General features: G+C 61.1%; 46 protein-coding genes, 1 tRNA gene and 1 pseudogene. 28 read left to right on the forward strand and 20 right to left on the reverse strand.

The annotated features are described in order from the left end of the window. Positions 1-302: 302 nt before the first annotated feature. Complete coding sequence (locus LB569_RS29880) at positions 303-518, reverse strand: helix-turn-helix transcriptional regulator (protein ID WP_224695136.1); 216 nt, start codon at positions 516-518, stop codon at positions 303-305. Positions 519-646: 128 nt separating this feature from the next. After that, a complete protein-coding gene (gene traA, locus LB569_RS29885; RefSeq protein ID WP_224695137.1) occupies positions 647-3,694 on the reverse strand; it encodes a Ti-type conjugative transfer relaxase TraA in 3,048 nt (1,015 codons plus the stop codon). Between the two features lie 160 nt (positions 3,695-3,854). On the opposite strand from traA, the gene LB569_RS29890 reads away from it, so the two are divergent. Continuing rightward, positions 3,855-4,193, forward strand: a complete 339-nt coding sequence (locus tag LB569_RS29890) for a conjugal transfer protein TraD (RefSeq protein WP_224695138.1) — start codon at positions 3,855-3,857, stop codon at positions 4,191-4,193. Position 4,194: 1 nt separating this feature from the next. Next, a complete protein-coding gene (locus LB569_RS29895) occupies positions 4,195-4,443 on the forward strand; it encodes a conjugal transfer protein TraD (protein WP_224695139.1) in 249 nt (82 codons plus the stop codon). Between the two features lie 360 nt (positions 4,444-4,803). On the opposite strand, the gene LB569_RS31975 is transcribed toward LB569_RS29895, so the two are convergent. Further along, positions 4,804-6,120: a DUF4209 domain-containing protein gene (locus LB569_RS31975; RefSeq protein WP_318013153.1), complete on the reverse strand. Its 1,317-nt coding sequence runs from the start codon at positions 6,118-6,120 to the stop codon at positions 4,804-4,806. Further along, complete coding sequence (locus LB569_RS29905; RefSeq protein ID WP_224695140.1) at positions 6,002-6,601, reverse strand: hypothetical protein; 600 nt, start codon at positions 6,599-6,601, stop codon at positions 6,002-6,004. The genes LB569_RS31975 and LB569_RS29905 overlap by 119 nt, the downstream gene beginning before the upstream one ends. A gap of 164 nt (positions 6,602-6,765) precedes the next feature. Between LB569_RS29905 and LB569_RS29910 the strand changes: the two genes are divergently transcribed. The 3 genes from LB569_RS29910 to LB569_RS29920 all read left to right on the forward strand — a co-directional run bounded on the left by LB569_RS29910 (position 6,766) and on the right by LB569_RS29920 (position 9,354). After that, a complete protein-coding gene (locus LB569_RS29910; protein ID WP_224695141.1) occupies positions 6,766-7,413 on the forward strand; it encodes a hypothetical protein in 648 nt (215 codons plus the stop codon). A 176-nt stretch (positions 7,414-7,589) separates the two neighbouring features. Further along, on the forward strand, positions 7,590-8,849 hold the full coding sequence (locus tag LB569_RS29915) for a DUF5677 domain-containing protein (RefSeq protein ID WP_224695142.1): 1,260 nt from the start codon (positions 7,590-7,592) through the stop codon (positions 8,847-8,849). A gap of 160 nt (positions 8,850-9,009) precedes the next feature. Beyond that, positions 9,010-9,354 (forward strand): hypothetical protein, encoded by a 345-nt coding sequence (locus tag LB569_RS29920; protein WP_224695143.1) that lies wholly within the window; start codon positions 9,010-9,012, stop codon positions 9,352-9,354. A gap of 564 nt (positions 9,355-9,918) precedes the next feature. Here LB569_RS29920 and LB569_RS29925 read toward each other — a convergent pair. Both LB569_RS29925 and LB569_RS29930 read right to left on the reverse strand, forming a co-directional pair. Beyond that, positions 9,919-11,388, reverse strand: a complete 1,470-nt coding sequence (locus tag LB569_RS29925; protein ID WP_224695144.1) for a hypothetical protein — start codon at positions 11,386-11,388, stop codon at positions 9,919-9,921. Next, entirely contained in the window at positions 11,292-11,768 is a 477-nt protein-coding gene (locus tag LB569_RS29930) for a hypothetical protein (RefSeq protein WP_224695145.1), read from the reverse strand. Before LB569_RS29930 ends, LB569_RS29925 begins: the two co-directional genes overlap by 97 nt. 171 nt (positions 11,769-11,939) lie before the next feature. Here LB569_RS29930 and LB569_RS29935 point away from each other — a divergent pair, with 171 nt between their 5' ends. The 3 genes from LB569_RS29935 to LB569_RS29945 all read left to right on the forward strand — a co-directional run bounded on the left by LB569_RS29935 (position 11,940) and on the right by LB569_RS29945 (position 14,151). Continuing rightward, positions 11,940-12,713, forward strand: a complete 774-nt coding sequence (locus LB569_RS29935) for an HNH endonuclease (protein ID WP_224695146.1) — start codon at positions 11,940-11,942, stop codon at positions 12,711-12,713. A 10-nt stretch (positions 12,714-12,723) separates the two neighbouring features. Beyond that, a complete protein-coding gene (locus LB569_RS29940; protein WP_224695147.1) occupies positions 12,724-13,311 on the forward strand; it encodes a hypothetical protein in 588 nt (195 codons plus the stop codon). 384 nt (positions 13,312-13,695) lie between these two features. After that, a complete protein-coding gene (locus tag LB569_RS29945) occupies positions 13,696-14,151 on the forward strand; it encodes a MucR family transcriptional regulator (RefSeq protein WP_224695148.1) in 456 nt (151 codons plus the stop codon). Positions 14,152-14,634: 483 nt separating this feature from the next. On the opposite strand, the gene LB569_RS29950 is transcribed toward LB569_RS29945, so the two are convergent. Continuing rightward, complete coding sequence (locus LB569_RS29950) at positions 14,635-15,771, reverse strand: NAD(P)/FAD-dependent oxidoreductase (RefSeq protein WP_224695149.1); 1,137 nt, start codon at positions 15,769-15,771, stop codon at positions 14,635-14,637. Between the two features lie 147 nt (positions 15,772-15,918). On the opposite strand from LB569_RS29950, the gene LB569_RS29955 reads away from it, so the two are divergent. From LB569_RS29955 to LB569_RS29980, 6 genes are all read left to right on the forward strand, one after another. After that, entirely contained in the window at positions 15,919-16,587 is a 669-nt protein-coding gene (locus LB569_RS29955) for a helix-turn-helix domain-containing protein (protein WP_224695150.1), read from the forward strand. Positions 16,588-16,714: 127 nt separating this feature from the next. Continuing rightward, positions 16,715-18,262: an ABC transporter substrate-binding protein gene (locus LB569_RS29960; RefSeq protein ID WP_224695151.1), complete on the forward strand. Its 1,548-nt coding sequence runs from the start codon at positions 16,715-16,717 to the stop codon at positions 18,260-18,262. Positions 18,263-18,280: 18 nt separating this feature from the next. Next, complete coding sequence (locus LB569_RS29965; protein WP_140707532.1) at positions 18,281-19,297, forward strand: ABC transporter permease; 1,017 nt, start codon at positions 18,281-18,283, stop codon at positions 19,295-19,297. After that, a complete protein-coding gene (gene ddpC, locus LB569_RS29970; protein ID WP_224695152.1) occupies positions 19,297-20,181 on the forward strand; it encodes a D,D-dipeptide ABC transporter permease in 885 nt (294 codons plus the stop codon). Before LB569_RS29965 ends, ddpC begins: the two co-directional genes overlap by 1 nt. Next, positions 20,178-21,173, forward strand: a complete 996-nt coding sequence (locus LB569_RS29975) for an ABC transporter ATP-binding protein (protein WP_224695153.1) — start codon at positions 20,178-20,180, stop codon at positions 21,171-21,173. The genes ddpC and LB569_RS29975 overlap by 4 nt, the downstream gene beginning before the upstream one ends. Then, on the forward strand, positions 21,170-22,174 hold the full coding sequence (locus tag LB569_RS29980) for an ABC transporter ATP-binding protein (RefSeq protein ID WP_224695154.1): 1,005 nt from the start codon (positions 21,170-21,172) through the stop codon (positions 22,172-22,174). The genes LB569_RS29975 and LB569_RS29980 overlap by 4 nt, the downstream gene beginning before the upstream one ends. On the opposite strand, the gene LB569_RS29985 is transcribed toward LB569_RS29980, so the two are convergent. After that, positions 22,171-23,640, reverse strand: a complete 1,470-nt coding sequence (locus LB569_RS29985) for a M81 family metallopeptidase (RefSeq protein WP_224695155.1) — start codon at positions 23,638-23,640, stop codon at positions 22,171-22,173. The two genes, LB569_RS29980 and LB569_RS29985, sit on opposite strands and share 4 nt — an antisense overlap. Before the next feature lie 161 nt (positions 23,641-23,801). Between LB569_RS29985 and LB569_RS29990 the strand changes: the two genes are divergently transcribed. After that, on the forward strand, positions 23,802-25,061 hold the full coding sequence (locus LB569_RS29990; RefSeq protein ID WP_224695156.1) for an amino acid deaminase: 1,260 nt from the start codon (positions 23,802-23,804) through the stop codon (positions 25,059-25,061). A gap of 30 nt (positions 25,062-25,091) precedes the next feature. Here LB569_RS29990 and LB569_RS29995 read toward each other — a convergent pair whose 3' ends face one another. The 5 genes from LB569_RS29995 to LB569_RS30015 all read right to left on the reverse strand — a co-directional run bounded on the left by LB569_RS29995 (position 25,092) and on the right by LB569_RS30015 (position 31,634). Then, entirely contained in the window at positions 25,092-25,889 is a 798-nt protein-coding gene (locus LB569_RS29995; RefSeq protein ID WP_224695176.1) for a M55 family metallopeptidase, read from the reverse strand. Positions 25,890-26,033: 144 nt separating this feature from the next. Beyond that, entirely contained in the window at positions 26,034-27,704 is a 1,671-nt protein-coding gene (locus LB569_RS30000; protein WP_224695157.1) for a serine hydrolase domain-containing protein, read from the reverse strand. Positions 27,705-27,724: 20 nt separating this feature from the next. Then, positions 27,725-28,597, reverse strand: a complete 873-nt coding sequence (locus LB569_RS30005) for an ABC transporter permease (RefSeq protein ID WP_224695158.1) — start codon at positions 28,595-28,597, stop codon at positions 27,725-27,727. Further along, on the reverse strand, positions 28,594-29,631 hold the full coding sequence (locus LB569_RS30010) for an ABC transporter permease (RefSeq protein WP_224695159.1): 1,038 nt from the start codon (positions 29,629-29,631) through the stop codon (positions 28,594-28,596). Before LB569_RS30010 ends, LB569_RS30005 begins: the two co-directional genes overlap by 4 nt. A 68-nt stretch (positions 29,632-29,699) precedes the next feature. Beyond that, complete coding sequence (locus LB569_RS30015) at positions 29,700-31,634, reverse strand: ABC transporter substrate-binding protein (protein WP_224695160.1); 1,935 nt, start codon at positions 31,632-31,634, stop codon at positions 29,700-29,702. A gap of 140 nt (positions 31,635-31,774) precedes the next feature. Between LB569_RS30015 and LB569_RS30020 the strand changes: the two genes are divergently transcribed. From LB569_RS30020 to LB569_RS30040, 5 genes and pseudogenes are all read left to right on the forward strand, one after another. Then, a complete protein-coding gene (locus tag LB569_RS30020) occupies positions 31,775-32,728 on the forward strand; it encodes a LysR family transcriptional regulator (RefSeq protein ID WP_224695161.1) in 954 nt (317 codons plus the stop codon). A gap of 238 nt (positions 32,729-32,966) precedes the next feature. After that, positions 32,967-33,893: an ABC transporter ATP-binding protein gene (locus tag LB569_RS30025; protein WP_224695162.1), complete on the forward strand. Its 927-nt coding sequence runs from the start codon at positions 32,967-32,969 to the stop codon at positions 33,891-33,893. Further along, positions 33,890-34,837 carry an ABC transporter ATP-binding protein gene (locus LB569_RS30030; RefSeq protein ID WP_224695163.1) on the forward strand — a complete coding sequence of 316 codons (948 nt, stop codon included), beginning with the start codon at positions 33,890-33,892 and terminating at the stop codon, positions 34,835-34,837. The genes LB569_RS30025 and LB569_RS30030 overlap by 4 nt, the downstream gene beginning before the upstream one ends. 639 nt (positions 34,838-35,476) lie before the next feature. Further along, positions 35,477-35,725 carry a hypothetical protein gene (locus LB569_RS30035; protein WP_224695164.1) on the forward strand — a complete coding sequence of 83 codons (249 nt, stop codon included), beginning with the start codon at positions 35,477-35,479 and terminating at the stop codon, positions 35,723-35,725. A gap of 564 nt (positions 35,726-36,289) precedes the next feature. After that, positions 36,290-36,730, forward strand: a pseudogene (locus LB569_RS30040) (tyrosine-type recombinase/integrase); the annotation flags it as partial. A gap of 191 nt (positions 36,731-36,921) precedes the next feature. On the opposite strand, the gene LB569_RS30045 reads toward LB569_RS30040, so the two are convergent. Then, a tRNA-Ile gene (locus LB569_RS30045) sits at positions 36,922-36,997 on the reverse strand. Between the two features lie 134 nt (positions 36,998-37,131). Here LB569_RS30045 and LB569_RS30050 point away from each other — a divergent pair. Then, complete coding sequence (locus LB569_RS30050) at positions 37,132-37,842, forward strand: SIMPL domain-containing protein (RefSeq protein ID WP_224695165.1); 711 nt, start codon at positions 37,132-37,134, stop codon at positions 37,840-37,842. Between the two features lie 293 nt (positions 37,843-38,135). Here the strand turns inward: LB569_RS30050 and LB569_RS30055 are convergent, their stop codons facing one another. Beyond that, a complete protein-coding gene (locus LB569_RS30055; protein WP_224695166.1) occupies positions 38,136-38,492 on the reverse strand; it encodes a hypothetical protein in 357 nt (118 codons plus the stop codon). Between the two features lie 283 nt (positions 38,493-38,775). Next, on the reverse strand, positions 38,776-39,222 hold the full coding sequence (locus LB569_RS30060; protein WP_140710049.1) for a YcgN family cysteine cluster protein: 447 nt from the start codon (positions 39,220-39,222) through the stop codon (positions 38,776-38,778). 197 nt (positions 39,223-39,419) lie between these two features. Here LB569_RS30060 and LB569_RS30065 point away from each other — a divergent pair, with 197 nt between their 5' ends. Together LB569_RS30065 and LB569_RS30070 are read left to right on the forward strand one after the other, a co-directional pair. Continuing rightward, complete coding sequence (locus tag LB569_RS30065) at positions 39,420-41,642, forward strand: OmpA family protein (RefSeq protein WP_224695167.1); 2,223 nt, start codon at positions 39,420-39,422, stop codon at positions 41,640-41,642. 384 nt (positions 41,643-42,026) lie between these two features. Further along, complete coding sequence (locus LB569_RS30070; RefSeq protein ID WP_224695168.1) at positions 42,027-42,551, forward strand: TIGR00645 family protein; 525 nt, start codon at positions 42,027-42,029, stop codon at positions 42,549-42,551. Between the two features lie 259 nt (positions 42,552-42,810). Here LB569_RS30070 and LB569_RS30075 read toward each other — a convergent pair whose 3' ends face one another. After that, the gene (locus LB569_RS30075) at positions 42,811-43,677 is read right to left on the reverse strand and encodes an SDR family oxidoreductase (RefSeq protein ID WP_224695169.1); all 867 of its coding nucleotides are present in this window, start codon (positions 43,675-43,677) and stop codon (positions 42,811-42,813) included. A gap of 181 nt (positions 43,678-43,858) precedes the next feature. On the opposite strand from LB569_RS30075, the gene LB569_RS30080 reads away from it, so the two are divergent. Together LB569_RS30080 and LB569_RS30085 are read left to right on the forward strand one after the other, a co-directional pair. Next, entirely contained in the window at positions 43,859-44,125 is a 267-nt protein-coding gene (locus tag LB569_RS30080; protein ID WP_140709998.1) for a type II toxin-antitoxin system VapB family antitoxin, read from the forward strand. Next, positions 44,122-44,511, forward strand: coding sequence for a type II toxin-antitoxin system VapC family toxin (locus LB569_RS30085; protein ID WP_224695170.1), 390 nt, complete (start codon positions 44,122-44,124; stop codon positions 44,509-44,511). Before LB569_RS30080 ends, LB569_RS30085 begins: the two co-directional genes overlap by 4 nt. 6 nt (positions 44,512-44,517) lie before the next feature. Here LB569_RS30085 and LB569_RS30090 read toward each other — a convergent pair whose 3' ends face one another. Together LB569_RS30090 and LB569_RS30095 are read right to left on the reverse strand one after the other, a co-directional pair. Next, complete coding sequence (locus LB569_RS30090; RefSeq protein ID WP_224695177.1) at positions 44,518-45,156, reverse strand: helix-turn-helix transcriptional regulator; 639 nt, start codon at positions 45,154-45,156, stop codon at positions 44,518-44,520. An 8-nt stretch (positions 45,157-45,164) separates the two neighbouring features. Continuing rightward, a complete protein-coding gene (locus LB569_RS30095; protein ID WP_224695171.1) occupies positions 45,165-46,037 on the reverse strand; it encodes a S1C family serine protease in 873 nt (290 codons plus the stop codon). A 227-nt stretch (positions 46,038-46,264) separates the two neighbouring features. On the opposite strand from LB569_RS30095, the gene LB569_RS30100 reads away from it, so the two are divergent. Next, positions 46,265-47,215 carry a S1C family serine protease gene (locus tag LB569_RS30100; protein ID WP_224695172.1) on the forward strand — a complete coding sequence of 317 codons (951 nt, stop codon included), beginning with the start codon at positions 46,265-46,267 and terminating at the stop codon, positions 47,213-47,215. Between the two features lie 9 nt (positions 47,216-47,224). On the opposite strand, the gene LB569_RS30105 is transcribed toward LB569_RS30100, so the two are convergent. After that, positions 47,225-47,650, reverse strand: coding sequence for a VOC family protein (locus LB569_RS30105; protein ID WP_224695173.1), 426 nt, complete (start codon positions 47,648-47,650; stop codon positions 47,225-47,227). Positions 47,651-47,717: 67 nt separating this feature from the next. Between LB569_RS30105 and LB569_RS30110 the strand changes: the two genes are divergently transcribed. Next, entirely contained in the window at positions 47,718-48,311 is a 594-nt protein-coding gene (locus tag LB569_RS30110; protein WP_224695174.1) for a TetR/AcrR family transcriptional regulator, read from the forward strand. Between the two features lie 149 nt (positions 48,312-48,460). Further along, positions 48,461-48,556, forward strand: a complete 96-nt coding sequence (locus LB569_RS30115; protein ID WP_210242293.1) for a putative RiPP precursor — start codon at positions 48,461-48,463, stop codon at positions 48,554-48,556. Positions 48,557-48,629 lie beyond the last annotated feature (73 nt).

The raw sequence follows: 48,629 nt of genomic DNA on the forward strand, positions 1-48,629 counted from the left end.
CAAGCCGCCGAACCCAGTGGACCTCCCCAAATCAGATGGGCTTCCAATATGTATAATTTTCCCCGGACAGCCCTGCCCATCGCGGCCACGGACGGCTCGGCCCGAAATGTCCACTTTGGGCCAATATCAGACAGAGACTACGCTGGTCGCCAATGACAGCAATGGGGTCGTTGGCCGAATGTGGGCTTTCTCAATTTCTCGGCCAGAACCGGAAAGTCAGCAGACGGCCCCTTATCGGTCATTGGATTTGACAATGGTGAACCTATGCCGATGGCAGCGATGTGCCTGCCGATAGATCGCCCTTAGTCGCTATTGTTCCGTCCCGCTTTGGCGCGCCACGAAACAGGATCGGCGATCCACCGGCTGATATCGGATTCCCTCCATCCCGCACCGTTTACGCTGATCTTGATTTGAGCCGGGAACGTGCCTTCGGCGATTTTGCGGTACATCGTTGAGCGGGATAAGCCGGTCCGCGCGAGGACGGTCCTGAGGCGAATGATACGATCAGGTTCAGGCATGGCTGCCTTCCCTTTCGTTGACAGCATTGGCACGTGCTGGAGCCAGACAGGACAATCCAAGGCTTGTGCGCAATCAGATTTGTCATCTGATCGATCTTGGACGTGGGAACGGCGGCAAATCGGACGGTCTAGATCCCGATGCCGCGTCCCCTGCCTATGCCATGGCTGAATGCGAGTTCCGCGCCGAGGCGGCGGCCGGAATCGATGTTGATGCCAAGCTCGCGCTTGCGGTTGGCGAGAAGAGATTCCAATTGCGGATCGCGTTCGAGGCTCTTGGCCATGTCGGACATCGCCGAGCGGGTTGACTTGTAGCCCGACATGTCGCCGACCTGGTATTGTCGCTGACTGCTTTTGTCGAGGTTTTGCCAGCGTTCCACGAAACGGTCTGCGCGGCGGCTCGGATCGGCGTCCAGTCCGGTGCGGATTTCCGTTACAAGCTGGAGAGCTAGCACGATGCGGTTGACGCGGCCGGCGCCCGCTTCGCGAACCAGCTCTGGGCTCTTGACATAGGCGGCTTCTGCATCGCGCCAGCCATGCGGCCGAACCTTCTCGAAGGCGCTGCGGGCGTCCCGCAATTCGCGCATCTGCTCGGGACTGCCCTGCCCGTCCGCATTTCCAGTACTGAGGATCGCGTCGAGCGCGCGCGCGTGACGCACAAGCGCCTTCGTGCGAGCGCTGCGCAACGCCGCCTCAGAGTTCACCGAAGCGCCCGCCTCGCGCTGCGCTCCCCTGGCGGCAGCTTCTCTTCCTGGCGTGCGGCCGACCTCCGTGATTTGCGCTCCAACATTCTCCCTTCCCGGACTGCGTCCACGGTCCTGGCCAGGCTCGGCGTCTCCGGGCGAGCGCAACCCGTCCAGCAGTCCGCCGATCCTGTCGCGCAGCTTCTCCGGAACGACGCGGCGCATGATCTCGACCACACGCTGTCGGAAAGTGATCCCGCGCCGCTCGGCATAGTGTTGCGCCGGATCGATCTGATCGTAGTCCGACGCCATGTCCTTGGCGCGGTCACGTGACAGCGTTTGGACGAGCTTTTCCCGCGCAGCAAAATCATCGCTGCCGTAATGCAAGTCCATCCCATCGCGATGTCGCGATAGGGCAACGTAGCTGCCGTGCGCATCCATGCCTGGCGTCGCCAGCACATGCGTACGGTCAACGGTCATGCCCTGGGCCTTGTGAATGGTCGCGGCATAGCCGTAGTCGATTTGGGCATAGTCTTTCAGGTCAAAGCGCACAGACCTGCCGTCGTCGGTGCGAGCCTTCATGCTTTGTGCGCTGACTTCCTCTACGACGCCGAGCGTGCCGTTCTTGACGCCGAGACCACGCTCGTTGCGCAAGAACATGATCCGATCGCCGCTGGCGAAGTTCCTTGCCCCGCGCTCCACATCCACCTGAACCTCGTTGCCGAGGTCCCCGGCAGCGCGCATGCGCTCGCGCGCGGCTTGGTTCAGCGCGTGCACCTCGTCGTTTGTATGAGTGAGGATGATGCGGCTTGCCTCTGGGTCCGCCTGCCTGTCGCGATCCCAGCGCTCGACGAGTTCGCTGCGCGCCTCATGGCGCGAGGCAGCCTGGTGCACCATTCCTCGCGCGTCATAAGCGCTGATCGCGGCGCCGATCCTGCCGGTTGCAAGATCGCGCGTGGCCTCACGCTGCCAATCCTCTTGTTGCCGGCGCACCTGGCCAATCTCGACGCCGCCGTGACGTTCGTGGATGGAACGGAATGCAGCACCCGCTTCGATCGCCTGCAACTGCTGCGGATCGCCAACAAGAACGACCTTTGCGCCGACGTCCGCCGCATGGGAGAGCACGCGCTCCAACTGGCGCGTGCCGACCATGCCGGCTTCGTCGATGACCAAAACATCACGCGCGGTGAGCAGGTCGCGTCCCTGCCCCCAGTTATGTTCTATGCTGGCTATGGTGCGCGACAAAATCCCCGATCCGCTTTCAAGATTCTCGGCCGCAATGCCGGAGAGTGCGGCGCCTCGGACTTCATAGCCCGCTGCCGCCCATGCCTGGCGCGCAATACCCAGCATCGCGCTCTTGCCCGTTCCGGCAAAACCGACAACGACGCCAAGACCGCGGCCATCGGTGATGTGATCCAGCGCATCGGCCTGCTCACCTGACAGAACAATGCCATGACGATTGGCATCCGCCAAAGCAGTCACACGATCCCGATCACTCACCGCATGACGTTCCTCTCCGGCCATGCGTTCCGCCGCGCGATGCAGCCGCTGTTCGGTCTCGATCATCTGCCGAGTGGTGAAGCGGTCTTCGCCGCGCCCGTCCTTGCCAAGTTCGACCAGATCGGGTGCGTTGCTGATGGCTCGCGTAACCTCGTTGAACTGCTCGATGCCATCGCTGTGCCGATGCGAGAACTTCGCAATGTCCTTTCGGGTGAAGGTCGATTGCTGATGCGTGATGGCGTCCAGCGCCACGGATGGATCGGCAACGATGCGCGCACCATTGTTGCGCGCGATCTCGCGATGGAGTTCGGCGCGATCTGCTTCAATGTCGCCAGCATCGAGGCCGCCGCCCTCCATTCGTTGCGCCGGTGCACCAATCTGGGTTTGCGGCTCCAGGGCAATGCCCTGCGCTTCCAGACTGCGATGATCGATGCGGGCATCGATATCGAGTTCGGCCAGGCGCTCATTGGCGAGCTCCGCCCAACGCTCGCGCCAGCGCTCGACCAGCTGGGTAGCATTCCAGTCGCGAACCTTTGACCCAAAACCATTCTCGTCGACGGACCGCATGGTGAGCATGACATGGGCATGCGGTTTTGGACTGCCATCCTCTGCTCTATCCCAATGCACGTTGAGGTCGGCGACCATGCCTTTGCTGACAAACTCTGCCTGAACAAAGTCGCGCGCCAATTCGATGCCCTGCGCCTGGCTCAGTTCACGCGGGAGGGCGAACTCCACTTCGCGGGCGAGCTGGGCATCCTTGCGCACCTCGAAGGCCTCGACGTCGTTCCACAGCCGTTCGCGGTCGCTCCAGGTCTCCGGGGCGCCATCCGGCAGCATGACCTCGGAATGGACGACGCTGCGTTTGGCGGAGAAGTCATGCGTGCGTTCGATCCGCTCATCGCGCAGCCGCGAGGCAGAGCGATAGGCCGCTGACGCCACCGCACTCGAGCCAGCCTTGCGGCCAATGACCTTGACGTGAAGATGGTAGATCGCCATCGCGACCAGATCATTTGCACGTCAAAGCGCACGTCGGCACGACGTATAAGCGCGCCCTCCCTCGAAAAAATCTCGGGATGGACCAGCCCGTCCCCACCTGTCTCGGCAACCCTGAAGCCTTACGGCAGCCGCTCCCCTATCATCGCTGCATTGACGTCAGATGGAGATAGCCATGCGTAAACCACGCGATTTCGACACGGAACTGAAGGCGCTGGAAGACAAGGCGCGCGAACTCAAAACTCGAAAGGTGCAGCAGCTTGGCGAACTCGTGATCGCTACCGGCGCCGATCAACTCAGCACCGACGAACTGGCCGGCGCGCTGGCCGCAATCGCCGAAACGAAAGACACCGCAAAGCGTGAAGCATGGGCCAAGCGTGGGGTGACGTTTTTCGAGAGCCGGCCCCGGCGACCTGCTCCGGCACTTGGAGGCAAGCTGCATGGCGCTTCGGCGCAACCGGGCAGCTCACATTCGCCGGCAAGCGGCACTCACTCGCAATGACATGCGCGCGTGGCAGGTCGAACGACGCAAGCGCACCCGACACCTGATTGAACTCGGCGGGCTCGTCGTCAAGGCAGGCATCGTCGAGCTTACCAATGACGATCGCGCCATCGTCTACGGCGCGCTGCTTTGGATCGCCGCCAAGCTGCAAAGCGATGAAGGAGAGAATGCGCGAAACCTATGGACTGCCAAGGGTAGGCAGGCGTTCGACGGTGAACGGCGTGAAGAGCAGATGGGCCAGCGAACATAGCCCGCATAGATCAATCTGGTCGGTGATCTGCTGATAGAGGTCGGTCCTCGTGGCTGTTTCCTATGGGCTTGGGGTTCGGCGCGAATTGAGCGTCTGAACCCCTGCCTGTCGGCGAGACCGGCTTTAGGGGGAGCAACAAGAAAATCGTCAGGGGGGACCACCCGGTTCGCAGCGCGGGAGGCGGAGCCGAACAAGTAAGAATTGGGGGATGACGATTTTGTTGTTGCTGGGGGTGTGAGGAGGAGCCCTATCATCCCCGCTCCAAGCGAAAACCTGGCGCGCAGCGCCGCTATGAAGAGATTCCGCTCGCCGCAAGCGTAGAAATACGCGCTCGCCCGCGAGTGTAAAAAATCGGAATCGTCAATCTTCGCGCTTCTTGCCAATCTGGCCGAGTTCCTTCCACAAGCCCAGCATCATGAGCGAGTGGATAATCAAGTTGCCGAGATGCCAGTGGAACTGATTACCATCCATCAGGCCATGCGCAATTTCGTTGCGGAGATTCATACCACGTGGATCGGCATAGAGCGCTTGAAAATGAAGGGTCGCATCGGGCCCAAGCGCTTCAGCGACCGTTTGGTTGTACAACATTTCGCCCATGCCGATGGCAACGCTCGTCCCCGGAACCGTCGGATGAGCCTTCGTGACCGGCACGCCGAGACCATCGGCGATTTTCCGCAAAGCGCGCTCGACCTGCGGCACCAGAACATGCGCGGCTTTCACATGATCCTCTCGCGCCCAGGCGCTGATTCCTTCGACCAAGAGGCTCATGTCGTCGAAAAGCTCGTGACGGTTGGCCCAGCCGGCGAAGTGTTGCGGAACAACCGCGTGCTTTTCGAACAAGCGCTGAAAAGCCTGCATCAACCATAGCTGCTCGAACTGGAATGCAAATCTGGCTTGATGAAAGAGCCTGCCAAATGAATCTTCCTCCACGCCGCCAATCTTGGCGGCAACACGATCATCGGCATAGATCATTTGCGTGATGTGCGCCATCAGCGGAGCTTCCTTGAGCGTCTTTTGGACTTGCTCTTGAAGATCGCCACGCTTCAACATGAACTCGCGCGTGATACGCACAAGGCTTGAGCCAAGATCGTCAACGACCACTTGGTTCAAGAACTTCTCCATGTCGTCCTTGGTAATTTCGATCTTGTGCTCGACCGATTGAAGGTTTTCACCTGCCGCGCCGATTTTCTTCTGCATGAGAATGCGGGTGCGGTCGCGCGCTTCCTTCAGCCCTGCATTTCGGTATTCATCCGTTGCCGTTTGCAGGAGCGCGGCTGCAAGCATGGGATCAGCATTGCTGGCGAAGTGCTCGAATGATTCACCGACCGCCTGATGGAGACGGCGGGCGTCACCGTGTTTGCCGACGCGGCGGTAGTAAGGGATCAGCCGCTCGGCGGCGCCCTGCGCCTCGTGCGGGTCGAACTGCGTGGGATCGCCGCTATTGGAACGCGTAGCAATGATGCTTTCCAAATCGGCTACCAGCTCGGCCCGCTCAGCGTCGGTAACCATTGCCTTCTTGTCTTCGAGCAGCCGATCGACCGCGTACCACCACATACGGCTATGCGTTTTCATAAGCGCGCGGTGAACATCCATCAACGTTGTGCGGGCCTGTTCCGTGCGTTCCGTATCGCCAAATCGAAACGGCGAGATCGAGCGCGCGTATCGCAAAGGAAACATGCGCATGGTCATCGGCCATATCGGGTATCGCATCGAGGTAGCAATCGATTGCGATACGGGCGTCTTCGATTTCGCGCTTGCGATTGGCGATGGGGCCACTCATTTCCCATACAAGATCCGCGTAGCGCGCCCTTAGAAATCGATGCTTGAGGGCTCTTGCTCGGGCGGCCCAATGCGTCACGACCTCGGGCGGGCTACCCGCGATGTCGGGAAAATAAGCCTTGTTGCCCTCGGCATCCGTCCCGGAGCCCATCGGCCCGAAATAGCTGTTCCACGGGTTTTCGTGATGGCGAGTAGCCAGGGCGAATGCGAGCACTTCCGCCCAAGCTCCAAGATTTTCGGCATCGGACGGTTCGGTCAGCGCGCCACGCGCCTTCTTAAGCTCCCCACCGATGGCGTGCTCGTCAAACAGCTCTTCCTTGGCATCGAAGCGCTGAATAATCGCCTCGAGCGATGCCGGTACAGTAAGTGCAGTGGTCATGGATATTCCGGACGTGATTCGCGGGTGACTAGTGAAATTAGCGCATTTGGTCGTGCCACTGCCCCAAAAATGAACTTCGGGAGAGAAGATGGTAAGGATACAAGGAAGCCGTCCTACGCTTTTGAGCAACTGATTTCGAGCACTTCGAACACCAAGTCCAAACCATGCCCGACCTCAAGAAATTCAAGCAAGATATCTTCAGGGCCGCACAAAGCCCGGAAAGCTGGCTGCTGACCGCACAACGTCTGCGCGACGGTGCAGAAGCCATTCTCACGCATGAACATGCGTTTGAAGCTGCTTATTTCCAAGCCCACGAGGCCGCCACGCAAAAGGCAACGGCAATGGCCTATAGCGAAGGAAACGACACCGGAATTGCCGACATAGAAGCCCGCGTGCCGAATTACCCAGCCGCCCAGCTTCTTTACGGCTACGCGCTGGAAACCCTGCTGAAGGGAATCTGGATTGCGAAAGAACCTTCGCTGATCTCCGGCGGCAAACTGAACCGCAAATTGGCCACACACGATTTGGTCGGATTGGCTCAGCAAGCGGCCTTTGCCCTGCATGGGCAGGAGGAGCCGGTTGCCAACGCGCTTTCGAAGCTTGCCGTGTGGGCAGGGCGTTATCCGGTCGCACTGCTTGAAGCAGAGTTCGCTTCCACACCGAACGCCGATGAACTCCTGGCCTACGGGTCGCGCCACCCGATTGTTAAGGCAATCTATGCACGCGGCCATGAGGAGCTTACGGCCTTGCTACCAAAGCCGCTTTCAAATCTGCACGGCGCGGTCGTGGTCTTCCGCCAGCCCGGAACATGATCCCTCAGAATATGGTTGCGACAGCAACCGTACTCGGCAAGCGCCAGTGGATAGGCTGTCAAGGCCCGCTCTTGCGGCGCTCGCCTTGGTCTTGACAGTCGGGGGCCGCAGGCCCCTACACCCTATACATATTTAAATGCAAAGGGAGGGCTTCGATGGGACCGGTTCAGGAGGCTATGAACAAATGGCTTCACGGTCTGCCGCGCCAGCTTGCCGTCGAGATGATTGAGAGAAAACTTGGCGAGCAGAAAATCAAGCTTTCGAAAAGGCGGCTGAACGAACTCGTTGACCGGCTCTTGAAAGGCGAGGACGATATTCAACTAGATACCGGTCATGAAGACGCCAGCATCGAAATCACCGATGAAGACCTTGCGTGGCTGAATGAGCGTGCGCATGAACTGATTAGCAAACTTCCCGCGATCATCGACGATGCTTCGGAGGGGGTTTCCCAAACGATCCTTGCGAGCCTGAAAAAGAAGTGGGGCGCTGAACGCCGGCAGCAACAGCGTGACATGAATGGGTTCCGCAAACGCTTGGAAGAGCGTTGGGGTGCGGGCTTTGAACGGCTACGGATGCTCGTTACCATTGCACGCGAATTTGGTGACAATTTCAATAAGGATGGTCACGCGGCAGGCGGTGGCTCAAATCCTCAAGCTGTTGATGTGTTGCGTCGGCTGCACGCGCGTTCATGCCAAGTCACTGAAGAGGTTATCTGCCTCATGTCGAGTGGTTTTGCTGACGGTGCCATGGCGCGTTGGCGCACCTTACAGGAGACAGCCGCGGTCGCCTGTCTCATAGGCCAGCACGGTGATGCGCTCGCCGAACGGTATATCGCGCATGAAATCGTTGAAGCACGGGGAGCGGCTATACAATACCGCAAGTATCAAAAGCAGCTCGGGCAAAAGCCAATTTCTGACGCGAAATATGATCGTATTGAAAAAGCCTATCAAGCCGGCTTGCAGACCCATGGCGAGGCTTTTGGTGGGCAGTTTGGGTGGGCAGCAGGATATGCCGGAAAAAAGAATAAGCCGAACGCCCCCAAGAAAAAGGACAGAGGCCCGACCATGGCCGATATCCAAGAGGCGGCGGGCATCGACCACTTAAGCCCCTACTACAAGATGGCGAGCCATAATGTTCACGCAAATCCAAAGGGCGTGTTTTTCAAGCTTGGGCTTATCGGTGAATCCAAAACCCTGCTCGCCGGGCCGAGTAACGCGGGTCTTACCGATCCCGGACATGCCACCGCGCTTTCCTTGAACCAGATATCAAGCGTGCTCATGAGGCAAAATCCAAATGTCGATAGCATTGTCGCCGTCAAGATCATGCAGCGGCTTGCAGATGAGATCGGTGATGCGCTCCTTGCTGCACAGCACAAGCTTGCCGAAGATGAACGATTGTTCTCAGAAAAGAAGGCACCTGCTAAGGGGCAGGGGTAGCGACGTCCCCAAGGCGGAGCTCAGATCACAAAAGACAGCGCCGCCGAATTGAAGCGGCAGACCGTGCTGGCGATCCGCAAACCATGCGGGGCATCAATGGTCGATGATCTAGTCTGGACTCCAGGGCCCAGCAGTCGCACTCTCCCTTTGGGAGTGGGCAATGGGCCAGCAAGGGCACAAGGGGCAGCAGTGGCGACGTAAGCGTTCGTTGTTGCAACAGCGAGCGCTAATCCCCGTCGTGCTATGCGGCGTTGCCGGAGCCGCCTACTTTGCACCGCAGAGCGATCAGCATCGCCTGCCGACCGTTCACCACCAAGGCGATTCAAACGCTCCGAACGGCTGCAACATCAAAGGCAACATCAGCGTGGAAACCGGCGAGCGAATCTATCACATGCCAGGCCAGCGATATTACAACGAAACAGTCGTCAACCCGAACAAAGGCGAGCGCTGGTTTTGCTCGCAATGGGACGCGTGGTGGGCCGGCTGGCGGAAATCGAAGGTGTAACGATCTGCACAGTCCTATGTCGGCTCATCGATCGGCAGTATGTACTCGCTCACCAACTCCACCGACGAGGGATCGACCGTGATCCGGCCTAGCGCCTGGACGGTCTCTCTATCCGTTTCCTCGTCACACAGACGACATCATCCTCAAAGCGCATGGTCTGGCCTGCCTTGGCCTTCTCGCCGCGGATCGGATAGGGATGCAGGCTAGTTGGGGACGCGCGGCGTGACGCGATCGCCGATGCGCCTGCCCAACCGTGGCTGTTGCGCCACAACGTCACCGACATCGATTTCCCTGCCCATTCCGAGATTCCGGCGAGGCAGGCGGCTTAGTCAAACGGGTGCTAATGGAATGATTGACTCTAGCGCCGCCGGCATGTTCCTTTTTCACGAGGGGGAACATGCCGACACTGAGAGATCCAACGTACCGCGCATTTGCACGGCGTGAGCTTCATCGACGCATTTCAATGTCCCGAACCATTCGGGGCGCGGCGCCTATCGGGTTCACTACTGGACGGGCAAGCGGGCGGGCTATCGTCGCACCAAAGTGCGTAGCGGCAAAGTGTAATCAGCGATGCAATCGACCCACGCTGGCGGCTTTTCCTCGCGGCTTTCTCTTAGCCGCAGGCTTCGCCTGTTCAGCTCGCGCCGGTTTAGATGACCTTGCCGCAGGGTTCGGCGCTTCGACCGTCAAAGCAGCGGCCTCTTCTCCCGTTTCGACCTTTGGCCCTTCAAGCCGCTGGATAAGCCTCCACCCCAACGCCCTCCGCGCATTAAAGGTGCTTTCGCTGGCGATAATGCGTAGCGCCTCTCCGGCGCGGTCCATGACACGGATAGCTGCGTCGTTGGGATTGGATATGGTCAGATCAGCGGTGAGCCCCTTCCTGATCTTAGCTAAGTCCTCGCCGACATAGGTGGTTAGAACCCGCACATATTCTTCCACCGGAACCTCCGTCAGTCGGTCGGCAACCTTTGAATGGAAACCGTCGGCCTCCAGTTTGAAAAATAGCTCATCGACGGTGAAGTTGGGTGCTTCCCCCTCGTTCAGCTCGGCAACCGTCGCCCTCATGTCTTCCGGTATCTCATGGCCGAAACGGTACATGCTACTGGAATCGAACGATCCGGGAATTCCCTTATGGGTTTCAACAAACCGGTCGAACATCTTGTCGGCCCTTTCGCGAGCCTCCAACTCGCGGAATAGGCCGATGAGTGCCATTACAGTGCCGAGGTTATAGAACTCCGCGTTTTTCATGAAGCAGTTGTAGAATGCGCCTAGTATCTCATCCTGGGATTCCTGGAAGGAATAATGGAATCTGTCCCAGACTGCATCCAGCTCGTGGCGCGCTTCTGCAGCTTGCTCCCGCACATTCAGTTCGGTTGCGTGGGCATCAATCGTGCCCTGTTCGAAATAGCCGTCCACGACGCCCTGCATCAACACTAGGTCGAATTCGTCGGTATGCCCGTACCCATAGCTGTGGAGTTCCTGGGACCACTTCTCGGCGACCGGATCTTCTTTCTTCTTTTGACGTTCCGCTGAGGTTTCGTAGATACCCCTTTGCCTGACAAATTCCATCGATGGCGCGAGCTCGGGTTGAAAATGACACCATCCGAATAGGACCAGCGAGTTCACCACGCTTCTTAGGACACCGGGCTTGTGGGCTTTCAACAGCGGCTGAATGAGCACCACCAGCCGAAAGATTTTGCGGATGACGCGAACGTTGTCGATGCCCAGCTTCACCGTGCGCTCGCTGACAATTGCCTTCAAGGCGTCCGTGCCTTGGACTCCGTCCATGGCAATCTTGGCGCCCTCAGTCGGTGTCGGCGCAAACCGCAGATTGATGTCGACAACTTTCTCCAAATAAGACGTGAACTGAACCTTATCCGCTCCGTCCAGCGCCTCATCATTCAGCAGTAGGACGACTTTGCAGCTGCGCTCCTCCTTCAGGTAGGAAATGAAGCCCAGAACGTCGCCAGCAGTAATTCCGTCGGCCTTCCTCTCCAAATCATCAAAACAGATGATCTCCTTCGTTGACAGCATCGCCAACCCAGAGACGGCTGCATCGAAAAGGCTCTCGCCACCCATCGCAAAAGTTTCAGAAACCCAGACTTGAGAGCCTTCTCCCCTTTAGAAAGGGCGGCGCTAATACTCTCCGATGTGATGAAGTCACCTATCTTGTCGCGGGTTACCGTGTTCTGAAGGATGGCGGCTTTGATCTGGTTGATGGAGCCAACGCCAAATAGGGACACGTAGGCATACTGGCTCAGGGCGACCGTTTCAGCTTTGCCCTTCAGCTGCTTTATTGTCGTCTGCCAGTTGTAGGTTTTGCCGGTTCCCCAGCGCCCGCGAATGCACAGCACCTCCGGTGTTTCGGTTTTGAGGAACGCGGCGATTTGGTCCCGGACGAGCTGAGTTGACATTGCGCCGCTCCTGACGGTCTATCGGTGAACTTTGAGGGATGTGCCTGGCCGGTTCTAGGCCTGTGCCTGTAGTAATGATCGCGAAGTTGAAAATCGCAATCGCTAAGTTCATAGTCCGCCAATAGCTTTGGGGGACTTGTGGCAAAGCGGGGATTTTGACCAGCCGAGCGATTGGCCGTTTACACCGCACATGGCGAGAAGTGCTATATTTGCACGCGCCCTGTCGACTTTCAATCGATGCAGGTCGACCACATCATCCCCGAAACGCTCCTGGAAAACCCAGATGAGTTCGCCAAAGCCCTGAAAATGTTCGGGCTTCCGGAAACCTTCGAAATCAATAGTTACGAAAACTGGATGCCCTCCTGCGGACCGTGCAACAACAAGAAGAAGGCCAAGGTTTTCGAGCCGACCCCCCTCATTCAGTTGCAGTTGGAACGAGCTAAGGCGAGGGCTGGGTTTGCAGCAATGCAGGAAAAACAGGGTATTTCGAAGAAAAAACTTGGATTGGCGCTGGGCGTAGTGTTGAAGGCAGGACAGGAAATTAAGCTTCCCCCCGAGCTGATGGATGCTCTCGTAGAGGGATTCGAGGAAGCTCGCGATAGGCTTGATCGGCTTGAAATGATCGAACGCGGCCAGAGGATCATCAAGCGCGCCCCCGACATCCTGGCGAATGGAGGTCCGCGCGCACCAAGCACTAAGGCGTATCCAAAGCCTGCTGCTGCGAAGGCCGCCAAGCCATCGAGGCCTGGTTGGACCGAGGCCCCGGCTAAGAAGCCAGCTGCTGCAAAGGCGCCGACCAAAGCCGCAGCGCCCAAAGCCCGCCCGCCGACGATTACCCGCTATCACGAAATCAGGCTCACTCCGACGTTGACAGTGCGATACGGCAGGTACGGATGGGATAAAAACATTCCGATGCGTCGACTGGCGCCCAGGACGATGCGGTAGGAGCAACTCGTTGGCTAAGAAAATGTTTGCCGATCGCCCACGTCTGAACTGGCCTTTTGACGCCGCGACAACCATCGCAACTGTTGCTCTGCTGATGAGCGGGCTCCAGCTGGTCGTATCAAGTCCGGTGCTATGGGGGCTCTATTTCAAACCGCGGCTGGTAGGTCATCTGGAGGGGATAGAACGGAAGCCGTTCAAGACCATTTATCGATTTGAGAACAGGGGCAACGCTACCGCCCATCACGTCGAATTGTCTGTACTAACTCAGAAGAACGATAGGGTTATCATAACACCCGACATCGCTGAATCGAACATCCCGACGGATAACGAAGCTTTCGTCTCACACAGGATTGTCATCTCTCATCAGTCGCCGTCCGAAACATTCGAAGTGACGGTAATCGGGGATGATCGGTTGGATCGCATTATTGATGGCGCTTTTTCGCCAGATGATCCGCCCAACACTCTGTCTGCCCTCCTGACGTCAATAGCTTTCTTCCCCACCATCTCCGCGCTTCGATCAGAAGAAGGACCTGGTGAGTTAGATACGTTGCCGCCCGTGGAAAACGCCTGGACTCCAGCAACCCTCCCAGCAAAATAAAGACCTCAAACAGGGTCTTTCACGCTTTCATCGGAACCCTAGTCTAGAGCAGCGCGACGTGGCATCTGGCGTCAGAGTGCCGGCTGCCGATCCGGACGCGGACATTGGAGGCTCCACCGTAAGCTGTTGGCTCCCCAATCATCCTAAAAACCGAAGCTATTATCCTGCTTTGTCCGCGAGCACCCGCAATTCGGTATGACGCGCGACCCAAAAAGTTCTAAAGCTTCCAAGAACCCCCAGGCGAATTGGATGCGCTCTGTGGCTTGGTCTCGGTGACGGCCATCTAACAGTATCCGCTGGTGGAATTTCTCTCGGCGTCGCTCAAAATTGCGGTATACGATAGATGCGTGGGGCGAGCTTTATCCCTATCGTAGGAGCTGATACTTGAGCGATCAAAACGAAGCCCAAACGGCCGATCTCGTCGGGCTGACTGCAGACATTGTCTCTGCCTATGTAAGCCAAAATCCACTACCCGTTGCTGGGTTGCCAGATCTCATCGCGTCGATTCATTCGTCACTGACAGGCCTTGGCCAGCCGAATGTGGCCGAGCTGCCGAAACAGGAGCCAGCCATCAATCCGAAACGGTCGGTAGCTCCGGACTACATCATCTGCCTCGAAGACGGGAAGAAATTCAAATCGCTGAAACGGCATCTCTCGGTACACTACGGACTCTCTCCGGACGAATATCGCGAGAAATGGGGATTGAAGCAGGATTACCCGATGGTTGCGCCGAATTACGCGGCTCAAAGATCAACGCTTGCGAAGGCGGCGGGGCTAGGACGCAAACCGCAACCTGTCTCTGCTAAAAAAGTTCCTGCCAAGCGCAAGTCCAGAGCCTAGTGGCGACAAGTTCTGGAGCGTCCACCTAGGACGCTCTGGTTTTTCGACCAAAACGACCCACCGGCCACGTGCCAGGGCACACTATCTTATCCCAGGCGCTCTTCAGCGTTTACATTCTCGACTGAAAGTCGCCGATAGTAGAAGAGTGCTTCCTCGATAGTGGGTATCGCTATGTAGCGGTCTCCCGCTACCATCGCTCCCCCTGCTTTGATGCAGTGGGGGATGCACCCTCGCCTAAGAGTTCGTTAGTCGCCCAGCGATTTCAGCTGTTATACCTCCGACCCTGGATGGGTTCTCGAAACACGGTGACTGTTTCGACCAAGCCCCGCATCGCTTTGGCAGGTCGAAGAGTTTCCCGATGGAATGTCAATGTAATGCTGATTGTTGATGGTAGACCGCGGTCAATCGGCTTCGGCTCCAGAGAAGCAGGCTTGACAAAACCCGATCGCGGTATTGTGTCCGGCAACATGGCGGCGTCTATTGTCATTCGGAAATTGATCCTCGAAGGCGCACGGGTGACAAAATGTCGGGGTCGGCGCCTTCGACAGCAAATGTGTCAGGCACGGCGCTCGCGGCCACCAGCCCTGCGGTCAGCTGACCGAGCGCGGGAGCGGTCTGGATGCCGTAGCCGCCTTGTCCGGCCAGCCAGAAGAACCCTTCAACTTGGCTATCCCATCCGACGGCCGGCGTCTTGTCGGCAAAGAATGACCGCAATCCGGCCCAACTGCGTGAGATGCGCGTTACCGGCAGGTCAGCGGCCTGTTGAATGCGATCGACCGCGATAGCGATGTCGATCTCTTCGGGCTGCGCATCGCCAGCTTCGCTTGGCGTCTCGTCGGCTGGCGAAAGCAACAGCATTCCCGAAGATGGTTTGAAATAGAACATCTCGTCGACATCGATCACGCCTGGCCAATCCCTGGCGTTGACGCCGGGCGGCGCATCGACAAGCATCGCGGTTCGTCGTTTCGGCACCAGCCCAAGCGGCGTGGCGCCGGCCATGGCAGCCACCTGGTCCGCCCAGGCGCCGGCGGCGTCGACAAGGACACGTGCGTCAAAGACGCCGACCGGGGTCGTCACAATCCAGGCGCCGCCGACACGCTCGATCGCCTCGACCCGTGCATTGGTGACGATCCGCGCGCCCTGACGGCGTGCGCCCCGCAAAAAGCCCTGGTGAAGAGCGTCGACATCGATGTCCATCGCCGAGTGATCGAGATACGCAGACCCGATGTAATCAGGTCGCAGGATTGGAACGACCGATCGGGAAGCGTCGGTGTCAAGCCAGTCCAAGGGCGCCGCCGATTCCGTGGCCGTCTCGGCAAACAGCGCCTGCAGTTTTGGCCTTTGCGCGTCCGTGCCGATGACCATCACGCCGCGAGGTGTCAGCAAAGGGACATCACAGAAGCCGGAGGGCGGTTCAAGGAAGAACTGGCGGCTGGCGCGGGTGAAGGCGCGGATGGCGGCGTTCCCGTAGCCCTCGATGAAGAGGGCGGCGGAACGTCCTGTCGTGTGCATGCCGCAATGGGCTTCGGCTTCAAGCACGGTCACCCGACGACCAGACGCCAGGAAGAAGGCCGCCGAAGCGCCAGCCATGCCGCCGCCGATGATAAGAACGTCCTGCATTGCCACTCTCAAACCAAGCGCCGGCAACCAAGCAGAGTATTTCCGATCGGTCAAATATCTTGCCTATGATAAATGCGTCATCGCCTGCGAGTCGACTTTGCCCGGTCTCAACCCTAAAGTGCGGCCAACGTCAAAAAGGGGTGCGCCATGAGCGATTCGAAGCCAAGTTTGGGGGAATGCCTCAAGGAGCTGCGGCGGGAACGAGGCTTGACGCTGACGCAGGTCAGCCAGATGTCGGGCCTGGCCATCTCGACCTTGTCGAAAGTCGAGAACAATCAGATGTCGCTGACTTATGACAAGCTGCTTCAGCTTGCCCAAGGGCTGAAGGTCGACATAACTGAACTCTTCGGCGTCAGGAAGGCCAGCGCATCTCCCATAGCTCACGGCGCGCGGGCGGTAAGCCGGCTCGAGGACGGCCGGATCGTCGAAACCCCCAATTATGTCTACCGTTTTCTATGCACCGACCTGTCGCGCAAGGAGATGATCCCGATGCTGGGAGCAATCGCCCAGCAGAGCATCGACACCTTCGGCGAACTGATCCGTCACCCCGGTCAGGAGTTCACATACGTTCTTGAAGGCGAAGTCGAACTGCATACCGATGTCTATGAAACACTGAGGTTGAAGACCGGAGAGTCGGTTTATTTCGAAAGCACCATGGGGCACGCCTATGTCAGCGTCGGCGACAAGCCTGCCCGGATCCTATGCGTGTGCACATCGGCCTCCGGCCAATCGGAGCAGACATTGATCAAGGGCGTCCAAGGCATGCGGCTCGATGACGGCCAGCAGCCCCGCGAAGCTGAAATGACACTTGGCTAATTAGAAAAATATCTTTCCTATCCGAAAAATCGGCTTGCCATCCCGAATGCGGATGTTAGCGTGTGCGAAATGCATCCTTCGGGCCATCCCGTCGAGGTGCAAAACACAAGCTCGAGGGGAGCGCATCATGTTGTTACGTCGCCTGCCGACCCTTGCGGCATTTGCCGCGCTGGCCGTCTTCGCCCACACCGCACCGGGCTGGGCCACCGACAAGGATGTTCTGGTTATCGACAAGGCCGAGGATCCGCCCACCGCCGACCCAGGTGTGGAGGTCTCCAACAACGGCTATACGCTGATCTTTCCGGCCTACGAACGTCTGGTGAAGTACGACGGCACCAAGACCGACGTCATTCCCGAGCTTGCCGAGAGCTGGACCACTGCGCCCGACAATCTCAGCTGGACGTTCAAACTGGCGTCGGGACACATGTTCGACGATGGCTCGCCGGTCGATGCCGCGGCCGTCAAATATTCATTCGACCGCGTCAGGAAGCTGGCAGCTGGCCCTGGCGACATGTTCCCGACCGTCAAGGATGTTGTCGTCGTCGACCCGCAAACCGTAAAATTCGAACTGTCGGCGCCATTTGCGCCGTTCCTGTCGGCGCTCGCCACGTCGGCCGGCTCGATCGTCAATCCGAAGGCGCAAGCGCACGCGGTCAACGGCGACGACGCCAAAGCCTGGCTTGCCGAGCACACCGCCGGCAGCGGCGCCTTCAAGATCTCGTCTTGGGAGCGCAACCAGCAGATCACACTAGATCCCAATCCGCATTATTCTGGCAAGGCGCCGGTATTCAAGCAGGTCATCTTCAAGATCGTGCGCGAGATGTCATCGCGCCGCTTGCAGCTGGAGAACGGCGACGCCGATCTCATCGACCAGGTTCCGGTCGATCAGGCCGAGGCGATGAAGGCGAGCGCGGGGGTGGCCATCGAGAGCAATCCCAGCCTCTATGTCATTTACCTCTATCTGAACAACAAGAAGGCGCCCTTCGACAATCCGAAGGTCCGTCAGGCCATTTCCTATGCCGCCGACTACAAGGGGCTGGTCGATGGCATAATGCTGGGCCAGGCTGAACAGATGCGCGGGGCGGTCCCGGACGGCATGTGGGGCCATGACCCGCAGGGCATGCAGTACACCTACGATCTGGAGAAGGCCAAACAGCTGCTTTCCGAGGCTGGCGTTTCCAATCTGCACATCAGCTACACCTATTCGCAGGCGGACTCCGCCTGGGAGCCGGTGGGTCTTGCGCTGCAGGCTTCGCTCGCCGAAATCGGCGTCACGCTGGACATGAAGAACGTCGCCGACACGACCAAGCGCGAGCTGGTTGCCAAGGGCGACTACGACATCGCAACTGGCGCCTGGACGCCTGATTTCGCCGATCCGTTTATGTTCATGAACATCTGGTTCGATCCGACCAAGATGGGGGCGCCAGGCAACCGAGCTTTTTATGAAAACCCGAAAGTGACCGATCTGATCACCCAGGCGCTCGGGACAGTCGATCAGAAGAAGCGTGAGCAGCTCTATATCGACGCGCAGAAAATCACCAATGAGGATGCACCATACGTTCTGCTGTTCCAGAAGAACGACATCTTCGCCATGCGATCCTCGGTGAGGGGATATGTCTACAATCCCATGCTGATCCAAGTCTACAACATCGCCGATATGTCGAAGTCCGAATAAGAAATCGGCGCCGAAGGTATGCCGCTTATCTCAACGATCCTTCGGCGCCTGGTCCTGCTGGTCTTCGTCGTGGCCGGTGTGGCTGTCGTCACGTTCACGATTTCCCATCTGATCCCCGGCGACCCGGCACAGCTGATTGCCGGGGACAAGGCGTCAGCCGAAACGCTGGCGCATGTGCGCCAGGACCTTGGCCTGGACAAACCCGTCACCCAGCAGTTTGTCATTTACGTCAGGCAGCTCCTGTCGGGCGATCTCGGCCAGTCCTTGCGCACGCGCCGTCCGGTTGCCGGCGACATCGCACTGTTTTTGCCCGCCACACTTGAGCTCGGCATCACCGCGCTGGTGATGGCGATCATGATCGGCGTGCCGCTCGGCGTGCTTTCGGCGATCTACAAGGACGGTCCGATCGACCAGGCAGCGCGCGTCGTTTCCGTTGCCGGCATATCGATGCCGGTATTCTGGTTTGGACTGGCTCTCATTCTGCTGTTTTATGTGAAGATACCCATCCTGCCCGGCAGCGGCCGTATCACGCTTGGCATCGCGGCCCCAGTGCGCATCACCGGCTTCTTCCTGGTCGACTCTCTTGTAGCCGGCAATATGAAGGCCTTCTGGTCTTCGCTCTATCATCTCGTCCTGCCGGCCTTCGTTCTTGCCTTCGCCAACCTGGGCATCATCACGCGTCAGATACGGGCTTCGATGCTGGACGTCCTGCAGGAGGACTACGTCAGGACCGCACGTGCCAACGGCCTGTCGCGTTCGGCGGTCATCCTGCGGCACGCACTGCCCAACGCCCTGATCCCGTCGGTGACGCTGCTTGGTCTGGCCTTCGGCGACCTGCTCTATGGAGCGGTGTTGACCGAGACGATCTTTGCCTGGCCGGGCATGGGCAGCTACGTCGTATCCTCCATCCAGACGTTGGATTTTCCAGCCATCATGGGCTTCACCATCGTTGCCTCGCTGGGCTACGTGCTGATCAATCTGGCGGTCGACCTGACTTATATGATGCTCGATCCACAGATCAGGGAACTCGGCTGATGGCGGTGGATGGGATCGGCGCACCGCGGCAGGCTGTATCGCGGCTTCGCGTGGGCCGCTTGTGGTACCGCGTGAAGGGAAGTCCCCTCACCCTGGTCGGCGCTGCGATAGCGCTGGTGGTGTTGTCCGTCATCATCGCAGCGCCTCTCCTGGCGCCCTATCCGCCCGACAAGATCTCGCTGTCGGCGCGGCTTGCCGCGCCAAGCCTGCAGCATGTCTTCGGCACCGATGAGGTCGGGCGCGACCTGTTTTCGCGGGTGCTCTTCGGAGCTCGTGCATCCTGCGGCATCGCCTTTGCCATCGTCATCCTTTCGACCGTCATCGGCTCGATCATCGGCTGCCTCTCCGGCGTCGTCGGCGGCATAGTCGACACCGCCATCATGCGGTTGATGGATGTCTTCCTAGCGCTGCCCGCACTGATCCTCGCCATGGCACTGTCGGCGGCATTGGGGCCAAGCCTCTTCAACGCCATGCTGGCCGTTGCCGTGGTGCGGGTGCCCGCCTATGTCAGGCTGGCGCGCGGGCAGACGCTGTCCTTGCGCAACCGCACCTATGTGAAGGCATCGCGCAGCTTTGGCGCCTCGCCTGCCTATCTCTTGCGCTGGCACATTCTGCCCAATGCGCTATCGCCAATCATCGTCCAGGCAACGCTTGACCTTGGCGGCACCATCTTGACGGCGGCAGCCCTCAGCTTCATCGGGCTCGGTGCCCAACCGCCAACGTCAGAATGGGGGTCCATGGTGTCGAGCGGGCGCAATTATTTCCTCGACCAGTGGTGGTATATCACCTTTCCGGGTCTCGCCATCCTGGTCAGCGCCATGGGCTTCAACCTGCTTGGCGACGGTTTGCGCGACATGCTCGACCCGAGACTGGGTGGACGATGAGCGAACCGTCTGGCGATGTCCTGCTCGAAATCTCCGATCTGTCGCTTGAGTTCCGCACCTCTCGCGGGCCGATCAAAGCGCTGAACGGCGTCAGCCTCAATGTCCGCGCCGGCGAGATTGTCGGCATTGTCGGCGAATCCGGCTGCGGCAAGTCAGTGACTATGATGGCGGCGACACGGCTGCTGCCCAAGGGCAGCGCGCACATCACCGCTGGCGGCATCCGGCTGTTTGGCAACGATTCCATGAAGCTCAGCGAGCGCGAGCTCCAGCATGTGCGTGGAAAGCTTGTATCGACGATCTTCCAGGAACCGATGAATGCGCTGAACCCGACCCGGCGGATTGGCGAGCAGATCGTCGAGGTCATCCGCCGTCACCAGCGCCTCGACGCCAAGGCGGCAACCATCAAAGCCATAGGCCTGCTGCGCGACATGCTGATCAGCGAGCCTGAACGCATCATGCAGGCCTATCCGTTCGAGCTTTCCGGGGGCATGCGGCAGCGTGTCCTGATTGCCATGGCCTTCTCGTGCGAACCAAAGCTTATCATCGCCGATGAACCGACGACGGCACTCGATGTCACAGTGCAGGCGCTGATCTTGAGCCTCATCAAGCACAAGGCGACAAGCACCGGCACGGCGGTTGTTTTCATATCGCACGACATGGCCGTGGTGTCGCAGCTTTGCGACCGCCTTTATGTGCTCTACGCCGGACGGGTCGCGGAAGCAGGCACGACCGCGTCGGTGCTGGCAGCGCCAGCGCATCCCTATACGCGCGCCCTGATCCGCTGCCTGCCGGGGCTTGCCGCACCCAAACAGCCGCTGGAACAGATCCCGGGCACCTTGCCCGACCTGCTTGACCCGCCCGCTGGCTGCCTTTTCAAAGCACGCTGCCGCGAAGCCGATGAACGCTGCGAGGCGGTGCCGCCGCTTGCCGCGATAGATCCTGCCCGGCGCGCCGCCTGCTGGCGCCGTATCGAGGAGACGCAATCCGCGTGACCGAGCCGCCTCTCCTCTCCGTTGAAGACCTGGAAGTCTGCTACCGCGTCACGTCGGGCTGGTTCGGCGGCGCCGACGTTCATGCCGTCAACGGCGTGTCGTTCAGTGTGGCTGAAGGCGAGACGATCGGCATTGTCGGCGAATCGGGTTGTGGAAAAACCACGCTTGGCCAAGCGATCCTGGGTCTGACCGATATCTCCGCGGGCGCGATCAGGCTCAGGGGGACGGAACGCGATCGGGCACGGCGCACCCAAATCCAGATCATCTTCCAGGATCCGCAATCCTCGCTTGATCCGCGCCTCCCCGTCTGGCGCCTGATCACCGAGCCGCTCCACATTCGCGGTGGTTATACAAGCAAACAACTGATCGACCGCGCGAGCGAACTCGCCGTCTCGGTCGGCTTGCGGCCGGAACACGTCGATCGCTATCCCCATGAGTTCTCGGGCGGCCAGCGCCAGCGCATCGCGATTGCCAGGGCGCTCGCCGTCGAACCGGCGCTGCTGGTCCTCGATGAGCCGACCTCCGCGCTCGACGTGTCGGTGCAGGCGCAGATCGTCAATCTGCTGCTGTCGTTGCAGGCGCAGCGCAAGCTCTCTTATGTGCTCATCTCGCATGACGTGTCGCTGGTGCGTCACGTGGCCGATCGTGTCGCCGTCATGTATCTCGGCCAGATCGTTGAAGAAGGTCCGACGCTCGACGTGCTTGATGCGCCAAGCCACCCGTATACCAGGACGCTGCTCGATGCCGTTCCGCGTTTCGACCGTCCATTGGCCTCAATTGCACCGCGCGCCGGCGAGTTGCCGAGCAACCGCACGCTGCCGACCGGTTGCTTCTTTCGGGAGCGATGCCCGTCTGCGACGGCCGGCTGCGAGCAGCCGCAGCTTCTGGTCGCGGCCGACGGCTTGCGAAAGGTGCGTTGTCACCTCGTCACAAACGTCCACGGGATGGGCCGTCCGCGCTCAGCGCCGCGTCCGGCCTTCCCCAGCGATGCGACGGCTTAAGCCGCCTCTGTGGCGAACGGGTCTTCCACCTTGGGCCAGTATGGCGTCTTGAGCTTCGTATAGGGTATGGATGCGAAGTTCGGTTGGGTCGCACCCGGCGGCGCGCAAAACAGGATGCGCCTGGCGATCGGGGCGAAGCCTGCCTGGAAGTGGTAGTTCGACTTCACGATGATGATGCGTTTGCGTGTGGGATCAAGGCCAAGTGCGGTCATGCATTCGGGATGGAAGACCTGCGTGCGCACGGTGTTGATGACCAGGTCGATGCCACTGTCTGTCGTGACCCAGACAGCGTCGCCGAGCGGCCACGGCATGGTGCCGAAGCGCTGCGTCAGGTCACGTCCAAGGCCTTTCACGGTAACGCGCAAATCCATCGGCGTACCGGAAAAGACGCCGCATTTGCCACCGACGCGAAGGTCGATGGTTCCGCCAACGCCTGCCTCGACGCAGAAGCGGTAGGCGATCGGGTCCCAATACATGGCGCTGGCGACGTTCGTGATGCCGCGCTCGACCAGTCGCCGCAGGATGTAGGTTGAATCGCCAGGCGCGCCGCCTCCGGCATTGTCGGACACATCGGCAATCACCACCGGTCCTTCCAGATCGGCGAGCGCGAGATCGAGCGCCTCGTCGATGCCGAGGAAGTTAGGGCTGAGTTCGTGGCGAAGGGCAAAGAGTTGTCTGCCGAATTTCTCCGCTGTCCTCTCGGCCAGCGCCGTGTCGCCGTCAGTCACAACCAGCATCCTGGCGCCGACATCCTCCACATCGCCGTGAGGGAAGCCGTGCCCGAGAGAGACAGACAGGATGCCGTCCTCCTTCTCGGCTGCCGTCATGGCATCGACAAACCCGCGCATCGGCTCCTCCTGCACCCGAAAGGTGCTTATCATGCGGCAGTCGTAGAGCGCCATGACCGGCCGAACCTTGCCTTCCACTGTGTCGACGATGATGCGGTAGAGCTCGCCGGCGCGGTCCATGATGTCGGTGTGAGGATACTCCTTGTAGGTGACGATCGCGGTGGCGCTGTCGACCATCTGCCGAGTTGTGTGGCAATGCAGATCGAGTTCGGCGCCAACGGGGATGTCGGGGCCAACAACGGCGCGCACATGGGCCAGAAAGTCGCCTTCCGTATCGTCATAACCTTCCGCAACAAACGCTCCGTGCAAGGCAAGCAGGACGCAATCGACGGGCATGGCTGCCTTCAGCTCGGCCAGAATCTCGTCGCGGAACTGCTCGTAGACGTTGCGGATGGTGATGCCGCCAGGCTCGGCGCACACGCAAAGGCTTTCGATGATCTCATGCCCGTCTGCCTCGCCGCGCTGGCGCCAGATGAACAGCTGGCAGGAAGGCTCGTTGAGCGCCTTTTTGGTCGCGTCGCCGCGCGCGATGCCCATCTCCTCGAAGCTGTGGTAGCCCGTGGGAATCGGCGCGAAGGTGTTGGTCTCCGTATCCATACCGGCTATGAAAATCCGCATCGTGCCCTCTTTTCCGTTCTTTCGTTTAAGAAAATTCTTTTCTCATCATCAAACCATTATATGATTCATGCAAGCACCTTGAAGGCGGAAAACAAGACGCGAGCCGGCCGATGGCGCCGGAAATTTTACCCGCCAGGAGCGCAGTAGGGAGCGCAACGCCAATGAACCTGGACCCACTGGACGATCTGATCCTCGACGAGACGACCAAAGGCATTCCACCAGGCGGCTCGGCGCGTCTGCTGGACATAGGATCTATGGGTTGGAATCTCGTACGTGGAGATGTCCCGTTGCCCGCGGCCATCCTCCGGGAGTCGGCCCTCGATCACAATTCGCGCTGGATGCAGACCTTTGTCGGCAAGCGCAATGCGGTCATCGCACCGCATGTGAAGACGACCATGGCGCCGCAGATCATGCAGCGCCAGCTGCGCGACGGCGCCTGGGGTGTGACGGTGGCCACGCTCCACCAACTGAAAGTCTGCCGCCGCTTCGGCATTGATCGCATTGTGCTGGCCAACCAACTTGTCGGGAGGCTCGAGCTCGACGTCCTGGTTGCCGAATTGACCGCGTCGCCCGGCTTCGATTTCTTCATGCTGGTCGACAGCCCGGATGGCGTCAGGGCAGCCTCCGAGGCCGTCAGGCGGGGCGGGGCGAAGGCTCCTCCTATCCAGGTTCTGGTCGAGCGCGGATATGCGGGCGGCAGGACGGGATGCCGCGACAATGAGACCGCGCTCGAAATAGCGCGCGCGACCCGTGCAGCGCCGGAACTGAAGCTCTGTGGCATCGAGGCCTTCGAAGGGTTGTTGAGGCCTGGGAATGGCGGCCCCGCCGATGCGGTCAGCACCTTCATCGACGAGATCGTCACTCTTTTCGACAGCTGCGTTCGCGAAGGTCTTTTCGAACGCACCCCGCCAATCGTCACCGCCGGCGGCTCCTCCTTCTATGATGTCGTAGTCAAGGGCCTGGCCGGCAGCAACGCGCAGACCGTCACACGCAGTGGCTGCTATGTCAGCCATGATTCAGGTGTCTATCAAGCCGAGCAGCAGCGCATTCTTGCCGCGACCGGAGAACCTGTCGGACTGGTCAATGCGCTGGAAGTGTGGACCCATGTGCAGTCATGTCCCGAGCCTGGCCTCGCCATACTGACCGCCGGCAAGCGCGATTTCGGTACGGATTCCGGCCTGCCGGCCCCGCTTCTGATTTCGCGCGGCGGCGAGTTGCCCGAACCATTAATCGGATGCGAGATTTTTGCCAGCAACGACCAGCACGCCTATATGCACTACCCTGCCTCGGCGGCTGTGCGGATTGGCGACCGCATCGGCCTCGGCATCTCGCATCCCTGCACGACATTCGACAAATGGGATGTGCTGTTCCTCGTCAATGACGACTACGACATCATCGGTGCGGTTAAGACCTATTTCTGATCAAACTCCTTGTCACGGCGCCCTGTTGGCTCACACGACAAACCGTATCGCGCGCAGGATGTCGAAGAAATTGTCTGCCTCGAAGCGAAGCGTGCGCGCCGCGGGGTGCTCGATGCCGGGATACCAGCTTCCCCTATAAGCTTCGATCGGCGTGGTATACTCGACGATGAGTTCGAACCTGTCGGCCAGTTTCGGCAGGCATTTCGACAGATCGCGCGACAGCGAGGCTTCCACGGTCTCGCGGATGGCCTTGACGGCGCCTTGCGGCGACAGGGAGGACGTGGCCGGTCCAAAGCCTTCGCTGGTCGCAACCGTTGAGATCTCGGGCACCAGTGCTCTTGCCTCACCGCACATGCCGGCGTCGCCCGAGAGGAAGACCGAGGGCACACCGTAACGGGCAGCGCAGTGCGCGTTCAGGGTGTATTCGGATGCCACCTCCCCGTTGATCAGCATTCTGGACACGGTGCCGGTCAACGTATGTGCCAGCGGGTTCGTGTCGGTTCCGGCCTTGTTGTGATAGCCCGTGTACAGAGCGGCATCGAAGCTTTCGTCAATGCCGAACATCATCGCATCGGGGTGTCCACTCCAGCCGCGCACGATCCGCACATAGTCGGGAAGCCTGGACAAGATGAGGTTGCGCGCCGTCGAGTGGGCGTCCTTGACGACGACTTCGGTAGCGCCTGCCGCTTTAGCGCCTTCGCAGGCTGCGACCAGTTCGTCGGTCATCAGCTCGCGGAATTCCGCATAGTCGGGATTGCCCTTGCGCGCCTCGTCCCAGTTGGTGATGCCCGCCGTGCCTTCGATGTCGGCGCTGATGAAGACTTTCATGTTCTTGCCTTTCGATTTCGCAGCTGTCGTCGTGTCGCCGCTCACGCGGCGTCTGTATTTCTTGCCGGCCGTGCGATCCATGACACGCGCTTCGCAAGGTCCGACCTCACATGGCCCGACCTCACATGGCTCAGTGTCTGTTCCTCAGGCCGCCATTTCAGCCTGCCGGCGCACCAGGAACATCGGCCCGACCCGAATGCCCCGGCGGCCATTGTCGTCGACGGCGTCCAGTTCGAGGATCTCTTCCTCGTAGAGAAGGCCGTGCATGCGGAAGCGGCCAGCATCAACCGGCTCGCATGTATGGGTGCAGAAATATTCGATCAGGCATTTCAACTGACCGTGGCTGTAGCTGAGATAAGTTATGTTGAAATCCGGTCCGTATTCGCCCAGATGCGGCGCGATCTCGGGCGGCACCTTTTCGACAGGAAGCGTGTCGACACGCGACCAATTGGCTCCTTTCCATGTCAGCTCGTTCGCCTTGGAGAAGGACAGGTTCATATGCGCGTAGTCGGCGCCGCGCCCATAGATGCGTCCGTCGATGACAAAGTCATTGCCCGAGACCGGGCGGATCTGAAGCGGCACGCCCTCGCCCATCAGATAGAGCTTACCGTCCTTGTTCTTGACCTCAACCACCTCGCCGCTCGCCTCTTGGCGATAGAGGCCAGGCAGCGCCGCGAACTGATCTTGCGTAATGGATGGCGGGTTCTGGTTGCGAGACGGCATGCGTCCCATGCAGCGATCGGCAAGTGCGATCCGCAGGCCGTCGCCGGCCAGCTGCGAGGCGATCTGATTGGCGAAATCAAGCGTCGCGAAGATCAGGATACCTAAACCGGCGCTGGGCAAAAGCATCATCTGCGATGCGTAGCCATAAACGGCGCCGCCATGACCGACCGACGTCCATCCGTCCATATCGCCAACGCCGAAGCAGAGGCCATAACCGTTCAGGTCCTTGTTGTGACCTTCAGGGCGCTTGCCTATCGGGGTCCACATCTTGCGCAGCGATGCGGGACTGACGATGGGATCGCCATTGGGGGCAAAGCCGCCGCGCAGCAGGCACTGCGTATAGCTGGCCATGTCCGACGTGGTGGAGAAAATATTGCCGGCAGGCGAACCGCCGAGGTTGAACACAGGCGCTGGACTATCCCCGTCCAGCGTCCACATGTCGGCGGGCGCCAGCCTTTCGCGGATGCCCGGAGCCATCCCGGACGATGTGTCCTTCATGCCCAGCGGTTTGAGGATGTTTTCGGTGATGTAGTCGGAATAGCTCTTTCGCGTCACACGCTCGATCACCATGCCGACAACTGCAATGCCGGCATTGGAATAATGCATGATGCCGGTGCTGGGGTCCTGCTTCAACGTCGACGTCGCAAGTTCGGCGACTGTGTCGGCGAGCGGCGGCTTGCGCGAATCCAGGTAATGGCCGCTCTTGGGCTCACGCACGATACCGGCAGTGTGGCTCATCAGCTTGGACAGGCTTATCTGGGAGCCGTGCGGTCCGCTTTCGCGACCGGCGAACGGATTGACCGGATGGAATCCTGGCAGGTATTCCGAGACATCGACATCAAGGTCGACCAGGCCCTTCTCGACAAGCTGCATGATGGCAACCGATGTAAAGGTTTTGGTAATCGAGCCAATGCGGAAACACGTATCGCTCTTCATGTCGAAGTGACGATCATGCCGCTGTATGTGGCCCTGCGATATCAGACCTTCCCTGTCGACAAGGGCATAGGAGATGGACGGGATCGCCTTGTCCTCCACCTCATGGCGGATAAGGTCTTCGAGAAGCTCGATGGCGCTGGGGGAAAGCGAAGACACGGAAAGATACTCCCTGATTTTCAATCTGTTTGGCGGGGATCAAGAATGTCGCGCAACGCATCGCCGACTAGGTTCCATGCCAGCACGAACAGGAAGATCGCGGCGCCTGGAAAGGCCAGCGTATACCAGTACTGGAACGGATTGCCGGGTTGTCCAACGATCCAGTTGCGGGCGTAGGCGATGAACTGCCCCCAATCGGCGTAGCCCTCTTCGGTGCCGACGCCGAGGAAGCTGAGCGCTGAGGCAGTGAGCACCATTGAACCGGTGGCCATGGTTGCTAGGACGAGCACGGGAAAGAATGCGTTGGGCAGGATGTGGAACACGATCAGCCTGAAGTCGCCGGCGCCATAGCATCTGGCCGCATTGACGAAATCCATCTCGCGGATGCGCAGGATTTCGCTGCGCACAACACGCGCATAGCCCATCCATCCGAAGGTCGTCAGCGCGACCGTTATCGGGCCAAGGCCCTTGCCCAGCAGAGCAGTGAGCACCATTGCGGCGATGAGGAATGGCACCGCCATGAAGACGTCGACGATGCGCATCAACACCTCGTCGACGACACCGCCGTAGAAGGCTGCGATCGACCCTACGACCGTTCCGATCAGGACGGAGATGGCAACGACGCCGAGGCCGATCTTGAAGGCCGTGCGGGTGCCCCAAATAACGGCGTAATAGATGTCATACTGTCCTTCAGTCGTCCCAAAAATCGCTTCTGGCGATGGCGGCTGCGGGGTTGCCAGGAAGCCCGCGCGGGGGGTGTCGTAGACCGACATCTGGAATTCCTGGGGCGGTGCAAGCACAGGTGCGAAAATCGCTACCAGCACGAAGGCTGTAAGCAGGAGCACGCCGACCAGGGACATCGGATTGCGCTTCAGATAGCCAAGCGCCCTCATCGCGTCTTCACCCTTGGATCAAGCAAGGGATAGATCAGGTCGACTGCAAGGTTCAGCACCACGAGTACGACCGCAAAATAGAGGCCGAAGCCAAGCACTGCGGGAAAATCCAGATTGGCCGCCGTCTTGGCCGCGAACTGGCCAAGGCCCGCATAGTCGAAAATGGTCTCGGTGATGACGACGCCGCCCATCATGGCTGCGAGTTCCATGCCTGCGATGGTCGTGACAGGAAGGAGCGCGTTGCGCCGGGCGTGATGCAGCTCCACCACCCGCCGGGGCATGCCCTTTGCCCGTGCGGTCCGGACATAGTCCTGGCGCAGGGTCTCCAGCATCGAGGTGCGCATCACCCGCGTCATGTTGGCAAGGTTGACATAAGTCAGCGTGATCACGGGGGCAGCAAGATGCCTCAGCGAATCCCCGAAGATTGCCAGATTGCCGTTGAGCAGCGCGTCAATCGTGTTCGCGCCGGTGTAGCGGGTGAAGCCCGGCGAAGTGACGGCAGCCTGCGCCCATTGGCTGAGGCGGCCCGGCGGGAACCAATCGAGCGCCGAATAGAAAATCAGCAGCATCAGGAGCCCGAAGACATACACCGGGAACGACCAGCCCAATATGGTGAAGATGCGGATCAAATGGTCCGGCCAGCGGTTGAGATGGATGCCGGCCCGCGATCCCAGATAAATGGCAAGCAGGAACCCCGGGATGAATGCCAGCAGGACCAGCTCCAGCGTCGCCGGCAGGAGCGACGCCAGGGCATGGGCGACGGGCTGGCGCGCGGTCTCGGACCAGCCCATATTGCCGGTCAGGACATTGCCGATCCAGCGTCCGTATTGGAGGTAGAAGGGGTCGTTGAGCCCGTATTGTTCGATCATCTTGCGAATGCTCTCCTGACCGCCCTTCAGGAAGTCCGGCGACGGCGCGTAGGCAGCCAGCCGCTGCGTTGGCGACAGCGACATCTGCAGCGCAAAAAGCATCAGCGACAGGGCAAACAGAACGACGGGCAACATCAGCAGCCGCCGCAAGGCGTAGTTCAGCACATCAGCATCCGAGCCATGAGGAATGGATCGCCTGCCGGGCGGGCGATGCCGCCCAGCAGACGCGAAACTCAGTCGGCCTTTTTCTTGACGGGATAGAAGTCCCAGGCGCCGTACAGGATCATGTTGTGGACGTAGCCGTCGATGTTGCTGCGGGTGACGATGTAACCGAAGTCCTCCCAGAGGAATTGTGTGGTGGCGTAGTCGTAGGACATTTCTTGCAGCTTGGCGTAGATCGGCTCGCGCACGGCCGGATCGCTTGATGCCCAGGCCTGGTCGAGAAGCGGCTTGAACTTTTCCGCCATCAGGTCGCGGTAGCCCTGGCCCAGCATGCCGCCGACGAGTCCGGTCGGCGACAGGTAGTATGTTGCAGCCCCAAGCGGACCACCAGGATCGGAATAGTCCGGTCCCCAGCCCATATAGGTTAGTGGTGCGGCGGGCTTCTCTCGATTGTTGAGCTTGTCGGAGATCGATGACCAGGGCAGCGACTGGATCTTCATCTTGAACTTAGGGTTGATGCGCTGCAATCCCTGCTGGAGCGCCGAAAGCGCGGCCGTGCCTTGCGGCGTGCCTTCCTGCACGAAGGCCGTGAAGGTGAAGCCGGTATCCCACAGCTTGCCGCCGAAAGCCTTCTTGAAGTGCTCCGCGGCCTTGGCCGGGTCGTAGGTGTAGATCGGCGAGTCTGCACGGTAGCCCATGATGCCGCGCACGGTCGGGCCGCGTGCCTGCACGGTTTTGCCAAGCAGCGCCTGCTTTATCAGCGCATCGTAGTTCTGAGCATAGTTGAAACCCTGCCTGACATCGATGTCGGAGAAGAAGTCAGGGGGAATGCCGTTGCCGTCCAGCTGGCCGCTGCCGATGGCGGCGTTGTCGGCATCGTCGATCGGCCAGGCGAAATAGAGGCCACGACTGAAAACCTTGGGCAGGCCATCGATGACCTTTACCCCGTCGGTCTTACTGAGCTCGTCCAGGAATTCCACCGGTGTAGCGACGAAATCGGCATCGCCCGAAAGCAATTGCAAGCGACGCGTCGTCCATTCCGGAACGGTGCGCATGACCACGCGCTCGAGCGAAGCCGGCCCCATGAAATAATTGTCGAAACGCTTCAGTGTGATGCGGCGGTCCGTCCTGTCCCACTCATCGAGCATGAACGGACCGGAGCCGTTTTCCTCGGCAAACAGCGGATCGTCGCCGAGTTCAGGACGGTAGTATTTCTTCCAGGTGTCGCCATTGCCATCCCAGCCTCCGACGGAGGAGACCCATTCCTTGTCGACGATCGAGGCGCCGAACGGCAAGGCCAGGACGCCAAGCGTTGCAGGGAAGGATTTCGGCAGCTTCAGTGTGACATTGTCGCCCTCGACGGTGATCTGCGAAGCGAGTTCGTCATAGACCTTTCGAAGCGCCTCAGGGCTGGCAGCCTTGATATCCGAGACCTTGCCTTCAGCTTCGACCCATTTGGCGACGTCTGTGTATTTGCTGGCCGTCACCACTTCGGTGATGGCGTTGGACATCCAGGACTGGCCCATGAGAATGGCGCGCAGCAGCGAGTAGCGCACGTCTTCGGGCGTGATCTCTCCGAAGCCGGGTTCGATCTTGGCCTTCTGCTCTGCGCTCAGCCCGTCGAAATACTGCCAGGTGATTTTGCCGTCGTCTCCCTTGATGCCGACCTTGTGGGTGTGGACGCCCTTGCGGATCGGGAATGTATAGCTGACCGAGCCGTCGGCATTCTGTTTGATCAGGCCGTTTTCGAGGCTGGGCACTTGCGACGACAGTGAAGGTACGAACTCGGAAATCTGGGAGCCGTTGTAATTCAGCAGGCGGCTGTAGACGTTCAATACGCCGTACGAACTCGGAGTATTGGCGATATAGGCCGGATCGAAGGACTGAACGTCATCGGTCCAAAGGAAAACGAAGGTTCCGGGGTTTTTGGTTTCTGCCGCGGCAGGCGCCGCAACAGCGCCAATTCCCATGCAGAAGGCTATGGCCAGGGCGCGTTTCATTTTCATGGTGTTGTTCCCACAATTGGCCTAGGGCATTTTCGACCCGAGGTCGTTTTTTATCGTTGCGAGGGAAGCTAGGAGGAGCCTTGCGCTGGTGTCCAATGCGTAGATAGGATCAGTTATGCGAATAATGCATGAGGCTAATCATGGAGCTGGCGTGGTTTGAAGATTTCCTCGAGATCGCCGCAACGCGGAATTTTTCGACCGCGGCGGCGTCCCGCAACATCTCGCAGCCTGCCTTCAGCCGGCGCATCAAGACGCTGGAAGCATGGGTCGGGATTGAACTGGTCGACCGCAGCACATACCCGGTGCGTCTCACCAGCGCGGGCAACGTTTTTTATCCGCGCTGTCAGGAAATGGTTCGCGACATGTACCGGCTGCGCACCGATTGCCGCAACGCTGCAGGCGCTAGTTCAAGGCTCCTAACCTTTGCAGCACTTCATACGCTGGCTATCTATTTTTTCCCCAAGTGGATCAGCCAGCCGGACATGCCCAATGCGCCGGTCCGCAGCAGCATGCACACTGGCGACTTTCTGGAATGCGTCGAACATCTGTCATCGGACAAGTGCGACTTTGCCATCACTTACGATCACCCCGACGGTCCGCCTGTGCTTGAGGGAGGCCCGTTCGAATCCTTGCAGATCGGCAAGGATCGCTTGGTTCTGGTCTCAGGTGTCGACCAAGACGGAGCGCCGCTCTTCGACATCGATGTGCCCGAAGGGACCATCATTCCATATCTCGCCTATTCCTGGAGCGACGGCTATCTGGGAAAGCTGATCTCGCTCATCCAGTCCCGCTGGCGCCGCCCTCTCAATCTCAGCATCGTCTACCAGTCGTCGCTTGCCGAAGGCCTCAAGCAGATGGCGATCGCGGGACAAGGCGTCGTTTGGCTGCCGCAGATCTGCGTCCAGAAATCGATCGCCCAGGGCGAACTGGTGCAGATCGGCGGTCAGCAGATGTCGCTGGAGATCGAGATCAGGATCTTTCGTCGCGTCGGCGCGCGCAATAGAGAAGGCGACGCGCTTTGGAAATATCTCCTGCGGACCGCCGAGCAAACGCGCGGGCGCAACACACTTGATCCAACCCTTACCATGCGCTGAGACGGCTGAACGAACCGATCTCGCACATAATGCGAAATCCGATGGACGCATGCAGAAATTGCATAACGCTGCGCAGCACGGCTGTAAGCCGGACATTGTAAGGCTGGCGCCGTGCTCGAAGACGCCCGGAGGCCTTCCGGTGGGGTTGCTCACAAGGCTCGCCGGCGAGCGGCCCTATTGACAGCCCGCGAGCTCACCGCGTTCGATGTGGATCAGCGTTTGCACGTGGAGCCCCTTTTTGACAGCCAAGTCCGCCGCCACAGCGAACCTTCCCGACAATGTTGTCCTGTCGGTCGAAAACCTCGAAGTCTGCTTTGGGGCGGGCGCGACAAAGGCTGTACGGGCAGTTCAAGGAGTTTCCTTTCAGATCCGGCGCGGTGAGACGCTGGCACTGGTTGGTGAATCGGGCTCGGGCAAATCCGTAACCGCCATGACCGTCATGCGACTCACCGAATATGACGGCGCCAGGATCACGGCAGGGCGGGTCCTAATGCGGTTGAAGGATGGCCAGGTAGCCGATCTGACGCAGCTTTCGGAAAAGCGCATGGAGCGGCTTCGCGGCTTCGAGTTCTCGATTGTCTTTCAGGACCCGATGTCGAGCCTAAATCCTGTGTTTCCCATCGGCGACCAGATCGCTGAGGTGGTCATTCGCCACCAGGGCAAGTCACCGCGCGAAGCGCGCGACATCGCGTTGAATATGCTCAAGCTGGTACGCGTTCCCGACGCTGCCCGACGGCTCGATCAGTATCCGCACCAGCTGTCTGGCGGCATGCGCCAGCGCGTCATGATCGCCATTGCCATGGCGTGCCGGCCCTCGCTGATGATCCTCGACGAACCGACAACCGCGCTAGATGTGACTATCCAGGCTCAGATACTGGATCTCGTGCGCGCCCTGCAGCGTGAGATCGGCATGTCGGTTCTTTTCATCACCCACGACATGGGCGTGGTCGCCGAAATCGCCGACCGTGTCTGCGTGATGTTGAAAGGGGAAATCGTCGAGTCGGATTCCGTGGGCCAAATCTTTGCGGCTCCCCGCCATCGTTACACTCGCGCGTTGATCTCCGCGGTGCCGCGACTGGGTAGCATGGCCGACAAGGATGCGCCCGAAAAATTCCCGCTCGTCTTATACGAGGCGGAAGCCTCCGAGCCTGAGGCTGCAGCATGAGCGCCGGTTCGCAAGCGACGGACCGCAAGCCCCTGGTCGAAGTCCGCGACCTTATAACCCGGTTCGAGCTGAAAGGTGGGGTCTTTGGCCGCGTCACCGGGCGGGTTCATGCCGTGGAGGGCGTTTCCTTCGATATTTTGCCCGGTGAGACGCTGGCGCTGGTGGGAGAATCCGGATGCGGCAAGTCCACGGTGGCGCGCAGCATAATGCAATTGGACAAGCCCCTGTCGGGCTCCATTCGCTATGATGGCAATGAGATGGTCGGTGCGCGGCGAGCGGCGCTCGCGCGGTTTCGGCGCGAAGTGCAAATGGTCTTTCAGGATCCGTTCTCGTCTCTCAACCCACGCATGACGATCGGGCAGGCGCTGACCGATCCCATGCGCGTCCACCGCATTGCACCACGCGGTGCGCTGCAGAAAAGAGCAGCGGAATTGCTTGCCAAAGTGCATCTGCCCCCTGAGTATCTCGACCGCTATCCACATGCCTTTTCCGGCGGGCAGCGGCAGCGCATCTGCATCGCCAGGGCGCTGGCGCTTGATCCTCGCCTGCTCATTGCAGATGAAGCGGTCGCGTCGCTCGACGTGACGATCCAGGCGCAGGTCATCAATCTTCTGATGGACCTGCAGCGCGATATGAGCATCGCGATCCTCTTTATCAGCCATGATATGGCTGTGGTGGAGCGCATCGCACATCGGGTTGCCGTAATGTATCTGGGCGAGATCGTGGAAATCGGCGACCGTCGTTCGGTCTTCGGCAACCCGCAGCACCCCTATACCCGCAAGCTGCTTTCAACGGTTCCGGTTGCTGATCCGGCACAACGATCGGTTGGACGAGAGCCGATGTCAGACGAGATTCCAAGCGCGCTACGCGGAATCGATTTCGTTCCGATACGCCTAGCAATGAACGCTGTTTCACCCACGCATTTCGTGCGGGAGACGGCTTGATCCGCCAACCGATGATGCCTGGGAAATTATGTCCACAGAACGTCGCTTGCCTGCCGAGATCTGAGCCCACTGATTGATGTTGGATGTGCGCACGTACCGATCTCGGCGAGTTTGGCATCGCTTGGTCGACGCTATGAACGCAGCGACGCTGTCCCGACCTTTCCGGCCAGCAGGCGCCGATCAGCGCAGAGGTCACCTGGGCCCTGGCGCAGCGCCTCGCTCAGCGCGCCAATTGCCTGTCTCCTCATAATGCCTTTAAAGGCGCGATGCATCGCGCCTAGGCGTTCTAGCTTGCTCGATTGCGTGCCCATAAAAAGCAACCGCCCCGGTTAGACCGGGACGGTTATTGATTTACGATAGAATGGGTTGCGGGGACAGGATCTGACCGTGCTGGCCTCGATTGCGAAGTCGCTTTAACAGACGAACTCAGTTGCAGCGCTGTATTGGCGGTAGCGCTCTCCCGACTCGCCCCCCGAATTCACACACTGCAATCAGCCAACCATCCCATTTACACGCCCTGACCGCAATTCACCGCACGGCTTGATCGGGTCCCTTCCGGCGGTGGCTGATACAATCTAGATCCTGATCTCTGAACGGAAGTCCGCGCACAAGGGCGGGGCACATGCCGGCGGCGAGGTCATGAAAAGCGACAGCCTCTCCTACCCTCCTCGCGGCCTCTCAAGAGAAGAGGCAGCCCGGTACATTGGCGTGGGCGTCACCAAGTTCGACCAGATGGTCGCTGACCGCCGCATGCCAAAGCCCAAGAAGATTGACAGCCGCGTGATTTGGGATCGGCTCAGACTCGAAGCGGCCTTTACCGAACTACCTGGAGACGACGAAGAGAATATCGTCGACTTCCTGTTGCAAGGGAATCATCGCAGGGAATAGATTCATTCTGCCATGACCGACAAATATCCCGGCCTCTCCTCCTACACCGATCGCCACGGAAAACTTCGCTGGCGCTATCGGACGAAAGAGCGTGTGGTTAGTCTGCCAGCCCCCAATCAGGCGGGATTCAAGGAGGCCTACCAAGCAGCGGTGGAGGGCCGGAAGGTCCCCAAGGCTCCTGTCGTCCGTATGCCTGGAGCCGCCCTGCCCGGCACGTTTGGAGCGGCGTTTCAACGGTTGAAGATCTCGGTCAAGTGGTTGGCGCTTGACAAAGCCAGCAAGCGCAAAAACACGCAGCTGATCGAAGAATTTCTAGAACTGCGAGTGGTCCCTGATCACCCACTTATCTGGCGGGATGTGGCGGTTAAGAACCTTAGACGTATCCATATCGAAGAGCTTCTTGGCCGCTTCATCGCCACACCCCACAAGGCCAAGCACCTGCTGGTGGGCATACGCAAGCTGGTATATGTCGCACTGCGGCAAGATTGGATCGAGATTGACCCGACAGCGGCGGTCGAATGGCGGCCCGCCTATGCCGGTTGGAAAGCCTGGTCGCGCGAAGCCATGGCGCAATTCGAAAACCGCTGGCAGCCCGGCAGCTCGGCACGCACCTGTTATGGCTTGGCGCTTTGGCTCGGCAACCGCCGCGGCGACGTCGCGGGGCTGCGCTGGGACCAGAGGGTCACCCGCCGTGTCTTCATTGATGGCGTCGAGCGCCACTTCGACGGGTTTGATATCGTTCAGGCCAAGAACAAAGGACGGACCGGCGGCAAGCGGCTTTTTGTGCCGATCACACCGATGCTGTCTGAGATCCTGGATGCGGCCGACAGGCGCGGCGAGACCGTCCTGGTCAACGGCTATGGTGAACCGTTCTCCGCCAAGTCGCTGACTGGAATGATGGCGCATTGGTGCAAGCTTGCCGACCTGCCGAAGGGGCTGACCCTGCATGGACTAAGGAAGTCGCTTGGCGTCTATCTGGCCGAGGCAGAGGCCTCAACCAGGCAGCTCATGGACGTGCTCGGTCACGACGATATCGACCATGCCGAGCTCTATTCGCGCGAGGCATCGCAGGTTCGGCTGGCGGTCCAGGGGATGGATCGAGTCGTACGCCTCGTGACGCGCAAGCTGATGCTTGGCGAACCTATTGGCGAACCTCGTGGCGAACCACCCTATAAAGACTTGATAAATAACGATAATGGTGGGCCCGGAGGGACTCGAACCCCCAACCAAGCGGTTATGAGCCGCCGGCTCTAACCATTGAGCTACAGGCCCCACGCGGGCTGGATTAATGTTTTTCGCATCGCGGCACAAGGCTTTACCGGCGGGCTTTCGCAGATCGCCCAAATCATCCCATAATCGCGCTCTACGCGACCCCTGCGACTTGATCGCGGACCAAGGAGATTTTCATGACCAGATATGTTTTGCCCCTCGCGCTCGCCGCTGCAATCGCTTTTCCGGCGATGGCTGGAGCCACCGATCTGCCGACGCCGCCCCGTATCATCGTTTCGGGTGAAGGCGAAGCCACCGTGGCTCCCGACCTGGCGGTCCTGACGCTCAGCGTCATGCGCGAAGCCAAGACGGCGCGCGCCGCGCTCGACGCCAACAATGACGCCATGGCCGCCGTGATCGCCGCGATGAAGGCCGCCGGCATCCAGGATCGCGACCTGCAGACCGCGGGCATTCAGATCAACCCCCGCTACAATTACACCAACAAGCCGGACGGCAGCCAGGAGGCCGAACTCGTCGCCTATCAGGTGACCAACACGCTTTCGGTGCGCGTGCGCGACGTCGACAAGACGGGCGAGGTCCTCGACAAGGCGGTGTCGCTCGGCGTCAACCAGGGCGGCGGCATCGCCTTCACCAATGACAATCCGGCGGCGACCGTCACCGAAGCGCGCAAGAAGGCCGTCGCCGACGCCATGGCCAAGGCCAAGACGCTGGCCGAGGCGGCCGGCGTCAGCCTCGGCCGGGTGCTCGAGATCACGGACCAGAACATCAGGCCGGCGCCGATGCCGATCAACGCCAAGGCCTTCGACGCCGCGGCCGGCGCGACACCCGTGCAGGCCGGCGAGAACGCCTACAATGTGCAGGTCACCGTCACCTTCGAACTCAAATGATTGGCGAACTGAGGTAACCGGTTGAGCCGATGGCCTGTCCCGCCGGTCATCGGTCAGCCCTTGGCTCCCATGAAAAACCCCGCGGGATCGCTCCCGCGGGGTTTTTTCGAGCCGCGCCCATCCGACGGACAGGGGCTCTACTACTCCAGGCTGATCTTCGCAGAAGATCATGCCTCCAGGCTAATCCTCGCAGAGGATTATGCCTCCAGACAGACCGACGCAGAAGATCATGCCTCCAGGCTAATCCTCGCAGAGGATCATGCCGCTAATCGATCTTCGCGGCCGAAAAAGCCTCAGCGGTCGATGACCGGGCAACCGCGCTCGTTGGCGAACACGACGACGACACGGTCGCCATATTGACGGCCCACCACCTTGATCACGCGGCGGTTGACATCGACGATGCGGGCACGGTGCAGTCCCATGCGCTCGGCCTTGTCGAGGGCGCGGTCCGGCGAGCAGCCACGGCGCCAGTCGCCGCGACGCTCGTCCCGGCGGTGGCGATAGCCGTCGTCGCCGGCATAGACGCCGAAGCGAGGATCCTGGTTGTTGCCGAAGCCGAGGTAGAGGCTGTCGGAATGGGCCGGCATGGCCGCCAGCGTGCCGAGGCCGACCAGAGCCGAAAGCGCTGCCGTCTTGATGGTGTTGTACATGGTTCTCTCTCCTTGTTGCGGGCTTGCGCCCCTCCTCGTGAAACCGATAGCGGGAGAATGCACTGGCCTGTCTGAACTATTTACGAACTCGCCGTTCATCCGCGGTTCATGTGGCGCCAACGGGGCAAATCGCCGGCCATCCGCAAATTCCTCGCCGGCCTAAATCTTTCGCCGATCCAATTCTTTCGCCGATATTGAACAATATCGCGCCAAACGCCTTGTCCCCGAGCCGGGTTCCCCCGAAAGCAGCGATCTTCGCCCGCAACTGCGGCCGATGTCTGCCTCAGGGCTCGTCGTCGAGCATATAGTCAAAATAGTCCTCGGGTTCGGCCAACTCCGTCTCGCTCGCCTTGACCCGGCCCCGCATCGAGATGCCGGCCTCATGCACGGTCTCGGCACTGCCCGAGACCAGGCGGTGCCACCAGTAGAGGTCGCGGCCCTCGGCCACCAGCCGGTAGGCGCAGGTGCTGGGCAGCCAGCTGATGGTGCGCACATTCCGCGGCGTCAGCCCGACGCAATCGGGAACGCGCGCCAGCCGGTTGGCATAGTCGGCGCAACGGCAGCTCTCGGCGTCGAACAGCCGGCAGCCGACGCTGGTCCAGTAGATTTCACCGGTATCCTCGTCCTCGAGCTTCGACAGGCAGCATTTGCCGCAGCCGTCGCAGAGCGATTCCCACTCCGTGGGGCTCATCGCTTCCAGCGTCTTGGTTTTCCAGAACGGCGTTTCCATCTCCGGCATGTGGCCCCAGCAGCCGCCAAGGTCAAGCGCCGCAACGGCCGCAATGCGGCGGCAACCCGGCCGAATGACACGAATTTGCCTTCAAAAGGCCGGCCAATCGCCCCGTACGGCCCCTAACGATGGGCAACCGGAACCAATTTCGTTAGAAGCGGTTTCGGCAAGGATGGGACCCCACAAGGAGAATTTCGATGAAACGCCAATCCCGGATTCTGGCAGGCACAGCCCTTGGCCTGCTGATGGCGTCCGCGCCGTTAGGCGCAACCCCGCTGCAGGGAACAGCCGCGTTCGGCCCCATGCAACGCGACGCGACACCGCTGATCATCCTGGCGCAGGACACGCCCACCGACCAAGGGCAGGGCGACCAGGAACAGCCGCGCAAGAAGAAGCGCGAGCAGCAACAGCAGACCGAACAGGCGCCGGCCGCCGAGCAGCCCGCGCCAGCGGCCGAGGAACAGCAGCCGCGCAGGAAGAAGCGTGACCAGCAGCAGCAGGCCGAGCAGGCGCCGGCCGGCGAGGCGGCACCCGCAACCGACGAGCAGCAGCCGCGCAGGAAGAAGCGCGACCAGCAGCAGCAGGCCGAGCAGGCGCCGGCCGGCGAGGCCGCACCTGCAACCGACGAGCAGCAGCCGCGCAGGAAGAAGCGTGACCAGCAGCAGCAGACCGAGCAGGCGCCGGCCGCCGAGCAGCCCGCTCCAGCCACCGAGGAACAGCAGCCGCGCAAGAAGAAGCGCGATCAGCAGCAGCAGACCGAGCAGGCGCCGGCCGGCGAGGCCGCACCCGCCACCGACGAGCAGCAGCCACGCAAGAAGAAGCGCGACCAGCAGCAGCAAACCGAGCAGGCGCCCGCCGGCGAGGCCGCACCCGCCAACGACAACCAGCCGACCAAGCCCGGCAGGAAACACAAGCAGGATCAGCAGAACGAGGCGCCGGCCGCCGTGCCGGAGACCGCCCCGACCCCGAAGGAGGCTCCCGCGGGCGAAGCGACGCCGAAGGTTGAACCGGCCCCCGCCGGCGAACAGCCGGTCCAAGGCGAGCAGCCCCAGGACAAGACGAAGAAACACGGCAGGAAACCGGCTGGCGAACAGCCCGCGAATGGCGAGCAGCCCGCGACCGGGGAACAGCCTGCGACCGGCAAACAGCCCGCCACCGGCGAACAGCCGGCGACGGGAGAGCAGCCCGCCACCGATGGCAAGGCCGCGCCTGTCCAGGGCGAAAACCCCGTTCAGGGCGAAGCACCCGCCGACAAGAACGCCGCTCCGATTCTCGACAGCCAGAAGGATGCCCAGCGTAAGGGCGGCGGCCGCAAGCATGGCGACAACAACGGCCAGCAGAATGGCGAGCAGCAGAATGGCGGGCAGAATGCCCAGCAGGGCGGTGACCAGGGCCAGAAGCCGGTGGTCGCTCCCGTCGACCAGGGTCCGCCTCCAACCGACGACAAGGCTGCCCAGCAGGAGATCAAGCCCGAAAAGATCGTCCCAGTGACGGAAGAAAAGGGCAAGCGCCGGGACCGCGCGCCGGATGAAAACATCCGCGACCGCCAACGCCCCAAGGGCGTCGACGTCCTTAAGGAGATCGGCGACCGCGTCATCATCCAGCTTGGCGGCCAGACGCTCGTCCAGAGCAACGATCGCCCGCGCCTGACCCGCGGCGCCAAGGATGTCTACTACGAGGACCTGCCGCAAGGCCGCACGCGCGAGACGGTCGAGCGCGACAATGGCTTCCGGATCGTCACCATACGCAACCGCTACGGCGACGTCATCCAGCGCTCGCGCATCACGCCCGACGGACGCGAATATGTGCTGAGCTATGTCGACGAGCGCAGCTACCAGGACGAAAATGACTGGCGCGACCCCGGCGATGACCTGCCGCCGATGCGGCTGACCATTCCGCGCCGGGATTACATCCTCGATTCCGAGGATGTCGAAAGCGACGACGACTACTACACCTTCCTCGAACAGCCGCCGGTGGAGAAGGTCCAGCGCCTCTATTCGATCAACGAGGTCAAGCGTTCGGCCCGCGTGCGTGACATTGCACGGCGTATCGACCTTGACACGCTGAACTTCGAATTCGGCTCGTCTTCGATCTCCGACACCGAGGTGCAGAAACTGGAGGGCGTCGCCAACGCCATGGAGAAACTGCTGAAGAAGAATCCGGCGGAGACCTTCCTGATCGAGGGCCACACCGACGCCGTCGGCACGCCGGAGGCGAACCTTGCTCTGTCGGACCGCCGCGCCGAAGCGGTTGCCGAAGCGCTGACCAATGCCTTCGGCATCCCGCCCGAGAACCTGACGACGCAGGGCTATGGCGAGGAGTATCTGAAGGTCGACACCTCGGCGCCCAACCGCGAGAACCGGCGCGTCGCCATCCGCCGCATCACCTCGCTGGTGGCGCCGGTGGCCAGCAACAACTGACCATGATCGCGAAAAGCGAAAGCCGCTTTTCCGAGAGGATCATGGTCCGTCAAATGTCTGCTTTTCCAGAGGCTTGAGGCGGCCTCTGGAATCAGATCGGCAAGAAGGACCCATGCCGGCTCACCGCGGTGGGTCCTTCTTGCCTTCAGCTGCCCGGTTCAACAAGAATTGTCCAGGCGTCAGGCTCCGCTCATTGAATAGCGAAGCCGCCTACCCCAGATTCAGGGCTGGGCGTTCCCTGCCCCGTCCCGACTCCAGCGGGACGCATTGAGCCCCGCCGGGTCCCCTCTCCGGCGGGGTTTTTTGCTTCCGATTTTGTCTTGCAAACCGCCCCCGGGTGGCCGAAATACGCCCCGACGGACAAGAGAACCAGCGGAACCACCTATGAAGCGTCTCGAACTCGCCATCCAATCGATCATTCTTGCCTCGCGCTGGCTGCTGGTCGCCTTCTATATCGGGCTCGGCCTCGCTCTGGCCGTCTACGCGCTGTCGTTCTTCAAGAAACTCTACGAGTTCATCACCACCGTCTTCCTGCTGGGCGACACCGACACCATCCTGAAGATGCTCGGGCTCATCGACGCGGCCCTGGTCGCCTCGCTTGTGGTGATGGTCATCATCTCGGGCTACGAGAACTTCGTCAGCCGCTTCGACGCCCAGGCTGGCGAGGGCGGCGTGCACTGGCTGGGCACGATCGATGTCGGCTCGCTGAAGGTCAAGGTCGCCTCGACCATCGTCGCCATTTCCTCCATCCACCTGTTGCAGGTGTTCCTCAACTCGTCCTCCTATTCGACGGACCAGTTGATGTGGCTGACCATCATCCATCTCGCCTTCGTCGTCTCGGCGCTGATGCTGGCCTATATCGACCGGCTGATGGGCCTGAGCAAAGGCAAGAAGGAGGAGATAGGCTGAGACTCGACAAAGACGGAGTTGAAGGCTCCCAGACTTCGTCATCCCAGGGCGGAGCAGCCGGGTAGCGGCGTCGCGAAGACCCTGGGATTCATTCCGTGACATCGGCCGTAGAGTGCAGGGGCGCGGAATTCCGCACCGCGGCAACGCTCCGGAGTCCCGGAATGGATCCTGGGTCTGCGCTGCGTCGCTTCGCTCCTTGCTTCGCCCCAGGATGACGAAGTGGAGCCAATTTCCAAGTGATACGTCCGGCGTCGAAAGGCTAGTATATGCTCTTGATATTCGTCTCGGTACGCGCGAACACCTCGTCCGGCACGAAAAAATCTCCGGCCAGCGGGCCGGTGGCACCGGGCGCATAGGGGGAAAAGTCGCTGACACCCTCGGCGCGCAGCACCTCCTCGTCAATGTAGAAATTGCCTGTCGCCTCGCGCGATGGCCGCATGAAGATCGCGTGCGCGGCATCGGCCATAATGTCGGGCGAGCGGCTCATCGCCGCCACGGTGGCGCCGCCCAGCAAGTTGCGCACCGCGGCCGTGTCGATGGTCGAGATCGGCCACAGCGAATTGACCGCGATGCCATCCTTGGCGAATTCCGCGCTCATGCCCAGCGTGCACATCGACATGCCGAACTTGGCCATGGTGTAGGCGACGTGGTTCTTGAACCATTTGGCCTTCATGTCGAGTGGCGGCGCCAGATTCAGGATGTGAGGATTTTTAGCCAACTTCAGGTGCGGAATGCACATTTTGGACACGAGGAAGGTGCCGCGCGTGTTGATCTGATGCATCAGATCGTAGCGCTTCATGTCGGTTTCCAGCGTGCCGGTGAGCTGGATGGCGCTGGCATTGTTGACGCAGATATCGATGCCGCCGAATGTCTCGACAGTCCTGGCGACCGCCTCGGCGACCTGCGCCTCCTCGCGGATGTCGCACAGCATGGGCAGCGCCTTGCCGCCGGCCTGCTCGATCTCTTGCGCCGCGCTGTAGATGGTGCCCGGCAGCTTCGGATGCGGCTCGGCGGTCTTGGCCGCGATCGTCACATTGGCGCCGTCGCGCGCGGCCCGCAGCGCGATCGCCAGCCCGATGCCGCGCGACCCGCCGGAGATGAACAGCGTCTTTCCCTTGAGCGACATTTCCTTGCGCCTCCCTGCACTCTTTTCGTCGGCACGATCCTTGCCCGCGCTGCGGCGGGATACAAGAGCTTGCGACGGGAAGCCATGGTGACGCAGCGGAGGCTGGCCAGGTTGGGATGCAAAACCGTTTGGACTGGCAGGCACGCGGGTATATATTCTATACAAATAGGACGATTATAGAATGGCGCTATCGATCAAGAATATGGAAGTCGAGCAGCTGGCGCGCGAACTCGCCCATCGCCGACGCGTGTCCGTGACGGAGGCTATCCGTCAGAGCCTTGAGCGCGAAGTCGCGCGCGAGAGGCTGGTGCCACGCGATGAAGCAAGCGACCTGCTTCAGCGGCTGATGGCAATTGCCGACAGCGCGGGAAAAATCCCCGAACGCGAAAATGCGATGACGGACGACGAAATCCTCGGTTACGACGAGTTCGGAATCCCCACGAAATGATTATCGATTCCTCGGCTCTCGTCGCCATACTGCGTGTCGAGCCCGGCTTCGAACGATTCGTGCTCGCGATCACGCAGGCCAAGAGACGGCTGCTGGCGGCGCCAACCTTTCTCGAAACGACGATGGTGCTCGCGGGCGGCAGGCAGGACGAAATCCTGGATCGTCTCGACAGCTTCCTGCGCACCGCCTCGATCGAGACAATCCCCTTCACCGCCGACCACGCCGCCGTCGCCCGCCAGGCCTTCCTGCGCTATGGCAAGGGCCGGCACCCGGCGGCGCTGAATTTCGGCGACTGCATCGCATACGCCATGGCGAGGCTCGAAGCCATGCCATTGCTTTTCAAGGGCGATGACTTTCGTCTGACCGACATCGAAGCGGCGGTCTGAGCACTATCAGACCAGAACCAGCCCCTCCCGCATCGCAATGGCGATGGCATCCGTGCGATTGGCCGCACCCAGCTTGATCAGGATCGCGGCGACATGGAACTTCGCCGTGTGAACCGAGATGTTCAGCCGCCGCGCTATGACCTTGTTGGGCGCCCCTTCGGCAAGCAACGCCAGCACTTCCGCCTCGCGTGGCGACAATGCCGGCCGGGCGGCGTGTTCGTCCAGAACCTCATCCTCGAACGGCTCGCCATCTCCGGCCTGGAAATCCCCATAATGTTCGGGCGTGCGGCCATCGCCCGAGACGCGATAGCCGGCCGCCGCCAGCCGCGCCGCCGCGGCGATCAGCTGGTCGTCGGCGCCGGCGGGCATGACGGCAAACACCTCGCCGGCGGGCCGCTCGCCGCCGGCGCTCCCCGAGAGCAGCACCCGGGGCAGCGACGCCGGCACGGCATCACCGCTCCTGTCGTCGACGATCGCAACGTCGGCCCTGCCGCCGCCAGCCACGACCGGCAACAGGTCGTCGCTGGCGGCAAGCGAGGCCGCCAGGCGCTCGGCACGCGCGGCATCGGCAAGCGCGACCAGCACCACCAGCCGCCGCGAGGCGGCGCTGTCGGTCCTGATCCGGTCGCTGGCGAGCGTTTCCATCATTGCTCTCAGCTCAGCGGCTTTTCGCCGACGGTGAGCCGGACATCGCGCTGTTCGCCGCCGCGCACGACCCCAAGCGTCACCGAAACGCCGGCGCTATCGGGTCCGAGCTTGCGGATCAGTTCACGCGGGCCATGCACCGCCTCGCCATTCCACGCCACGATGATGTCGCCGAGCGAGAGGCCGGCGGCCTTGGCCGGGCCATTGTCGTCGAGGCTCATGACCATCGCGCCTTTCGCGTCGCGGTCGCGCACCGGATGCAGGCCGGCGCCGAGATAGCCGCGTGCGACATGGCCCTTTTCGCGCAAGGTGGCGACGGCCCGCTCGATCGTCTCGTAGGGCATGATCAGCGCGCGGCCGCGCGGCCCGAACAAAAGCATGCCGATCAGCGCGCCCTTGGCGTCCAGCACCGGGCCGCCCTCGAAGCGGCCGCCGGCGCCGACGGCCAGGTTGATGCGCCGGTCGATGGTGCCGCCGCGCATCGAGCGCCAAGCCGGACCAACCTCGCCGACCGAGCCGGACACAGCCAGTGCCGAACCCTGGCTGCTACCGATGGCAATGGCGATGTTGCCCGGCAGCACGGCGTCGGCCTTGCCAAGCACAGGCGCGGTGGCCGCATCCGTGGGCTTCAGCAGGGCGACGCCGGTCGATGGATCGCGGCCGACCAGTTCGGCCTTCACCGTCTCGCCGGAGGCCAGCGTCAGTTCGATCTCCTCGCCGGCCTCGACGGCCTCCTCGGCGGTGACGAAATAACCGTCGCCCCAATGGAAGGCACTGGCCGTGCGGTGATGATGGGTGGCGAAACTCGCCGTCGCGGGAGCCGCCTTGGCGGCCAGATCGGCGATGGCGTCCGAAAACGCGCTCAGATTGAAGTCGCTCATATGGGTCTCCTGGGTTTCTTGCATGTCCCAGATATCGCTCGACGGCGCGCTCGCAGGTACTCGCCTGACGGCTAGTTGCTGGCTGGACTGGCCATCTGGTCAGGTCGCGGCGCTTCCGGCCGCTCCGCACATATAGTGCGTGTCGCCCAAAAGTGCTCAGCGGTTTTGGGAGAACGACACAGACGGGAAAATAGTCATCCTTACGCCTGAAAACACGGAGCCCTTCCATGGCCCTTGCCGCCGCCAAATTCGAACCCGACGAGAGCTTGCTCGATGCCTATTCCTCGACCGTCGCGGACGCGGTCGACCGCATCGGCCCGGCCGTCTGCCGCATCGAACGCATTGGCGGCCAGGGCGGCCACGGCTCGGGCTTCGTCATCGCGCCGGACGGGCTGGTCGTCACAAATTTCCATGTCGTGGGCGACGCCAGGACGGTGCGCGTCTCGATGCCGGACGGCGCCTCCAGCGAGGGCCGCGTGCTCGGCCGCGACCCCGACACCGACATCGCCCTGGTGCGCGCCGACGGCAGCTTCGCCGATGTGGCGCCGCTCGGCGATTCCAAGCGGTTGCGGCGCGGCCAGATCGCGATTGCCATCGGCAATCCGCTCGGCTTCGAATGGACGGTTACCTCGGGCGTCGTCTCGGCGCTCGGCCGCTCGATGCGCGCCTCGACCGGGCGGCTGATCGACGACGTCATCCAGACCGATGCCGCGCTCAACCCCGGCAATTCCGGCGGCCCGCTGGTGTCGTCGGCGGGCGAAGTGATCGGCGTCAACACCGCCATGATCCACGGTGCGCAAGGCATTGCCTTCGCCGTCGCCTCCAACACCGCCCGGTTCGTCATCTCCGAGATCATCCGCTTCGGCCGCGTGCGGCGCGCCTTCATCGGCGTTTCCGCCGACACCACCAATTTGCCGCGCCGCGCCGCCCTTCTGTCGCAGGTCTCGACCAGCACGGCGGTGCGCCTGCGCAGCGTCGAGAAGGACGGCCCGGCCGCCAAGGCAGGCCTCAAGGAAGGCGACATCATCGCGGCGATAGACGGCCGCCCGGTCACCGGCGTCGACGACCTCGTACGCATGCTCGACGCCGAGCGCATCGGCCGCGAGACCCTGTGCACGGTGGTGCGCCGCACGGGCGTCAGCCAGGTGGCGGTGACGCCGGTGGCGCGCGCGAGCTGAGGCTGCCGCTCAAGCCCCCGCGGCACCCTGCGCATACTGCGCCAGGAACTCCTCGCTGGGCGGGATCGGCTTGATGATGTCGATCAGCACGCCGTTGGGGTCTTTGGTGATGAAATGGCGCTGGCCGAAAGGCTCGTCGCGCAGCGTTCGCAGGATAGGCAGGCCGGCAGCCAGGATCCGCGCATAGACCGCATCGGGGTCGCGAACCTCGAAATTGATCAGCAGGCCCGAGCTCCGCCCTCGCCCCTCCTCCGGGATCGTCCCATGGTCTCCCTGGACGATGCCAAGGTTGACGCGCCTGTTATCCGCCGATTGCAGATGCACGTACCAGTCGCTTTCAAACAGCGGCCGGAAGCCGAAATGCCTGACATAAAAGGCCGCCGTGCCGGCGACATCGCCCGTCATCAGCACCGGATAGTAGCTCGTCGTCTTCATCTTTGCCTTCTCCCGTCAATTAACATACAGTCTGCATGTAAATCGAATTAACATACAGGCTGCATGTATGCAACAGGAATCCGCCCGCCGCTCGAACCGGGACCGCACCGAGGCGACGCGCGCCGATCTGATCGCGGCGGCACGCAAGCTGTTCACGGAAAAGTCCTATGCCGAGACCGGTACGCCGGAGATCGTCGCCGCCGCCGGCGTGACGCGCGGCGCGCTCTACCACCACTTTGCCGACAAGCAGGCGCTTTTCGCCGCCGTGGTCGAGCAGGAAGCCGCGGCGGTGGCGCGGGAGATCGACCGCGCCTCCCCGCCCTCGCTCAGTGCCCGCGATGCGCTGATTGCCGGATCCGACGCCTATCTTGCCGCCATGCGCGCGCCCGGCCGCACGCGGCTCCTGCTGCTCGACGGCCCGGCCGTGCTCGGCCGCGCCGCCATGGATGCCATTGACAACCGCCACGGCAACCGCTCGCTGCGCGAAGGCCTTGTCGCGGCAATGCGCGCACGGTCGATGACAAAGCTGCCGGCGGAGGCGCTGACGGCCCTGCTCGGCTCGGCTTTCGACCGCGCGGCGCTGGCCATCGAGGCGGGTGCTTCAGCCGAGGATTACCGCGCCGTTCTAACGGCGCTCATCGATGGCTTGTCCCGCGCATAGTTGACGAGCCAACGGCCGCCTGCCTCCTTTCAATCGAGGGCAAGCATCGCGGTGAGGACGAAAACCGCCGCGCGACGCAACCCGAACCCGTACGATGTCGTTATGTCTGGGCTCGCCCACCCCGTGCGAGTTCACATCGGGACGGACACATGAAGAAGACCTATGAAAAACCGACATTACGCAAGCGCGGGAAATTGACCGCCCGCACGGCGCAGATCGTGGTTTCCGGGGTGACGGTGATCTAGAGCGGGATGAGTTGAGGCTGAATCGAAGACGGATTCCCTTAGGCGAGCAAATCTGATTCAACCTTGTTGCTGG

Origin of the sequence: Mesorhizobium sp. BH1-1-4 (assembly GCF_020165665.1) — a bacterium.
Taxonomy (GTDB): Bacteria; Pseudomonadota; Alphaproteobacteria; order Rhizobiales; family Rhizobiaceae; genus Mesorhizobium.

Bases quoted from the DNA above. Each gene is read 5' to 3' on its own strand.
- LB569_RS30035 (WP_224695164.1), top strand. From the start codon at position 35,477: ATGAAAAGCGACAGCCTCTCCTACCCTCCTCGCGGCCTCTCAAGAGAA.
- traA (WP_224695137.1), bottom strand. From the start codon at position 3,694: ATGGCGATCTACCATCTTCACGTCAAGGTCATTGGCCGCAAGGCTGGC.
- LB569_RS29965 (WP_140707532.1), top strand. From the start codon at position 18,281: ATGCCGCTTATCTCAACGATCCTTCGGCGCCTGGTCCTGCTGGTCTTC.
- LB569_RS29995 (WP_224695176.1), bottom strand. From the start codon at position 25,889: ATGAAAGTCTTCATCAGCGCCGACATCGAAGGCACGGCGGGCATCACC.
- LB569_RS30110 (WP_224695174.1), top strand. From the start codon at position 47,718: ATGCAACAGGAATCCGCCCGCCGCTCGAACCGGGACCGCACCGAGGCG.
- LB569_RS29910 (WP_224695141.1), top strand. From the start codon at position 6,766: ATGCCCGACCTCAAGAAATTCAAGCAAGATATCTTCAGGGCCGCACAA.
- LB569_RS30100 (WP_224695172.1), top strand. From the start codon at position 46,265: ATGGCCCTTGCCGCCGCCAAATTCGAACCCGACGAGAGCTTGCTCGAT.
- LB569_RS29975 (WP_224695153.1), top strand. From the start codon at position 20,178: ATGAGCGAACCGTCTGGCGATGTCCTGCTCGAAATCTCCGATCTGTCG.
- LB569_RS30055 (WP_224695166.1), bottom strand. From the start codon at position 38,492: ATGTACAACACCATCAAGACGGCAGCGCTTTCGGCTCTGGTCGGCCTC.
- LB569_RS29880 (WP_224695136.1), bottom strand. From the start codon at position 518: ATGCCTGAACCTGATCGTATCATTCGCCTCAGGACCGTCCTCGCGCGG.
- LB569_RS30095 (WP_224695171.1), bottom strand. From the start codon at position 46,037: ATGAGCGACTTCAATCTGAGCGCGTTTTCGGACGCCATCGCCGATCTG.
- LB569_RS29890 (WP_224695138.1), top strand. From the start codon at position 3,855: ATGGAGATAGCCATGCGTAAACCACGCGATTTCGACACGGAACTGAAG.
- LB569_RS30090 (WP_224695177.1), bottom strand. From the start codon at position 45,156: ATGGAAACGCTCGCCAGCGACCGGATCAGGACCGACAGCGCCGCCTCG.
- LB569_RS30070 (WP_224695168.1), top strand. From the start codon at position 42,027: ATGAAGCGTCTCGAACTCGCCATCCAATCGATCATTCTTGCCTCGCGC.
- LB569_RS30020 (WP_224695161.1), top strand. From the start codon at position 31,775: ATGGAGCTGGCGTGGTTTGAAGATTTCCTCGAGATCGCCGCAACGCGG.
- LB569_RS29905 (WP_224695140.1), bottom strand. From the start codon at position 6,601: ATGACCACTGCACTTACTGTACCGGCATCGCTCGAGGCGATTATTCAG.
- LB569_RS30115 (WP_210242293.1), top strand. From the start codon at position 48,461: ATGAAGAAGACCTATGAAAAACCGACATTACGCAAGCGCGGGAAATTG.
- LB569_RS30080 (WP_140709998.1), top strand. From the start codon at position 43,859: ATGGCGCTATCGATCAAGAATATGGAAGTCGAGCAGCTGGCGCGCGAA.
- LB569_RS29960 (WP_224695151.1), top strand. From the start codon at position 16,715: ATGTTGTTACGTCGCCTGCCGACCCTTGCGGCATTTGCCGCGCTGGCC.
- ddpC (WP_224695152.1), top strand. From the start codon at position 19,297: ATGGCGGTGGATGGGATCGGCGCACCGCGGCAGGCTGTATCGCGGCTT.
- LB569_RS29930 (WP_224695145.1), bottom strand. From the start codon at position 11,768: ATGTCAACTCAGCTCGTCCGGGACCAAATCGCCGCGTTCCTCAAAACC.
- LB569_RS29920 (WP_224695143.1), top strand. From the start codon at position 9,010: ATGGGCCAGCAAGGGCACAAGGGGCAGCAGTGGCGACGTAAGCGTTCG.
- LB569_RS30065 (WP_224695167.1), top strand. From the start codon at position 39,420: ATGAAACGCCAATCCCGGATTCTGGCAGGCACAGCCCTTGGCCTGCTG.
- LB569_RS30030 (WP_224695163.1), top strand. From the start codon at position 33,890: ATGAGCGCCGGTTCGCAAGCGACGGACCGCAAGCCCCTGGTCGAAGTC.
- LB569_RS29990 (WP_224695156.1), top strand. From the start codon at position 23,802: ATGAACCTGGACCCACTGGACGATCTGATCCTCGACGAGACGACCAAA.
- LB569_RS30105 (WP_224695173.1), bottom strand. From the start codon at position 47,650: ATGAAGACGACGAGCTACTATCCGGTGCTGATGACGGGCGATGTCGCC.
- LB569_RS30015 (WP_224695160.1), bottom strand. From the start codon at position 31,634: ATGAAAATGAAACGCGCCCTGGCCATAGCCTTCTGCATGGGAATTGGC.
- LB569_RS29985 (WP_224695155.1), bottom strand. From the start codon at position 23,640: ATGCGGATTTTCATAGCCGGTATGGATACGGAGACCAACACCTTCGCG.
- LB569_RS29925 (WP_224695144.1), bottom strand. From the start codon at position 11,388: ATGCTGTCAACGAAGGAGATCATCTGTTTTGATGATTTGGAGAGGAAG.
- LB569_RS29895 (WP_224695139.1), top strand. From the start codon at position 4,195: ATGCGCGCGTGGCAGGTCGAACGACGCAAGCGCACCCGACACCTGATT.
- LB569_RS30005 (WP_224695158.1), bottom strand. From the start codon at position 28,597: ATGAGGGCGCTTGGCTATCTGAAGCGCAATCCGATGTCCCTGGTCGGC.
- LB569_RS31975 (WP_318013153.1), bottom strand. From the start codon at position 6,120: ATGTTTCCTTTGCGATACGCGCGCTCGATCTCGCCGTTTCGATTTGGC.
- LB569_RS29915 (WP_224695142.1), top strand. From the start codon at position 7,590: ATGAACAAATGGCTTCACGGTCTGCCGCGCCAGCTTGCCGTCGAGATG.
- LB569_RS29955 (WP_224695150.1), top strand. From the start codon at position 15,919: ATGAGCGATTCGAAGCCAAGTTTGGGGGAATGCCTCAAGGAGCTGCGG.
- LB569_RS29950 (WP_224695149.1), bottom strand. From the start codon at position 15,771: ATGCAGGACGTTCTTATCATCGGCGGCGGCATGGCTGGCGCTTCGGCG.
- LB569_RS30050 (WP_224695165.1), top strand. From the start codon at position 37,132: ATGACCAGATATGTTTTGCCCCTCGCGCTCGCCGCTGCAATCGCTTTT.
- LB569_RS30060 (WP_140710049.1), bottom strand. From the start codon at position 39,222: ATGGAAACGCCGTTCTGGAAAACCAAGACGCTGGAAGCGATGAGCCCC.
- LB569_RS30085 (WP_224695170.1), top strand. From the start codon at position 44,122: ATGATTATCGATTCCTCGGCTCTCGTCGCCATACTGCGTGTCGAGCCC.
- LB569_RS30075 (WP_224695169.1), bottom strand. From the start codon at position 43,677: ATGTCGCTCAAGGGAAAGACGCTGTTCATCTCCGGCGGGTCGCGCGGC.